General features: G+C 72.2%; 39 protein-coding genes, 1 tRNA gene and 3 pseudogenes. 21 read left to right on the top strand and 22 right to left on the bottom strand.

Going from position 1 to position 46,175, the window contains the following annotated elements:
• The 3 genes and pseudogenes from VIW71_RS05290 to VIW71_RS05275 form a co-directional block, all read left to right on the top strand.
• Positions 1-665: pseudogene (locus VIW71_RS05290) on the top strand (hypothetical protein); the annotation flags it as partial.
• Positions 666-888: 223 nt separating this feature from the next.
• Complete coding sequence (locus tag VIW71_RS26515) at positions 889-1,608, top strand: putative T7SS-secreted protein (RefSeq protein ID WP_414720663.1); 720 nt, start codon at positions 889-891, stop codon at positions 1,606-1,608.
• 314 nt (positions 1,609-1,922) lie between these two features.
• Entirely contained in the window at positions 1,923-2,222 is a 300-nt protein-coding gene (locus tag VIW71_RS05275; RefSeq protein ID WP_331620781.1) for a hypothetical protein, read from the top strand.
• Between the two features lie 18 nt (positions 2,223-2,240).
• Here the strand turns inward: VIW71_RS05275 and VIW71_RS05270 are convergent, their stop codons facing one another.
• Complete coding sequence (locus VIW71_RS05270) at positions 2,241-2,609, bottom strand: transposase (RefSeq protein ID WP_414720662.1); 369 nt, start codon at positions 2,607-2,609, stop codon at positions 2,241-2,243.
• A gap of 27 nt (positions 2,610-2,636) precedes the next feature.
• Here VIW71_RS05270 and VIW71_RS05265 point away from each other — a divergent pair, with 27 nt between their 5' ends.
• Both VIW71_RS05265 and VIW71_RS05260 read left to right on the top strand, forming a co-directional pair.
• Positions 2,637-3,131: a hypothetical protein gene (locus tag VIW71_RS05265; RefSeq protein WP_331620780.1), complete on the top strand. Its 495-nt coding sequence runs from the start codon at positions 2,637-2,639 to the stop codon at positions 3,129-3,131.
• Positions 3,132-3,157: 26 nt separating this feature from the next.
• Positions 3,158-4,069 (top strand): LLM class flavin-dependent oxidoreductase, encoded by a 912-nt coding sequence (locus VIW71_RS05260; RefSeq protein ID WP_331620779.1) that lies wholly within the window; start codon positions 3,158-3,160, stop codon positions 4,067-4,069.
• Here the strand turns inward: VIW71_RS05260 and VIW71_RS05255 are convergent.
• The 4 genes and pseudogenes from VIW71_RS05255 to VIW71_RS05240 form a co-directional block, all read right to left on the bottom strand.
• Positions 4,066-5,004: a MerR family transcriptional regulator gene (locus VIW71_RS05255; protein ID WP_331620778.1), complete on the bottom strand. Its 939-nt coding sequence runs from the start codon at positions 5,002-5,004 to the stop codon at positions 4,066-4,068. The two genes, VIW71_RS05260 and VIW71_RS05255, sit on opposite strands and share 4 nt — an antisense overlap.
• Before the next feature lie 197 nt (positions 5,005-5,201).
• Positions 5,202-5,324, bottom strand: a pseudogene (locus VIW71_RS05250) (metal-dependent hydrolase); the annotation flags it as partial.
• Between the two features lie 15 nt (positions 5,325-5,339).
• Complete coding sequence (locus tag VIW71_RS05245; RefSeq protein WP_331620777.1) at positions 5,340-7,181, bottom strand: SDR family oxidoreductase; 1,842 nt, start codon at positions 7,179-7,181, stop codon at positions 5,340-5,342.
• Positions 7,178-8,110 (bottom strand): M24 family metallopeptidase, encoded by a 933-nt coding sequence (locus tag VIW71_RS05240; protein WP_331620776.1) that lies wholly within the window; start codon positions 8,108-8,110, stop codon positions 7,178-7,180. The genes VIW71_RS05245 and VIW71_RS05240 overlap by 4 nt, the downstream gene beginning before the upstream one ends.
• A 405-nt stretch (positions 8,111-8,515) precedes the next feature.
• Here VIW71_RS05240 and VIW71_RS05235 point away from each other — a divergent pair, with 405 nt between their 5' ends.
• From VIW71_RS05235 to VIW71_RS05215, 5 genes are all read left to right on the top strand, one after another.
• Entirely contained in the window at positions 8,516-9,535 is a 1,020-nt protein-coding gene (locus VIW71_RS05235; protein ID WP_349257168.1) for an ABC transporter ATP-binding protein, read from the top strand.
• Between the two features lies 1 nt (position 9,536).
• A complete protein-coding gene (locus VIW71_RS05230) occupies positions 9,537-10,511 on the top strand; it encodes an ABC transporter permease (protein ID WP_414720666.1) in 975 nt (324 codons plus the stop codon).
• On the top strand, positions 10,508-11,425 hold the full coding sequence (locus VIW71_RS05225) for an ABC transporter ATP-binding protein (RefSeq protein WP_331620773.1): 918 nt from the start codon (positions 10,508-10,510) through the stop codon (positions 11,423-11,425). The genes VIW71_RS05230 and VIW71_RS05225 overlap by 4 nt, the downstream gene beginning before the upstream one ends.
• Before the next feature lie 142 nt (positions 11,426-11,567).
• The gene (locus tag VIW71_RS05220) at positions 11,568-12,287 is read left to right on the top strand and encodes an ABC transporter permease subunit (RefSeq protein WP_331620783.1); all 720 of its coding nucleotides are present in this window, start codon (positions 11,568-11,570) and stop codon (positions 12,285-12,287) included.
• 136 nt (positions 12,288-12,423) lie between these two features.
• On the top strand, positions 12,424-13,158 hold the full coding sequence (locus tag VIW71_RS05215; protein ID WP_331620772.1) for a rhomboid-like protein: 735 nt from the start codon (positions 12,424-12,426) through the stop codon (positions 13,156-13,158).
• Here the strand turns inward: VIW71_RS05215 and VIW71_RS05210 are convergent.
• The 9 genes from VIW71_RS05210 to VIW71_RS05170 all read right to left on the bottom strand — a co-directional run bounded on the left by VIW71_RS05210 (position 13,094) and on the right by VIW71_RS05170 (position 23,709).
• Positions 13,094-13,879: an HAD family hydrolase gene (locus tag VIW71_RS05210; RefSeq protein ID WP_414720665.1), complete on the bottom strand. Its 786-nt coding sequence runs from the start codon at positions 13,877-13,879 to the stop codon at positions 13,094-13,096. The genes VIW71_RS05215 and VIW71_RS05210 overlap by 65 nt on opposite strands.
• A 116-nt stretch (positions 13,880-13,995) precedes the next feature.
• A complete protein-coding gene (gene serS / locus VIW71_RS05205; RefSeq protein WP_331620770.1) occupies positions 13,996-15,285 on the bottom strand; it encodes a serine--tRNA ligase in 1,290 nt (429 codons plus the stop codon).
• A 577-nt stretch (positions 15,286-15,862) separates the two neighbouring features.
• Positions 15,863-16,795 carry a prephenate dehydratase gene (gene pheA / locus VIW71_RS05200; RefSeq protein ID WP_331620769.1) on the bottom strand — a complete coding sequence of 311 codons (933 nt, stop codon included), beginning with the start codon at positions 16,793-16,795 and terminating at the stop codon, positions 15,863-15,865.
• Positions 16,796-16,884: 89 nt separating this feature from the next.
• On the bottom strand, positions 16,885-18,210 hold the full coding sequence (efeB, locus tag VIW71_RS05195) for an iron uptake transporter deferrochelatase/peroxidase subunit (protein ID WP_414720661.1): 1,326 nt from the start codon (positions 18,208-18,210) through the stop codon (positions 16,885-16,887).
• A complete protein-coding gene (locus VIW71_RS05190; RefSeq protein ID WP_331620768.1) occupies positions 18,207-20,372 on the bottom strand; it encodes a copper resistance CopC/CopD family protein in 2,166 nt (721 codons plus the stop codon). Before VIW71_RS05190 ends, efeB begins: the two co-directional genes overlap by 4 nt.
• A 7-nt stretch (positions 20,373-20,379) precedes the next feature.
• On the bottom strand, positions 20,380-20,958 hold the full coding sequence (locus tag VIW71_RS05185) for a copper chaperone PCu(A)C (RefSeq protein WP_331620767.1): 579 nt from the start codon (positions 20,956-20,958) through the stop codon (positions 20,380-20,382).
• Between the two features lie 50 nt (positions 20,959-21,008).
• The gene (locus VIW71_RS05180; protein WP_331620766.1) at positions 21,009-21,680 is read right to left on the bottom strand and encodes an SCO family protein; all 672 of its coding nucleotides are present in this window, start codon (positions 21,678-21,680) and stop codon (positions 21,009-21,011) included.
• Positions 21,681-21,841: 161 nt separating this feature from the next.
• Positions 21,842-22,666 (bottom strand): YcnI family protein, encoded by an 825-nt coding sequence (locus VIW71_RS05175; protein WP_331620765.1) that lies wholly within the window; start codon positions 22,664-22,666, stop codon positions 21,842-21,844.
• 209 nt (positions 22,667-22,875) lie between these two features.
• Entirely contained in the window at positions 22,876-23,709 is an 834-nt protein-coding gene (locus tag VIW71_RS05170; RefSeq protein WP_331620764.1) for a hypothetical protein, read from the bottom strand.
• Positions 23,710-23,934: 225 nt separating this feature from the next.
• On the opposite strand from VIW71_RS05170, the gene VIW71_RS05165 reads away from it, so the two are divergent.
• On the top strand, positions 23,935-24,378 hold the full coding sequence (locus tag VIW71_RS05165) for an ATP-binding protein (protein WP_331620763.1): 444 nt from the start codon (positions 23,935-23,937) through the stop codon (positions 24,376-24,378).
• An 81-nt stretch (positions 24,379-24,459) separates the two neighbouring features.
• Here VIW71_RS05165 and VIW71_RS05160 read toward each other — a convergent pair whose 3' ends face one another.
• Both VIW71_RS05160 and VIW71_RS05155 read right to left on the bottom strand, forming a co-directional pair.
• Positions 24,460-25,872 carry an aminopeptidase P family protein gene (locus tag VIW71_RS05160; RefSeq protein ID WP_414720664.1) on the bottom strand — a complete coding sequence of 471 codons (1,413 nt, stop codon included), beginning with the start codon at positions 25,870-25,872 and terminating at the stop codon, positions 24,460-24,462.
• 187 nt (positions 25,873-26,059) lie between these two features.
• On the bottom strand, positions 26,060-27,565 hold the full coding sequence (locus VIW71_RS05155) for a PP2C family protein-serine/threonine phosphatase (RefSeq protein ID WP_414720660.1): 1,506 nt from the start codon (positions 27,563-27,565) through the stop codon (positions 26,060-26,062).
• Positions 27,566-28,140: 575 nt separating this feature from the next.
• Between VIW71_RS05155 and VIW71_RS05150 the strand changes: the two genes are divergently transcribed.
• The gene (locus VIW71_RS05150; RefSeq protein WP_331620760.1) at positions 28,141-28,827 is read left to right on the top strand and encodes a bifunctional DNA primase/polymerase; all 687 of its coding nucleotides are present in this window, start codon (positions 28,141-28,143) and stop codon (positions 28,825-28,827) included.
• 256 nt (positions 28,828-29,083) lie between these two features.
• The gene (locus tag VIW71_RS05145; RefSeq protein WP_331620759.1) at positions 29,084-29,233 is read left to right on the top strand and encodes a hypothetical protein; all 150 of its coding nucleotides are present in this window, start codon (positions 29,084-29,086) and stop codon (positions 29,231-29,233) included.
• 580 nt (positions 29,234-29,813) lie between these two features.
• Here VIW71_RS05145 and VIW71_RS05140 read toward each other — a convergent pair.
• From VIW71_RS05140 to VIW71_RS05130, 3 genes are all read right to left on the bottom strand, one after another.
• On the bottom strand, positions 29,814-30,785 hold the full coding sequence (locus tag VIW71_RS05140; protein WP_331620758.1) for a DUF5926 family protein: 972 nt from the start codon (positions 30,783-30,785) through the stop codon (positions 29,814-29,816).
• A 401-nt stretch (positions 30,786-31,186) separates the two neighbouring features.
• The gene (locus VIW71_RS05135; RefSeq protein WP_414720659.1) at positions 31,187-31,882 is read right to left on the bottom strand and encodes an ATP-binding protein; all 696 of its coding nucleotides are present in this window, start codon (positions 31,880-31,882) and stop codon (positions 31,187-31,189) included.
• A gap of 223 nt (positions 31,883-32,105) precedes the next feature.
• Positions 32,106-32,939 carry a glycerophosphodiester phosphodiesterase gene (locus VIW71_RS05130; RefSeq protein WP_331620756.1) on the bottom strand — a complete coding sequence of 278 codons (834 nt, stop codon included), beginning with the start codon at positions 32,937-32,939 and terminating at the stop codon, positions 32,106-32,108.
• A gap of 260 nt (positions 32,940-33,199) precedes the next feature.
• On the opposite strand from VIW71_RS05130, the gene VIW71_RS05125 reads away from it, so the two are divergent.
• The 3 genes from VIW71_RS05125 (at position 33,200) to VIW71_RS05115 (ending at position 35,572) form a co-directional block, all read left to right on the top strand.
• On the top strand, positions 33,200-34,795 hold the full coding sequence (locus VIW71_RS05125) for a S1C family serine protease (protein ID WP_331620755.1): 1,596 nt from the start codon (positions 33,200-33,202) through the stop codon (positions 34,793-34,795).
• A 67-nt stretch (positions 34,796-34,862) separates the two neighbouring features.
• A tRNA-Ser gene (locus VIW71_RS05120) sits at positions 34,863-34,949 on the top strand.
• A 269-nt stretch (positions 34,950-35,218) separates the two neighbouring features.
• Positions 35,219-35,572: a VOC family protein gene (locus VIW71_RS05115; RefSeq protein ID WP_331620754.1), complete on the top strand. Its 354-nt coding sequence runs from the start codon at positions 35,219-35,221 to the stop codon at positions 35,570-35,572.
• A gap of 688 nt (positions 35,573-36,260) precedes the next feature.
• On the opposite strand, the gene VIW71_RS05110 is transcribed toward VIW71_RS05115, so the two are convergent.
• Positions 36,261-36,686, bottom strand: a complete 426-nt coding sequence (locus VIW71_RS05110; protein ID WP_331620753.1) for a PPOX class F420-dependent oxidoreductase — start codon at positions 36,684-36,686, stop codon at positions 36,261-36,263.
• 625 nt (positions 36,687-37,311) lie between these two features.
• Positions 37,312-38,478 (bottom strand): SCO2400 family protein, encoded by a 1,167-nt coding sequence (locus VIW71_RS05105; RefSeq protein ID WP_331620752.1) that lies wholly within the window; start codon positions 38,476-38,478, stop codon positions 37,312-37,314.
• A 712-nt stretch (positions 38,479-39,190) separates the two neighbouring features.
• Here VIW71_RS05105 and VIW71_RS05100 point away from each other — a divergent pair.
• The 5 genes from VIW71_RS05100 (at position 39,191) to VIW71_RS05080 (ending at position 44,759) form a co-directional block, all read left to right on the top strand.
• Complete coding sequence (locus tag VIW71_RS05100) at positions 39,191-40,156, top strand: aldo/keto reductase (RefSeq protein ID WP_331620751.1); 966 nt, start codon at positions 39,191-39,193, stop codon at positions 40,154-40,156.
• Positions 40,157-40,621: 465 nt separating this feature from the next.
• A complete protein-coding gene (locus VIW71_RS05095) occupies positions 40,622-41,692 on the top strand; it encodes a ribokinase (protein ID WP_331620750.1) in 1,071 nt (356 codons plus the stop codon).
• 152 nt (positions 41,693-41,844) lie between these two features.
• On the top strand, positions 41,845-42,030 hold the full coding sequence (locus VIW71_RS05090) for a hypothetical protein (RefSeq protein ID WP_331620749.1): 186 nt from the start codon (positions 41,845-41,847) through the stop codon (positions 42,028-42,030).
• Positions 42,031-42,438: 408 nt separating this feature from the next.
• Positions 42,439-42,960, top strand: coding sequence for a SigE family RNA polymerase sigma factor (locus VIW71_RS05085; protein ID WP_331620748.1), 522 nt, complete (start codon positions 42,439-42,441; stop codon positions 42,958-42,960).
• A 149-nt stretch (positions 42,961-43,109) separates the two neighbouring features.
• Positions 43,110-44,759 (top strand): long-chain fatty acid--CoA ligase, encoded by a 1,650-nt coding sequence (locus tag VIW71_RS05080; RefSeq protein ID WP_331620747.1) that lies wholly within the window; start codon positions 43,110-43,112, stop codon positions 44,757-44,759.
• 72 nt (positions 44,760-44,831) lie between these two features.
• On the opposite strand, the pseudogene VIW71_RS05075 reads toward VIW71_RS05080, so the two are convergent.
• Positions 44,832-46,175: pseudogene (locus VIW71_RS05075) on the bottom strand (hypothetical protein); the annotation flags it as partial.

The raw sequence follows: 46,175 nt of genomic DNA, 5'->3' as shown, positions 1-46,175 counted from the left end.
AAGAGACCGCCACCCCACCGGCCCCGACGGGCATCCCGGCCGCCGCCGCGTACACCCGCTGGGCCGAACACACCCCCCGGCTGCCCGAACCCCCCGCCCCGGCCGCCCACGCCGCCGCGCTGCCCGTCGGCCCACCCTCCGGCAGCGGCCTGTCCTCCACGGACCTGGAACGCCTCATGACCGACACCGCAGCACGCGCCGCGCGGCTCCTGGCCGGCGACACCGCCAGCCTGCACCTGACCCAGCACCAGGACGCGGTACGGATCGCCGCGAGCAGCTCCGGACCCGAGTGGTTCCACCACCTGATCCAGAACACCGGCACCAAACCGACCGCGTTCGCCCGCCTCACCCGCGCCTGGCGCCACGGCGGCCCCACCGGCCTCGCTGTCGCCGAACAGCCCCACACCCCTGACCCGGCGGTGATGACGGCCGCCCGTACCACCCTGACCGCGGCCCTCGCCGAGATGACCACCGCCCCTGTCCCCCTCCGGGCCTGGCGCAACCGCCTCACCCTCACCGACCACGGCATCCAGCTCCGCCTGGGCCCCGACGCCCACTGGTACCCATGCCTCCAGGGCGACGACGGCGAATGGTGGCCCGCGGCACCGGCCGACGCCAACCCGGTCGCGGCACTCACCTCGGTCTGGCAGCAGAGCCAGGCATGACGCATGGCCCGGCCTCGAAGAGGGCACAAGTTCACGTCGGTCAAGCCTCGTTCACACATCACGGGCTGACCTGGGGTTTCTGCGCGGGCCGTGGCCGGAGCGGTCGTGGGTGCCGTGCCGATCACGGGGGAACTGTTTGCGATGATTGCCGCGTCGTTGACGGTACGGGTGGGGAACTCCGGGGGGACGGATGGGGCGGCCGGGTGACTGGCACATACTCGACATGGACCGTGATCCGACGCCTGGTGATCCGTCGCGGGTGAAGGCGCTGTCGCAGCAGCTGCATGAGTTCGCCGACGACGTAGAGTCCGCGTTACGGCTGGTGACGGGGATGCAGTCGGAAGAGGCGATCCTGTCGTGGGCGAGGTTGTCGGCGGACGCGTTCCGGGACGAGTTCGGGTCGACGCCGAAGAACCTGGACAAGCTGCATTCGTCGTACCGTATGGCGGCGGAGGCTCTGGAGTCGTACTGGCCGGACCTGGAGCACGCGCAGTACCAGGCCGATCGGGCGCTGGCCGACGGGCGTACGGCTCACAGCCAACTGGTGACTGCTCAGTCCCACTTGGGCGGTGTGACGGACTGGGTTCATAGGGCGACGCGTACCGCCGATTCCTATGACCACCGACCCGCAGGCGATCGCGCAGAGCCTGAAAACGATCACGCCCCGCAGTGGGGGCGATGCCTGGCGCAAGGTGACCACCGTGGAGATTACCGACGTCGGCCTGTGCGCCCGCACCCACGGCGTCGAGGACGTGCCTGTGGAGCAGGGCGACTCCCGCACGATCAGGATGGCGCTCACCCAGACTACGTCCCCGTCCCCGGCCGCCCGGAGGAGGTCGTCCTGATCTCCGGCGCCTCCCCGGTCCTCGACCTGACCGAGGCGTTCCACGACATCTTCGACGCGGTCACGTCGACCTTCCGTTTCGTTCCCGCCGCGCCGTAACGGCTGACCGTAGGCCGGGTTCGAGGTTCGCATAGATGCGACAACCGCGTTGCTGACGGAGCTGGACACGGCTGCGACGGGTCCTGCCTCCGTACCTCCGGTTCCCCCCCGGCTCGCGATGGTGCGCTTCCACGGACGCAGCAGTGCCTGGGGAACGGCACGAAGGAAGAGAGGTTCCGTCGGCAGCCGATCCTATGCCTGACCAGCAAGAAAGCAGCGATCAAGATCGGTAAGAAGACAGCTTCTTAGAGCGCCCCAGGCGCTTGCCTAGATAAAAGCCGACGCTCTTCGCCGCTGGGGGATAGGGTCCCCGCATGAAGCACTTACCAGATGTCGGACTTCAGATGACCGACAGAACAGATCGTTGGGCGAAGTTCCGCGGGCTCAGACGGTGGCAGTTGCTGCTGTCGCTGCTTCCAGCCACGTTGCTGGCGGTCGGTGGAGCTGTCGGTGGGGGGATCGGGGTGGCGGGTGTTTTCGCGAATCTTTCCCTGGCCCGTAAGCAGATCGGAACACCGCTCAAGGTTCTCGTCATGATAGGCGTGCTTGTCGCCTCTTACCTTGTGTACTTCGCCCTCGCAGGGCTCTTCTACCACCTCACGCACAATGACTGAGGTGAATGCGTGGTGTCGTCATGGTGGTTTGAGGGTGAGTTTGGTCCCGGCGAGGCAGCCGTCGAGGACGTCTGGGCGGTACCGGAGCTTGCGTAATCCCTGGCGGTTGGCGTTGATCAGGTCCTGGGGGTCGGTGAAGGCGCGGTTGGCCGTGGTGGTGCGGCGCAGTACCGACCAGATGCCTTCGACCGAGTTGAGGTCCGGGGCGTAGGGCGGGAGCTGGTAGACGGTGCGCCAGCCCCGCTCGGCGGTGTAGCGCCGCATATCGGTGCTGCGACGGTGCTCGGGCTGAACGACGTCGAGGATTTGAACGAGGCGCGACCGCATCTGCGCGACCGACTCCAGGTCCTGTGCGGCATGGCGTCCGGTACGTCCGGGGTAGGGCATGGCAGAAGGTTCCGCTTTCAGCACGAGTTGTTCTTCGACTACTTCCTCGCCGGGCTGGCCCTCGGGTACGCGAACGGCGGTGATGTACGGCGCTTCTACCGACTCCTGACCGCGTCGGAGTGGCGTCCGGCGATGGTCAAGCGCGTGGTCTCCGAGTTGCCGGGCATGAAGCTTCAGAGCCTCCTTGCCGGGTTCGATCTGACAGCCGGATCGCAACCTCTCTCCCGGGGGTTCGCCTCGCTCAATCTGGGATCCTTGTGGTCCACGATGATCCGGATGACGAAGGAGTCCGGCTACCTGCCGGAGGACCACAGGCTCAAGTGGGCATGGGATTACGAGGACGAGTGGAAGCCGTTTGTGGACGCGCTCGTAGCCGCGGAGCTGGCTTCGCGGACTCCCTTGTCCACGAGCGGCAGTCGGAAGATGCGCGTGCGCCTCCGGATCGGCCCCAGCAAGATCCTCTTGGAGGACTCAAATGATCCGCGGGTCCAGTTGTTCTGGACGTCGCGCCGCGACGGGTAGCTGCAGCGAGCGCGTAGGGTCGGGGTATGCGTCTGAGCACGGTGATCCTCCCCATCCACCGTTGGGGCGAGGGACAGAAGATCTGGCGGCGGGCCGAAGACCTCGGCTTCCACGCCGCGTACACGTATGACCATCTGTCGTGGCGGGTGCCGTTTCGGGACGGGCCGTGGTTCGGGTCGGTGCCGACGTTGACGGCGGCGGCGGGGGTCACGGAGCGGATGCGGTTGGGGACGATGGTGACGTCGCCGAATTTTCGGCATCCCGTAGTGCTGGCGAAGGAGTTGCTGACACTGGACGACGTGAGTGGGGGGAGGGTGACGGTCGGGATCGGGGCTGGTGGGACGGGGTTCGACGCGGGAGTGCTGGGCGAGGGGGAGTGGTCGGGGCGGGAGCGGGCGGAGCGGTTCGCGGAGTTCACCGGGTTGCTGGACCGCCTGTTGAGCAGCGGGGACGTGTCGTACGAGGGCACCTACTACTCGGCGTTCGAGGCGCGGAACATTCCCGGGTGTGTGCAGCGGCCCCGGATACCGTTCGCGGTGGCGGCGACCGGGCCGCGGGGGATGCGGTTGGCCGCGCGGTACGGGCAGGCGTGGGTGACGACAGGGGACCCCACGCTGTACGAGACCGGGACTGCCGAGGAGTCCCTGGCCGCCGTCCGCGGTCAGGTCGACCGGCTCGAAGCGGCGCTCGCCGAGGTGGGACGCGAGGCCGACTCGGTGGAGCGGATTCTCGTGACCGGTTTCACGCCTGATCGTGCCGAGGCGTTCAGTTCGGTCGGGGCTTTCACGGACTTCGCCGGGCGGCACAGGGAGGCTGGGATCAGCGAGATCGTCGTGCACTGGCCGATTCCCGGGTCCGTGTTCGCGTGCGACCAGGGGGTGTTCGAGGCGATCGCCACCGAGGCCCGGGCGCAACTGGGCGGAGCGGCCGCGTCCTAGTCGCTGCCGGTCCGGTCGGCCAGGCCGTCCATACGGCGGGCGGCGACTTCGCGGGCGGTCGCGGCGGCGATGAAGGCGGGGATGTCGTCGGGGCCGACCAGGGCTCGGACGGCGGCGACGGTGGAGGCGGGGAGAGGGACGGGGACGTCGGTGGGGGGCGGGGCTGGGGGCGCGGGATGGGGGGCGGGGAGAATGTTGCCGGGGTGGCGGCGGCTGTGTTCGGTGCGGCGTCGGCGCATGGCGCGGGCCAGTTCGGCGTTCAGGGTCTGCTGGGCCAGCGGGCGCAGGCGCCGTACGAGGCCGGCGGCCTCGGTGGTCTCCTCGTCGGTCGGAGGGTGGTGGAGGAAGCGCTGGAGGACATACTCCGTGGTGAACGCCAGGAACCGTTCGGAGATCTGCTCGACCTGGCCCCGCACCTCGCGCAGCTGCGCGGAGATTGCGGACAGGGGGACGCCGGCCGCATGGAGTTGCACGGCGACGGCGAGCTCCTGACGGCTGGGGACCAGGAATTCGTCGTCACGGCCCGGCACACGTTCGAGGATGCCCAGGTCGAGAGCGTCCTCGATGGCGGGCAGGTCAGTGACGCCGCCGAAGTCCTCGACCAGCTCCGCCCGGGTGATCCGGGCGGGCGTCTCGTCGGACCATGGGCGTTGCACCTCGTCCACCAGGCCGAGCACACCGCCGAGGCCGGTGCCGGCGTCCCACGCGGCCAGCAGTTCCTTGATGCTGGCAAGGGTGTATCCGCGCTCCAGCAGATCGGTGATCTGCCGCAGCCGGGCCAGATGCGCGTCACCGTACATATTGATCCGGCCGCGACGCTCCGGCTTGGGGAGCAGCCCGCGGTCGATGTAGGCACGGATGGTGCGGACCGTGGTGCCGCTCAGGTGGGAGAGGTCCTCGATCCGGTATGCGGGTTGGTCGGCGGTGAGGCTCACGCCGTCACTCCTCGGGTCACTCCTCGGTCGCGCTGCTCGGTGGTCAGGAGGCCGCCGCCCGGCCCGGCGGCCGGTCGGCGCCCCCGGGCTGCCGGCGATATCGCCAGGTACGCGACGGCTTTGCGCGGCGAGCCCTCCTGGAACGGATGGTACGGCCGGCGCAGGCAGCGGGTTATCGCCGCGACGAGCGGGGACCAGGCGGGCTGCAGCAGATGGAGCGCGCCGGTGACATGCGTCGTGGTCGGCTCGTCCGGAATCCAGTGCAGCGGGGTCTGCTTCCAGCCGAACGTGACCCGGCGCGGCCTGATCGCGTCACGCACAGTGGCCTGGCCTCCCTACGGGCGTCGAGGTGTCTGCAGCGGGGGATCGACACGGGCGAAGGCCCGCAGCGCGCCCGGCGCCAGCCGGGACAGCAGCCGCGCGCCGTGCGCCTCCGGGGTGACGGGTACGACCGCGAGGTCGCGCCGCACCGCGCGCAGGATCGCAGCGGCGACCTTCTCCGGCGGGTAGTTGCGCAGCCCGTAGAGCTTGGCGGTGCGCGCTCGGCGGCGCTCCTGCTCCTCCTCGCTGACCCCGGCGTGCCGGGCGCTGGTGGTGATCGGCGTGTTGACGATGCCGGGGCATATCGCACTCACCCCCACGCCGTACGGGGCGAGTTCGGCCCGCAGGCATTCGCTGAGCATGAGCACGGCCGCCTTCGAGGTGCTGTACGCGGGCAGCGCGCGGGACGGCTGGAAGGCTGCTGCCGAGGCGGTGTTGACGATGTGGCCGCCCTGGCCGCGCTCCACCATCTGCCGCCCGAACAGGCGGCAGCCGTGGATGACGCCCCACAGGTTGACGTCGAGCACCTGCTTCCAGTCTTCGGGCGTGGTGTCGAGGAAGGGGCCGGCGAGGCCGATCCCCGCGTTGTTCACCACCACGTCGGGCACGCCGTAGGTGACGGCGGTGCGGGTGGCGAGCTTCTCCATCGCCTGCGCGTCCGATACGTCCGCGGCCTCCGGCCAGGCGTGGGGCGCGCCGATGAGCCGCGCCAGCTCGGCGGTGCGGGCGGCTCCTTCGGCGTCCTTGTCCACGGCGACGATTCGCGCCCCGGCCTCCGCGAAGGCGAAGGCGGTGGCCCGCCCGATACCGCTGGCCGCGCCGGTGACCAGCACCAACTGCCCGGCGAACCGCTCCCGGGAACCGGCCGCCACCTTCCCCGGGGTGTCGGCCGGAGCCGCGGAGGAGGCGCCGAAGGGCCCGTCGGAGCCGCCGCCGTATTCCGTGCCGGTCGCGGTCACGAAGTCCGTGATCCACCTGGCCAGTTGGTCGGGGCGTGACCGCGGCACCCAGTGCTTGGCGGGCAGGGTGCGCCGGGTCAGGCGCGGCACCCACTGGTCGAGGTCGTCGTAGAGCCGCTCGGACAGGAAGGCGTCACGGGTGGGCGTGATCAGCTGGACGGGGACGTGGGCGTGGGCGTCGGGGCGCGGGCTGCCCAGCCGCTGCCGGACGTTGTCCCGGTAGAGCCAGGTGCCGTGCGCCGCGTCCTGCGGCAGTGAGGCGGTGGGGTAGGCGTCGGAGGTCAGCTTCTCCGCACGGGCCAGCAGCTTGGGCCACTGCCTGCCGAGTACGCCGCGCCAGGCGAGTTCGGGCAGTACGGGGGTCTGCAGCGCGTACACGTACCAGGACTTGGCGCCCTGGCCGAGTACGTGGGCGGCGCTGCGGGGGGTGGGGCGGCGCACCCGGCGCCTGATCCAGTGGCCGAAGTGGTCGAGGCACGGCCCCGAAATGGAGGTGAAGGAGGCGAGCCGTCCCTTGGTGGCGGCGACTGTGGCGAACTCCCAGCCCTGCACCGAGCCCCAGTCGTGCCCGACCAGGTGCACCGGCCGGTCCGGGCTCACCGCGTCCGCCACCGCGAGGAAGTCCTCGGTGAGTTTCTCCAGGGTGAAGCCGCCCTTCAACGGCGCGGGCACGTCGGAGCGGCCGTGGCCCCGTACGTCGTAGAGCACCACGTGGAAGCGGTCGGCGAGCCGCACGGCGACGTCCGACCAGACCTCCTTGCTGTCCGGGTAGCCGTGCAGCAGCACCACCGTCGGAGGTCCGTCCTCCCCGGCGGGCTCCCCGTACTCCGCGACACACAGCCGCACGCCGTCGGCGCCCCCGACGAACCGCTCCCATACGTTCCCCGGTCCGTTCATGCCGCGGTACCCGCTTCCGGCGCTGTGCTCGCGGCGGTGTCCGAGCCGGCGCTCGCCCCCGGCCCCGGGCGCGTACCGGACCCCGCATGGGACCCGGTCTCCCGCCACCGCCGCACGTGCGGCAACTCCTCGTCCAGCCAGTACGCGTCGTCCTCCGTGACCACCAGGATCTCCTCGAACTTCGCACCCGTGCCACGGAAGCCGAGGTGCGGCTCGACCGCCCACAGGCCCGGGTGCGGCGGGTGGTCCGACATCCGGTACGGACTCCAGAGCGGCGACCAGCCCTCGCGGTGACCGTGGATCGCGTCCTGCGCCAGTCCCTTGAGGCTCTGCGTGCCGAATCCGGCGATCCGCGGCGACCAGCGGCGCTCCTTCACCCGGTCCACCGTGTGGGCGATCACGCCGAACGGATACGCGCGGTGCCGGTTCTGGTACCCCTGGCGGAGCATCAACCGGTCCACGTCCTGGTAGATGGTGCGCAGCGGGCGTCGCTCGCGCACCTCGCGCAGGATCAGTTCGCGGTGCTCGCGCAGATCCGTCATCAGGCGTTCCTGCAACGGGTTCGGGCCGAGTGACCCCGAGTAGCCGATGTCGGCCACGAAGCCCCGGTGCACCGGCGCCAGGTCGAGGATGAACGGCATGCCCGGCTCCAGCCGCCGCCCGGTCGGGAAGAACTGCAGCGGTACCTTGAAGCCGGTGAAGGCCGTGCGGTCGCCGAACCATGCGAAGGGGAGATGGAACCAGTCCCGCACACCCCGCTCCCGCGCCCACACCCGCATCGCGCGAGCCGCGTCCCGCTCGGTCATCCCGGGCCTCAGCCGCGCTGCGACCGCCTCCGCGCACGCGTACGCCAGCCGCTGCACCGCGCGGAATCCGTCCAGTCCGGCTACTTCCGCCGTCCCGTCCTGCCCGTCCCGTCCGTCGGACATGCCCCTCTCCCGCCCCTCCACCGTTCCCACCCGGCTCACCCTGCCCCCCCAAAGCTGACATCAATCAATGTGACATCAGTCAATGGGGCGGTCAAGGGCTCCGCCCGGACCTGTGGAAAACTCGCCGCCGCCCGCCGCCCGCCGCCCGCCGCCCGCCGCCCGCCGCCCGCCGCCCGCCGGGGAGGCTGCGGCAAGGTCCAGGTCCGGGTCCCCGCTCGCCGGCCCACTCACCTCCCGCCCACCCGCGCGCGTCTCTACCCAGACCCGACCCTGAATCCCACCACCCACACGGGGGACCCGTCCCCTACGGGTGGTCAGCCCCGAGAAGTAGCCGAAACCGCACGAATGCACGACTTCGGGCTGACGACCCGTGTGGTGGACGCCACTACGGTCGAAGACGTGACTGTGATCGCTACCGAAGGCCTGAGCAAGCGGTACCCGAGGGTGACCGCCCTCGACCGGCTGACCGTGGACATCACCCCCGGTGTGACCGGGCTGGTGGGGGCCAACGGCGCCGGGAAGTCGACCCTGATCAAGATCCTGCTGGGGCTGTCCCCGGCGACCGAGGGTCGTGCCGCGGTGCTCGGACTCGATGTGGCCACCGACGGTGCCGAGATCCGCGCTCTCGTCGGCTACATGCCCGAGCACGACTGCCTGCCGCCCGACGTGTCGGCCACCGAGTTCGTCGTCCACATGGCCCGGATGTCGGGGCTGCCACCCGCCGCCGCCCGCGAGCGCACCGCCGACACCCTGCGCCACGTCGGGCTCCACGAGGAGCGGTACCGCCCGATGGGCGGCTACTCGACGGGCATGAAACAGCGCGTCAAGCTCGCCCAGGCCCTGGTCCACGACCCCGAACTGGTGCTGCTCGACGAGCCGACCAACGGCCTCGACCCGGTCGGCCGCGACGAGATGCTCGGCCTGATCCGCCGCGTCCACACCGACTTCGGTATCTCGGTACTGGTCACCTCCCACCTGCTCGGCGAGTTGGAGCGCACCAGCGACCACATCGTCGTCATCGACGGTGGTCGGCTGCTGCGTGCCTCCTCCACCAGCGACTTCACCCAGGCCACCGCCTCCCTCGCGGTCGAGGTCACCGACCGCGAGCACGAGCTGCTGGCCGCGCTGACCGGCGCCGGCCTCACCGCCCAGGCGGCCGGCCACCTCCTGCTGATCGACATCGCGGGCGACGAGACGTACGACGCCGTCCGGGACGCGGTGGCCGACCTGGGCGTCGGCCTGGTCCGGATGGAGCAGCGCCGCCACCGCATCGCCGAGCTCTTCTCCGACGACGACCCCCCGACCGCAGTCGCACCGGCCACCCCTGACCCGGACACAGCCGAACCGTCCACACCCGAACCCGCCGCCCCGGACCCCACCGCGTCCACCCCGCCCCTGGAAGGAGCCAGCCGTGACGCAGCCTGACATGGCGACGGCGCCCGGCGCGCCCCCCGTCCACGGGCCCACGCCCATCCCGAACAGCCCGGACACCCCGAACCCTCCGAACGCCCCGGCCGACCCGCCCACCGACGTCATCCACGACATCGGATACCGCGCGTACGAAGGCCCCCGCCTCGGCCGCGGTTACGCCCGCCTCTCCCTGTTCAGCCAGAGCCTGCGCGGCGCATACGGTCTCGGCCGCAGCGCCCGGTCCAAGGTGCTGCCGATGATCCTGCTCGGCGCGATGTGCGCGCCCGCGCTGATCATGGTGGCGGTCGCGGTCTTCACCAACATGACCGGGCTGCCGGTCGAGTACACACGGTACGCGGTGCTGCTCCAGGCGGTCATCACGCTGTTCGTCGCCGCGCAGGCACCGCAGGCCGTCTCCCGGGACCTGCGCTTCAAGACCACCCCGCTGTACTTCTCGCGCCCGATCGAACGCGTCGACTACGTGGCCGCCAAGTACGCGGCGCTCACCGCCGCGGTGTTCCTGCTGACCGCGCTCCCGCTCCTCATCCTCTATGTCGGCGCGCTGCTCGCGAAGCTCAGCTTCGCCCACCAGACCGCCGGGTTTGCGAAGGGCCTGGTGGCCGTGCTCCTGCTCTCCCTCCTCTTCGCCGGTATCGGCCTGGTCATAGCCGCCGTCACCCCGCGGCGCGGGTTCGGGGTCGCCGCGGTCATCGTGTTGTTCGTCATCAGCTACGGCGCGGTCTCCGCCGTCCAGGGCGTCGCCGAGAACCAGGAGAAGTACGACCTGATCGGCTGGCTCGGCCTGTTCTCGCCGATCACCCTGATCGACGGCTTCCAGACCTGGTTCCTCGGCGCGACCTCCGCCTTCCCGCACGAGTCGGGGCCGCCCGGCCTCTTCGCCGGCCTGGTGTACCTGCTGGTGGTGTGTGCCGCCGTCGCGGGCTGCTTCGCTCTGCTGATGCGCCGGTACCGGAAGGTGGGCCTGTCATGACGGTGCTCGGCATCGACAGCGTCTCCCGCTGGTTCGGCAACGTGGTGGCCGTCAACGACATCTCCATGACGATCGGCCCCGGCGTCACCGGCCTGCTCGGCCCGAACGGCGCCGGGAAGTCCACGCTCATCAACATGATGGCCGGTTTCCTCGCCCCCTCCACCGGCTCCGTCACCCTCGACGGCGCCCCCGTATGGCGCAACGAGCAGGCGTACCGGGAGATCGGCATCGTCCCCGAGCGTGAGGCGATGTACGACTTCCTGACCGCCCGCGAGTTCGTGGTCGCCAACGCCGAGCTGCACGGACTGGCCGATCCGGGCGCCGCCGCGCGCAGGGCGCTGGCCACCGTGGAGATGGAGTACGCGCAGGACCGCCGGATCGACACGTACAGCAAGGGGATGCGGCAGCGCGCCAAGATGGCGTCCGCGCTGGTTCACGAGCCGTCCGTGCTGCTGCTCGACGAGCCCTTCAACGGCATGGACCCGCGGCAGCGGCTGCACCTGATGGAGTTGCTGCGGCGGATGGGCGCCGACGGCAGGACTGTGCTGTTCTCCTCGCACATCCTGGAGGAGGTCGAGCAGCTCGCCCACCACATCGAAGTCGTGGTGGCCGGCCGGCACGCGGCCTCCGGCGACTTCCGCAAGATCCGCCGCCTGATGACCGACCGCCCGCACCGCTATCTCGTACGGTCCAGCGATGACCGGCGGCTCGCGTCCGTGCTGATCGCGCACGCGTCCACCGCGGGGATCGAGCTGGACCTGACGGAGCGGGCCTTGCGGATACAGGCCGTCGACTTCGCGGGTTTCACCGCGTTCCTGCCCCGGATCGCCCGCGACCACGGCATCCGGCTCCTCACGGTCTCGCCGTCCGACGAGTCCCTGGAGAGCGTCTTCTCCTACCTGGTCACGGCATAAGGAGCCGCCCGAGATGTCCGCCAGCACCGGCACCCCCGGCACGACCGGCACGACGGTCACCCCAGGCCCGAGCCCCGCCGCCCACCCGACCGCCCCCACCGGCACCCGGCCGCCCGCCCGGACCGCGACCGGCGGGCCCACGCTGTTCCACCCCACGGTGGCCCGGCTGACCTACCGAGGGCTGCTCGGCCGCCGCCGCGCGCTGCTCCTCCTCGGGCTGCCGCTGCTCCTGCTGATCATCGTCTCCGTGGTCCGCACCCTGGCCGGCGCCGACGACACCACCGCCGGCGACCTCCTCCAGGGGTTCGCGCTCAGCGTGATGGTGCCGCTGGTCGGCGTCATCGCGGGCACCGGTGCGATCGGCCCGGAGGTCGACGACGGCGCGATCGTCTACCTGCTGGCCAAGCCGGTCCGACGGTCCACGATCATCGCCACCAAACTGATCGTCGCGATCGGCGTCACCGCCGCTTTCAGCGCGATACCCACCCTGCTGGCGGGCTACGTCCTCAACGGCAACGGCCAGAACCTGGCGGTCGCCTTCGCGGTCGCCGCCGCCGTCGCGTCCGTCGCCTACGCCGCGATCTTCCTGATGCTCGGCGTGATCACCCGGCACGCGGTCATCGTCGGCCTGGTATACGCGCTGGTGTGGGAGTCGGTGATCGGCAGCGTGGTGCCCGGTGCCCGCGCCCTGAGTGTCCAGCAGTGGGCGCTGGCCGTCGCCGAGAAGATCAGCGGGGGCGATCTGGTGGCCTCCGCCGTGTCCCTGCCGACCGCGACGGTGCTGCTGGTGCTGACCACGGCCGCCGCCACCTGGTTCGCGGTGCGCCGGCTGCGCACACTCACGCTGACCGGGGAGGAGTAGGCCGTACGGGCGGGGCCCGGGCCATACGCCCTACGAGGCCGGTCGTACGGCACACCCGCCGGTCCGGCGGCCCCCTCCGTACCCATGACTGCCCCTCGCTCAGCGGCTCGGCGACTGCCGGTTGACACTGAGGGGGATGGCACCTGAGATACCGGAGACCTCCCGGCCCCCGCAGGGCCGCGCGTTGCTTCCGGCGGTCCTGCGGGGCCGTGCCGGTCCCGGCGATGTGCGGCGGTTCGTCGTGTACTGGGTACGCTCCGCGCCGGGGACTCACATATGGCTGGGGACACTGGCCGTCACCAGCGTCATCGTGGCCGTGTCCCCGCCGCACGTGCGGTCGTACCTGCTGCACAGCGTCAGTACCAACCTGGTGGAACTGGGCCGGCACCCGACCCGCGCACTGGTCGCCAGTGCGCTGTGGATCGAGACCCCTTCCGGGTTCGCCGTCTATGCCCTGCTCTTCGAAGCGGTGCACGCCACCGCCGAGCGCCGGCTCGGCACCTGGCGGTGGCTGCTGGTGGTTGCCACCGCCCACGTCGGGGCCACCCTGCTCAGCCAGAAGGTGGTACGGCTCGGCATCCGGGCCCAGCGGTTGCCGGACTCGCTCGCGCACACCATCGACATAGGGGTCAGTTACGGGCTCGCGGGCGTCGTCGGCGTTCTCACCTACGGGGTACCGAGGCCCTGGCGGTGGGGGTACCTCGCCGCCGTGCTGGGCTACTTCGCCTATCCGGTGGTCAACGGCGGTACGTTCACCGATCTGGGCCATCTGACCGCCGTGCTGATCGGGCTGTGCTGTTACGCGGTCATGCCGGCCCGAAGAACCGTTCCAGCACCACCGCGATGCCGTCCTCGTCGTTGGAGGCGGTGACCTCGTCGGCGACCGCCTTCAGTTCCGGATGGGCGTTGGCCATCGCCACGCCGTGGGCCGCCCAGGAGAACATCGGCAGATCGTTCGGCATGTCGCCGAAGGCGATGGTCTCGGCGGGCGTCACACCCAGCCGCCGCGCTGCCAGCGACAGGCCCGTGGCCTTGGTCAGCCCGAGGGGCAGCAGCTCGACGATGCCCGCGCCCGCCATGGTCACGCCCACCAGGTCACCGGCGACGGCCTGCGCGGCCTCCACCAGCGTGTCGTCGTCCAGCCCGCCGCGGTGCTGGATGTAGAGCTTGTTGATCGGCTCGGCCCACAGATCGGCGGGGTCCTGCATGTGGATGACCGGCAGTTCGGGCTGGTAGACGTACCCCTCCCCCATCAGTACCTCGCCCGCGAGCCCGTCCCGGCTGGCGGCCAGCGCCAGCGGCCCGACCTCCGCCTCGATCTTGGCCAGCGCGAGGGCGGCGAGCTGCCGGTCGAGGGTGACCGAGGTGAGCAGCCGGTGCGTGCCCGCGTCGTACACCTGCGCGCCCTGCCCGCACACGGCGAGCCCGTCGTAGCCGAGGTCGTCCAGCACATGCCGGGTCCACGGTACGGAGCGGCCGGTGACGACGATGTGCGCCGCGCCCACCGCCGTCGCCGCGGCGGTCGCGATCAGCCGGTACGGCAACGGGCCCGATGACGATCCGGCGGGCGGCGATCCGGCGGAGGTTCGTATCGAGGACCCCGTCGGCGACGCGTCGGCCGACAACGCGCCGGCCAGCGATGCGCCGGCCAGCGATTCGCCGGCCGACGACGGATCGCCCGACGCCCCCTCTGCCGCCCCCTCCCCGCTCACGCGCGTACGGCCGAGCCGACCGGTTCCAGCAGTTCGCGTCCGCCCAGGTAGGGCCGGAGGACCTCCGGGACCCGTACCGAGCCGTCCGGCTGCTGGTGGTTCTCCAGGATCGCCACGATCGTCCGCGGCACCGCGCACAGCGTGCCGTTGAGGGTGGCCAGCGGCCGGGTGCCGCCCGCGTCGCGCAGCCGGATGTTGAGGCGGCGGGCCTGGAACTCAGCGGTGTTGGAGGTGGAGGTCAGCTCGCGGTACTTGCCCTGCGTCGGGATCCACGCCTCGCAGTCGAACTTGCGCGACGCCGAAGCCCCGAGGTCGCCGGAGGCCAGCTCGATCACCTGGAACGGCAGCTCAAGGGAGGTCAGCCACTGCTTCTCCCATTCCACCAGCCGCCGGTGCTCGGCCTCGGCCTCCTCCGGCGCGGTGTAGACGAACATCTCCACCTTGTCGAACTGGTGGACGCGGATGATGCCGCGGGTGTCCTTGCCGTACGACCCGGCCTCGCGCCGGTAGCAGGGCGAGAAGCCCGCGTACCGCAGCGGAAGCCGACCTGCGTCGATGATCTCGTCCATGTGGTACGCGGCGAGCGGGACCTCGGAGGTGCCGACCAGGTAGAGGTCGTCCTTCTCCAGGTAGTAGACGTCGTCCTCGACCTGCCCGAGATAGCCGGTGCCCGCCATCGCGGCCGGCTTGACCAGGTTCGGGGTGAGGACCGGGGTGAAGCCGGCCGCGGTGGCCTGCGCGATGGCCGCGTTGACCAGGGCCAGTTCCAGCAGTGCGCCGACGCCGGTCAGGTAGTAGAAGCGCGAGCCGGACACCTTGGCGCCGCGGTCGACGTCGATGGCGCCGAGCAGTTCGCCCAGCTCCAGGTGGTCCCTGGGCGCGAAACCCTCGGCGGTGAAGTCGCGCGGGTTGCCGTGCCGCTCGACGACGACGAAGTCCTCCTCGCCACCGACGGGCGCGTCCGGGTGGACCAGGTTGCCGAGCTGGAGCAGCAGCCGCTGGGCCTCCCCGGCCGCTTCGTGCTGCTCGGCGTCGGCGGCCCTGACCGCGTCGGCCAGCTCCTTGGTCCGCTTCAGCAGCTGGGTCCTCTCGTCACCCTGCGCCTTGGGAATCAGCTTGCCCAACTGCTTCTGCTCGGCCCGCAGTTCGTCGAACCGGGTACTGGAGGACCGGCGCCGCTCGTCGGCGGAGAGCAGTGCGTCGACGAGCGCGACATCCTCTCCACGGGCGCGCTGGGAGGCGCGCACACGGTCGGGGTCCTCACGAAGCAGGCGAAGGTCAATCACGGCTACAGGCTACCGGGGAGCGGACCCGGGCCGCGACACGGTTAGCGGCGTAATGCGCACTATGTCTGCTTGATGGAGAATGCCGGGGAAGACCGGTAAGCGAGGGAAAACCCCCACGTCAGCGCCATTCGACCGATGCCTCCCGGGGCCGTCGGAGCCGTGGGGAAGCCGGGGCTGATCACCGTTTCCCCGTGAAGTTATCCACAGGCGCCGGGCGTATTCCGCTCTTTGTCCACAGGGTGTGGGGAAGATCTGTGGAGAAGAGCGGAGGTCATGTGCGGCCGCCGGTGCGCGCCAATGGATTCCCTGTGCAAGCCCGTCCCACACTTCCTTTCGAGTGAGAAGTGTTCCCCCGGGCGGATTCATTGGGCGAATTGCGGTAACGAGTCGTGAGCTGTATCACTCCGGATGGGTCTGGTGGATGCGTACCTATTTGTCGCCCGAATCGGAGCGCCCTGTCGACATGTCCCCAGTTACCCACAGGTTGCGACCGGCGCCTGTGGATAACTTTGCCGTCCGTCCCCAGAAGGTACGGAGGTGACGCCCAGGCGCGGCCCGCCTCCCGTACGACCCCCGATCAGCCCCGCCCGTCCAGCGCCCGGTTCAGCCAGTCCGCGGCCTCGGTGAACGAGTGGTCCGTGGTCCCGCCCGCCGTCACCCGCGGGGGCACCTTGTCGGCCCGCGGGTACGAGCCGAGGAACCGTACGTTCAGACAGCGCCGCCGCAGGCCCATCAGCGTCTCGCCGACCCGGCGGTCGGTCAGGTGACCCTCGGCGTCCACCGAGAAGCAGTACTGGCCGAGGCCCTCGCCGGTCGGCCGGGACTCGATCCGCATCAGGTTCACCCCGCGGATCGCGAACTCCTGGAGCAGTTCGAGCAGGGCGCCCGGGTGGTCGGCGCGCAGCCAGAACACCGCCGATGTCTTGTCCGCACCCGTCGGCGAGGCCAGCCGCGCCGGGCGGCCGACCAGGACGAAGCGGGTGGTCGCGTTCTGCGCGTCGTGGATCTCGGTGGCCAGCGGCTCGAGCCCGTACGTCGACGCCGCGAACTCGCCGGCGAAGGCCCCGTCGAACCGGCCCTCCTGCACCAGCCGCGCCCCGTCCGCGTTGGACGCCGCCGACTCCCACACGGCGTCCGGCAGCCGCTCGGCCAGCCACTTGCGCACCTGCACCTGCGCGGCGGGGTGCCCGGTCACCGTCTTCACGTCGGCCAGCTCGGTGCCCGGCCTGACCAGCAGCGCGAAGGCGATCGGCAGCAGCACCTCGCGGTAGATCATCAGCGGTTCGCCGAACGCCAGCTCGTCCAGGGTGGCGGTGATGCCGCCCTCCACCGAGTTCTCGATCGGAACGAGGGCGCCGCCCGCCTCGCCGTTGCGGACCGCGTCCAGCGCGGCGGCGACCGACACCATCGGCACCAGTTCACGCGTGGCGGCCTCGGGCAGCGTACGCAGCGCTGCCTCGGTGAAGGTGCCTTCTGGTCCCAGATAGGTGTATCGGCTCGCCGGAGACATGCGATCAGCGTAACGGGCCGTGCGAGGTGTGCCGTCCGTGCCGTTGGGCCGGAGGGTCCGGTCGGCCGCCCACTGCGGGAGCTCGGGCGTCAGCCCTCCAGGAGTCGCTGTCCGACGTATTCGCCCGGACCCACGCCGCCCGGCACCGCGAACAGCCCGCTCGCCTCGTGCCGCAGAAACCGCGAGAGGCCGTCCGCGCCGTCGAGCTTGCGCTGCACCGGTACGAAGCCGCGCAGCGGATCGGCCTGCCACGCCACGAAGAGCAACCCGGCGTCGGGTGCCCCGTCGCTCCCGATGCCGTCGTGGTACGAGAACGCGCGCCGCAGCATCGTCGCGCCGCTGTTGGACGCGGGGGCCGCGACCCGGATGTGCGCGTCGCCCGCGACGGCGAGCGAACCGTCCGGGCGGATCTTCTCCAGGTCCACCCGGGTCGTCTCGGTACCGCCGGACAGCGGCGCCCCGTCGGACTTGCGGCGCCCGATCACCTTCTCCTGGCGCTCGACGGAGAGGTGGTCCCAGGAGTCGAGCAGCATCCGGATGCGGCGTACCACGGCGTACGAGCCGCCGGCCATCCAGGAAGGGGAGCCGGACGCCGGTACGAAGATCTTCTCGTCGAAATCGGGGTCCGTCGGCTTCGGATTGTTCGTCCCGTCGATCTGCCCCATCAGATTGCGCCCGGTCGCGGGACGGGCGGTCGCGCCCGGCGTGCGGTTGAACCCGTTCATCTGCCAGCGCACCGACGCGGTGTCGTGCGCCGCCTTCTGGATCACCCGCAGTGCCTGAAAGGCGACGAGCGCGTCGTCCGCGCCGATCCGCACCCACAGATCTCCGTCGCTGCGTCTGGCGTCCAGCGCGTCGCCGGGAAAGTCCGGCAGCGGGGCGAGGGCTTCCGGCATCCGCGCGGTCAGCCCGGTCCGCCCGAAGAAGCTCCGCCCGAACCCGAAGGTGACGGTCAGCGAGCAGGGCCCGGCGTCATCGGCCACCTGGTCGTCGTACGACGCCGGGACCGCCGGCCGCCCCTGACCCGTCATCGCCCGCGCCGCGTCCGACCAGCGCCGCAGAAGTGCGGCGGCGGCCCGCCGGTCCGCCCCGGGCGCCAGGTCGAACGCCACCAGGTGCCCCCGCGCCTGCGCCGGCTCGACGATCCCGGCCTGCCGCGCGCCTTCGAACGGGATGTACGAAGAGCCTACGGTCGTCAGCGCGGTGGCGGCCTCTTCCCGTGCGGCCACCGTGCCGCCGACCGCTGCCCCGCCTCCCACCACCAGTCCCGCGGCGCCGGCGGCCCCCGCGGTCCCGAGCAACCGCCGCCGGCTGACACCGGCGAAGCCCGGGGCGCCCTCGGCGGAGGTGGCCGCGGTCGTGGCGCGCCGGGCGTCCCGGTCGCGGGCGCCGGCCGTATCGCTGTGGTTGCTCACGGAGTGATCTCCACCTTCTTCGTTTCCGTCACCTCGTCGATGTCCGAGGTGCGGATGGTGACGGACGACTGCCAGCTGCCCGGCAGCGGGAGTTGGACGCCGGTGGCGGTCCAGTGGCCGGTGGCCAGGCGGTGCAGGGGGATCTTGATGGGCCCCAGGTTCTCGGCCGGGAGGGTGAAGGCCAGCCGGACCTCGGGGACGTTCACGGACAGGCCCGCCGGATCGGTGAGGAGGAGGTGCACCACGGTGGGGTTGCCGGCGCGCCCCGGGGACAGGACGAGTTCGGCGGTGCCCTTGCCGTTCGGGCCGAGGGTGTCGTACGGGAAGCGGACGCTGAGTTGTCCTGGAGCGCTCGATCCGGTGGGCGCGGGGGAAGGCGCGGACGCCAGTCCCTTCTGCTCCTCCGCGGCCCGCCCCGGTTGCGTACCGGTCAGCATCGTGGTGACCGACAGCAGGACGACGGCCACCGCCACCTCGGTGAGCACCGAGCGCCGCAGCCCGCCCCGCGCCGGGTCCGCGGCGCGTGCCTTCCTCGCCCGTGCGGCACTGCGCGCGGCCTGCTGCCGCCGCAACTGGGCGGCCCGCTCGCTCCCGGCCGGACCGGTCACCGCGGCGGCCACCGGCTGCCGGGCCTCGGCCGGACTGTCGGCCGGAGCCTCTGCCGGGGCATCGACCGCACCCTTCGCCGACGCCCCGGACGCCCCGGACGCCCCGGACGCCCTGGACGCCCTGGACGCCGCCACGGAAGAAGCCCGCACGGCGGCTCCCGTCTCCCCCAGCACCCGCGTCCACCGACGCGAGAACCACGCCACCCCCACCAGCGTCCCCACCAGCCCCAGTTTGATCAGCAGCAGCCGCCCGTACGAGGTGTCCACGAACGCCGACCAGGTGCCGACCTGCCGCCACGCCTGGTACGTCCCGGTGCAGATCAGCGTGGTGACCGCGGTCAGCGCGACGGTCGAGAAGCGGCGTACGGCGGCCCGTTCGACCAGGCTCGCCGTCGCGGGCGCCCACAGGGCCGTGAGCAGGGTGACCAGGCCGCCCAGCCAGACCGCCATGGACAGCAGGTGGATGACGTCCACCGGCATCGCGAGTCTGCGCTGGATGCCGACCGAGGCGTGTTCGGCCATCGCCCAGGTGGCCGCGATGCCGGCCGCCACCACACTGCCCCCGATGCCGAGGCCCCAGGCCAGGTCTGCGCGTTCGGCCGGGTCCTCGCGCTTGGCGTAACTGCCGAAGAGCACCGCGAGGAAGACGGCCGCGGCGGCGAGCAGCAGCAGTCGGGAGAGCAGGGCGGCACCCGGCCGGGTCTCCAGCATCGACCGCATCACACCGCTGTCGAATGCGTCGGCGAGGCCCGTGCCGTTGACGTACGGGCCGCGCAGCATGAGCAGGGCGATGGTGGCGGCGACCAGGGTGGCCCAGCCGCCGGCCGCGAGCCGCCGCATCGGCCGCAGCAGGGCGCCGCGCGGCCAGCACGCGGTCAGGAACACCGATCCGCCGACCAGCAGGGCGAACCCGGCGTAGGCGAACCAGCGGGCGATCCCGTAGAGCGTGCCCGCCGCGCCGCCGCCCACCGCGGCCTGCCCGGACAGATCCACGCTCGTCTTCGACGGCGCGCCGACCGAGAAGGTGAAGGCCCCGGCGACCGGGTGGCTGTCCTGCGACACCGCCCGCCAGGCCACGGTGTACGTGCCGTCGGCGAGCCCCGGGCGCAGCCCGACGGCCGCGGTGGCCGCGGCCCCCTTCCCGCTCACATGCGCCGGCGCGCCCACCGCCACGTTCACGCCGCCCGGGTCGAGCACCCGCAGCGAGTCGTCGGAGAGCAGTACCCCCTCGGAGAAGGTGAGCACCACCCGCTGCGGCGCCGTCCGCACCACCGAGCCCTGCCCGGGGTCGGTACCGATCAGCGCGGCGTGCGCGGACGCGGGCGTGGCGGTACCGAGCAGCAGGGCGACCAGCCCGCCGAGTCCGACCGCGAGCGCACCCAGTCGCCGGGCGTACGGTCGCGCGTAGGTGCGGGTGTGCGTCCGCGGGTACGCCCCCGCGCGCGGGTTGTCGCGCGCGGGGGCGTACGCCGGAGCGTTCCGTCGTGCGGACCTGCTCCCGTACCCCCGAGCGCGCAGGCGGGCGTACGAACGTACGGACAACCGTGTGTTCATCGGCCGATCAGTCCCCGGGGCGGTAGGTCGTGGGGCGCACGGGCACGGTGACCGTCACGGCGGCGGGCGTGGCGTGGGCGAAGTGCAGGGTGAGCGGGACCGTGTCGCCGACGGCCGGGCGGCGGGTGAGGTTCTCCAGCATCAGGTGGTCGCCGCCGGTGCCGAGAGTGAGGCGGCCACCGGCCGGGACGGTCAGCGACGCGACCTGGCGCATGGTGGTGCCCGTGGTGGTGTGCAGCGTGACGTGCGCCGCCAGCGGGGTGGTCACGGAGGTCAGTTCGGCCGGCGTGCCACCGGAGTTGGTGACCGTGACGTACGCGGCGGCCAGATCGGCGAGGATCGGGCGGGGGATGTAGCCGCCGGTCACCGCGAGGTCGGCCCGGGTGTTGCCACGGGCGGACGCGTCGGAGGACGAGAACCCGCCGAGCGCCACCGCCGCGGCCACCGCGACGGCCGCGCCGCCCGCGAGCGCACCGGTGACCGCACCGGCGACCTTGCGCCGTCGGTGCGTGGCGGGGTGCGCGGGTGTCCCGGAACTCGCGGCTGCCGCCGGGTGCGCGGGTGTCCCGGAACTCGCGGCTGCCATCGGCCCCCCGGGCGTCACCGAGCCCTCGGCCCGGACCCGGCCCACCCGCCTCACGGCGCCTCACTCCTGATCAGCTCCGGCAGATCCGCCTCGTACTGCTCGGCCGTGACCCCCGACATGTACAGCACGTGGGCCTTGTCGTCCTTGGGCCAGAAGGCCAGCACCTCGGCGCCGTGCGTGACCGTGATGCTGCCGTCCTTCTCCTTCACCGGCGCGTCGATGCCGACGCCCAGCGATCGCGCGGCGGCCTGGATGGTGGCGAACGTGCCGGTCAGGCCGATGAAGCTGGGGTCCATCGCGCCGAGCCAGGCGTTCAGCCGGGCCGGGGTGTCGCGTTCGGGGTCGGAGCTGACGAACACCACCCGCAGTTTGGCCTGTTCGGTGGCGGGCAGCTTGGACTTGGCCAGTGCCAGGTCGCTCATGGTGGTCGGGCAGACGTCGGGACAGTGCGTGTAGCCGAAGAAGAGCAGTGTGGGGTGGCCCGCCGTCTCCTTCACCAGGTCGTACGGCTTGCCGTGATGGTCGGTCAGCAGCAGGTTCGGCTTGGTGAACGGGGTGTCGAGCAGCGTGCCCGCCTTGGCGTCGGCGCCGCTGATCGACACGGCGTTGCCCGCGTCGGGACCGGAACCCGAACCGGTGCCGCCGGAAGCCCCGCAGCCGGCCAGGGTGAGGACGGACGCGGTGACGAGGGCCGTGGCAGCGAGCTTGACGGTGGTGCGCATGAAGGGTGGTCCTCACTCAGTGGGAGCCGGGCGACCGCGTGCCTGGAGCGGTCCGCCGGTTTTTCGGTTGGTCTTCCTGCTCGCTCCTTCGGTTGGCTGCCTTGTTCCTCGGCTGCCCACTCCAGGAGCTCGGGCGTCAGCCCGTCCGCGGCGAAACCGGATCAGGCGGACGGGTGCGAGGAGCCGCCGGCGGAACTGTCGGAGGAACCGCCGGCCGAGCCGCCCGACGGCTTGCGGCGGCGGCCCGCGAAAACGCCGAAGGCGACGCCGAGCGCGCCGACGGCGATCCCGGCGGCGCCCAGCGCGCGGGCGGTGTCGTCACTGCTGTCGGTGATCCCGACGGAGGTGGCGGAGGCGGTCCGCGCCTCGTCGTCCTGCGCGCCGGTCCCGTCGTCCGCGCCCGGCGCGGGCGCGGGCTCGGGCGTGCCCGCGTGTCCGTGATCCGAAGCGGCAGCGGTCAGCGTCAGCACCGGCGCCGGGTTCTCCGGTTCCGACCGGCCCGCCCGCGGTACCTCGATCCACCGGACGACGTCGCCGTTGTCGTACGTCTGGAGGGCCTTGAAGACCAGCTCGTCCGTGTCGTCGGGCAGCGGCCCGAACGAGACCGGGAACTGCTGGAACTGGCCCGGCGCGATCTTCCCCCCACTCCAGGTGATCTTGGTGACCGCCTGGTCGACCGTGCCGTCGTCCGTCTTCAGCGGGGGGCTCAGCTTCGCGGTGCTGACCTGCGCGGTCCAGCCGGGCACCGGTTGCAGCGACACCGACGCGATCGGATGACCGGTCGGCAGATGGACCTCGACCTTGACCGTCGACGCGTCGTCCTGCTCGTTGGGCACCTTGAAGGCCACCGTGCTGTAGCCCCCCTTGGGCGCCGTCCCCGGCTGCACGGAGACATGGGCGAGGGCCGGCACGGCGCCCAGCAGGACGGCGGATCCGGCGAGTGCGGCGACGGTCGCGGCACGGCCGCGCGTACGGGAACTGCTCATGGCAGCGGTTTCTCCCTGTGAAGTGATGCGGACGGTGGCGTGGCACCCGCACACCCCGGCGCTGTGCTGCCGCCGCGCGGTGAGCGGGTTACGGCCGCGCTCCCGCGCACCGGACGGCTGTACGGATACGGGTACGCGGCCGGCGACCCGCGCGTCGTCCCACCGCTCCCCGGGACAAGAAGCCGTCCGGAGGAAAAGCCGACGCCGCGTCAGGCCGCCAGGGCGACCGCCGGCGGCCCGCGCCTGGCCACGCAGTGCCGCAGCCACACCGTGCGGTGCCGGCCCGCCGCCTCCCCCGTCGCACACCGGACACGCAGCCGCGCGTACGGGGCGCGCGCCGCGAGAACCGACAGCAGCGCGCGGGCGCGGCGGAACGCGGCGGCGGGCGAGAGCGCGGCGGCGCCGCGTACCGAGAGCCCCGCCAGCCGCCACAGCGCCGACTCGCCGCGCCGCAGCAACCAGCCCGCCACCACCGCGGCCAGCAGGTGTCCCAGGAGCATCGGCGGCGAGCACATCGGCACGGCGGCCATCGTGGTCATCGGATCCGCCGCGGCGTGCCCGGAGCCGCCGGGCGCGCCCGTGCCATGGGTGTGCGCCGGCATCACGACCACGGACGGGTCGATCCCGGCCCGCACCACGATCTCGCGGGCGGACCGCGGGGTGAGCCGCAGCCCGTGGCCGTCGCACACCAGCCGGGCGGCGAGCGCCATCAGACGGCTGTCCCCCGCGGACGGACCCGGCGCCGCAGCGGAGGCGGTGAGCGCCGCGCACACCTGACCGGCGTTGAAGACCGCGTGCAGGGTGATCTGCCCCACCGCGAGCAGCGCGGCGATCCCGGGCAGCGACCGCTCCCGGCCCGCCAGCGGGGCGGTGACCGCGAAGACCGCGACCCAGCCGAGCGCCAGCGACCACACGGGCACCGCACGGCCGGCCGCCATCGAGTGCCCAGCGGCGGCCAGCACGACGCAGACCGCGGTGAACACCGCGGCCCGCAGCAGTCTCAGCCCGGCGCCTGCGCGCACGGAGGGGGCGGGAGAAGCCATGACGGCGGCCATCCTCTCACCGCGCCGCGGCGCCGGAGACGGCGGGTGGGCGGCTCACGGGAGCGGACCGGAGGCGGCCGGGTCGTCCTGTGCGCCGCCCCCTACACCCGTACGCCGGGCCCCCGCATCCGCCGAATGAGCGGCAAGACGTCAACGCCATGCTTACGGGCCGCCCTTCACGGCAATACGTAACCGTATGTCGAGCCGCAGCCAGGAGGCTGGAGCATGAGCATCTGGTGGTCTCTCCATTTGCGGCGCGAGGCTGCGAGCGTTCCGCTGGCCCGGAAACTGCTGCTGGGGACGATGGAGACCGCCGGGGTGGACCCCGACATCTCCTTCGACCTCTCGGTGGCGCTCTCCGAGGCGTGCGCCAATGCCGTGGAACACGCCGGAACAGCCACGGGCTACAGCGTCACCGCGCAGATCGACGGCGACCGCTGCCGTATCGAGGTGGCCGATTCCGGACCGGGCCTTGCCCGCGAACACTTCCGCCCCCCGGCCCGGCCGCTGACCCACCGGGGCCAGCACGCCGAGCACGGGCGCGGACTCTTCCTGATCGAGGCACTCGTGGACCATGTGCACTTTCACGACCGGCCGGGGCACGGGACGATCGTGTCGTTCGACAAGATGCTGAAGTGGCGTGACGACGCGCTGCTGAAGGCCTCCTGATCGGACTTCCGCCCGTTCCGCCCGACGCCCCCGTGTGTACGGACGTACCTACGCCCGTACGCACGCGTCACACGCCGCCCGCTACCCGCGCAGCGCGGCCATCCATGCCTCGACCTCGCCCGCCTCGCGCGGCAGCGCGGCGGACAGATTGCGGTTGCCGTCCGCGGTGACCAGGATGTCGTCCTCGATGCGCACGCCGATCCCGCGGTACTCCTCGGGCACGGTCAGGTCGTCCGCCTGGAAGTACAGGCCGGGCTCCACGGTGAGCACCATGCCGGGCTCCAGCGTGCAGTCCACGTACGCCTCGGTCCGCGCCTGCGCGCAGTCGTGCACGTCGAGGCCGAGCATGTGGCCGGTGCCGTGCAGCGTCCAGCGGCGCTGGAGGGCGAGTTCGAGCACCCGCTCGACCGGTCCTTCCAGCAGCCCCCACTCGACCAGCTTCTCGGCGAGCACCCGCTGCGACGCCTCATGGAAGTCGCGGTAGGCGGCGCCGGGCTTGACCGCGTCGATACCGGCCTGCTGGGACGCGTACACCGCGTCGTAGATCTTCCGCTGGAGCGGCGAGAAGCGGCCGCTGACCGGCAGCGTGCGGGTGACATCGGCGGTGTAGAGGGAGTGCGTCTCCACGCCCGCGTCCAGCAGCAGGAGTTCGCCGGAGCGGACCGGGCCGTCGTTGCGCACCCAGTGCAGGGTGGTGGCGTGCGGGCCGGCCGCGCAGATGGAGCCGTAGCCGACGTCGTTGCCCTCGACGCGGGCCCGCAGGAAGAACGTCCCCTCGATGTAGCGCTCCGAGGTGGCCGCGGCCTGGTCGAGCGCCCTGACGACGTCCTCGAAGCCGCGTGCCGTGGAGTCGCACGCCTTCTGCAGTTCGGCGATCTCGAAGTCGTCCTTGACCAGGCGCAGTTCGGAGAGGAAGACCTTGAGCCCGGCGTCCCGCTCGGCGGTCACCTTGTCGGTGAGGGCCGCCTCGATCCCGGCGTCGTAGCCGCGGACCACCCGGACCGGGCCGGTCGCCTCGCGCAGCTCGTCCGCGACCTTGCGGACGTCCTTGCAGGGCAGCCCGAGCAGTTGCTCGGCCTCGGCGAGGCTGTGTCGGCGGCCGACCCACAGCTCGCCCTGCCCGTCCAGCCAGAACTCGCCGTTCTCCCGGTCGGATCGCGGCAGCAGGTACGCGGTCGCCTGGTGCCCGCTGTCGGGCAGCGGTTCGAGGACCAGCACGGCGTCCTGCGTCTGATCACCGGTCAGGTGGACGTACTCGGTCCCGGCGCGGAACGGGTACTCGGTGTCGTTGGCCCGGGTGCGCAGGTTGCCCGCGGGGACCACGATCCGCTCGCCGGGAAAGCGGGCGGAGAGCGCGGCGCGGCGCGCGGCGGTGTGGGCGGCCTGGGCGATCGGGGCCAGGCCGCGCAGCTCGGTGTCGGCCCAGCCGGACTTCATGACGGCGGCCAGTTCGTCGGACACGGCCGGGTACAGCCCGTTCTTCCGCTGCTTGATGGGCTTGTCCTGGGCGCTGTCCGGGGTGGTGCTGTCGTCCGGGGTCTGGTCCGGGTCCCCCGCCGCGCCCTGCTGCCGGTCGGCCTCCGCCACGTCCTGCCTCCTCACGATGAGCCCTGCCTCCATCGTATGCGCGGGGTCCGCCGGCGGAATACGGCCCCGGGCGTGCCCGTCCCCGGTCCGGCGCTCAGTCGAACCGGGCGACCAGCAGGACCAGGTCCTCCCTGCCGTCCGCCCGGTCGAGGTCGTCGGGCAGCACGGTGTGCAGGATGTGGTCGGCCAGCAGCTCGGGGTCGTCGCGGACCAGCCAGGGGGCGCCCTGCGCGGCGGAGTGCAGCCGCGCGAAGGCCCGGTCGGCGCTCTCCCCGGTGCGGTGCAGCAGGCCGTCGGTGTAGAGCAGGAGGCTCTCGCCGGGCCGGGCGCACAGCTCCACGCTCGGTGCCTCCCAGCAGCTCAGCATGTTCAGCGGGGCGGAGAGCGACGTCTCCACGTACTCGCAGCGCAGGTCGCCGACGACCAGCGGCGGGCAGTGCCCGGCGCCCGCCAGGGTCAGCCGGTGACCACCGCCCGGGGCCGCGGTGGCGTACCCGAACAGGGCGGTCGCGGACCGGGCCGGCTCGGTCAGCCGCAGCAGCAGCTCCAGGTCGGACAGGACGGCGACCGGGTCCTCGCCCTCCATCACGGCGTACGCCCGGAGGCTCGCCCGCAGCCGTCCCATCGCGGCGACCGCGCCGGGTCCGGCCCCGGTCACCCCGCCGACGGCCAGCCCGAGCGCGCCCTCCGGCAGCGGCAGCGCGTCGTACCAGTCGCCGCCGCCGCGCGGTCCGGCCTTGTGCCGTACGGCCATCCGCACGCCGGGCACGCGCGGCAGCCGGGCGGGCAGGAGTTCGGCGGTGAGCGCGGCGGTGGTGCACCGGGCGCGGCCCAGTTCGAGACAGCGGGCCAGGTGCTCGGCGGCGAACCGTGCGTACAGCCCGACCAGGCGGCGCTGCCGGTCGGCGGGCTCGGTGGGTTCGTCGTAGAACCAGACGGCCGTGCCGAGCCGGCCGGCCCGCTCCGCACGGAGCGGCAGCGCGTAGCTGGCGCCGAGGCCGAGCTGCGCGGCGACCTCGCGGTGGCGCGGGGTGAGGCCGGGTTCGTGGAGCAGGTCGCGGTGGACGGTCTCGGCGGGGGCACCGGGCTCCGGGTGCGAGGGGTCCGCGGGGCCGCCCGGCGTGTCGCCGTGGCGGGCGCGAGCCCCGTGGTCCTCGTGCGGGACCGTCTCCAGCGTTCCCAGGTCGGGGCGGGCCAGACCCAGGCCGACGGTGGTGTCCGGGACGAGGCCGTCCGCGGACTCCAGCGCGATCATGCCGCGCTGGGCGCCGACCAGGGTGGCGCCGGCCCGCAGCACCTCGTGCAGCGCGTCCTCCAGTTCGGGGACGCGGACCAGGCGCTCGGTCAGCTCGTGCAGCAGCGACAGATCGCACACCCAGGTCGCGAGCCGGTCCTGGACGGCGAGGTGGTGGGCGGGGGTGCCGCGGACCGGCATCCGCTCGGGGTGGGTCGGGTGCGCGGAGACGGCGGACGAGGGGGCCGGCGCGACGGGGACGGCCGCGGAGTCGGCAGGGCAGTCGGCAGAGGCGGCGGGATTTTGCGCCGTGACCGAAGAGGATGGCTCGGTTCCAGCCACTTTTCTGACGTGGGCAGTGCTCATGACCTGGGACTTCCGGCCAGCGAGCGGCGGGTGGGGCAATCAGCGCTTTTCGTCCGCAGTGCGCGGAGCATCTGCATGAATAGCATTGCAAACCCCCATGTCGTGCTGCGCCGCTACCAAGGACCCCACTTCTACACGCACGATCGTGGGCATGTCCAGGATTGTCCTGGTACAACGAATGTGTCGAGGCCTTGCGGTACTCTCGGCGGACCGCGTACGTTGACTCAAAACCGCCACCCCCGGTTGATGCGGGTTGTCGACTGATCCCAGCCAACAGCGCGTCATAACGCGGGTGATGGGTAGGAACCCGAAGTCCGGCTCAAGCGTCGTAGTACGTAAACAGGTGACGGCCGACCCAACCCCGAGTGGTGGGGGGTGCTGCGCCCAGCGGGAACCACGAGCAGTGGCTCACGATCGGGGCACCGTGAGCGAGACAAGCGCCACATGTGCGCCACCCTCCGCCACGTTCCACGCTCGGCTGGCAGCGTGATGCGCTGCCTCGTATGCGGTGTGCTCGACAGTTACGTTGTGTAATGGGCAGATCCCTGGGCGTTAACGGAAAGGAACGAGCGCTGATGCGCGAGATCCTCGGAAGGCGACGCAAGCTCTCTCTCCACCGAAAGGGGCGGACCGCGTTGCTGAACGCGGCGCTCACCTACGCCGAACAGTGGAAGTGGCGCGTGGTGCCCGGCGTCGGGTACGACCGGCGGGGCGCCTGGCGGACCGCCGGTGCGCAGCCGTGCGCCTGCCCGCGCGCCAACTGCCCGGTGCCGGGGGTCCATCCGCTGGATCCCGGACTCCTCGCGGCCACCCGGGACCCCCGGATGGTCCGCTGGTGGTGGACCCGGCGGCCGGACGCCCCGGTCGTTCTGGCGACCGGTGACCGGGTCTCCGCGGCGAGCCTGCCCGCGGTGGCCGGCTCCCGCGCGCTGGACGCCATCGAACAGCTCGGCTTCCGGCTCGGCCCGGTGGCCGCCACCCCCACCCGCTACCTCTTCCTCGTCGCCCCCTACTCGCTGGACGAACTCGGCGAACTCCTCGACAGCCAGGACTGGGTGCCGACCTCGCTGCGCTACCACGGCGACGGGGGCTACATTGCGCTGCCGCCCTCCAGCAGCAGCGCGGGGCAGCTCCGCTGGGTCCGGCCGCCGACGGTGGGCACGGGCGAGACGGCTCCCTGGCTGCCGCGGATCGGCACGCTGGTGGAAGCGCTGGTGCAGGCCGGGTGCACGGCGCCCGACGGGGGCCGGCTGACGTACTGAGGCGCTCGCGGGGGCGGGTCTCGACGGTTTCGGCAACGCTTACCGGGCTTGCGGGACGGCTCGCGAGGGCGTTGCCGGAACGGCCGGTTCCGAGCCTGGTGTTCGGACCCGCCGCGATCGTCTTCCTGAACGCGAGGTGGGGACCGTGACGGAAAAGGGACCGGGGGGAGCCGAGGAGCCGGCGGGACCCGGGCAGTCCGGGCGACCCCGAACGCCGGACGAGCAGACGCGGGCCCATGCCGCGGGTTTGCGGCGGGTGGCCGTCGCGAGCGTGGCCGCGCTCTTCCTCGTACTGCCGCTGGCCGCGGCGACCGCCGGGCCGGCGGGGGGCGTGGACGGAGGGAAGGGCGTCCCGCATGTGCGGGAGCCGAGGGAAGGGCAGGGTGCCTCGCGCGGTACGGGCTGAGGGCGTCACGGGAGTGGGCGCGGAATGTGGCGAGGCTGTTGCCCGGGATGGGGACGCCGGAGCCGAGCGGTCTCTTCAGTGGCCGAGGCCGTGGCGGTGCGTTGTCCGGGGCCGGGGCCGGGGGACCGTATCCGAGCCGTCCGCCCGCGCCGGGGCCGCTCGTCCGGGTCGGGGCACGTATCCGCGGGGGCAGCGTCCAGGTGCCGGCCGGGCATGGAAACACCCAGTCGCTGGCGACGGGGGATGCACCAGCGACTGGGCTGTTCAAACGGTAACAAGACTTCAGCCGATCGCAAATCCCGTCCGGAGCGCCCCGGCCGTTTCCCCGGTGTTTCCAGGCATTTCCAAGCGATTTTGTGATTGGAATCACTAACCAACCGCTCGGTCGGCGCCCCCGTTCGGGGGTGGTGCCCGGGCGTGATCCGGGAGCTTGGCGGGAGCTGGGGAAACGGTCGCCTGGGCGTGAACGGTCCTCCGGGGACGGCCGGTTACCGAGGTGATGCGGCCGACTTCTGGAGGCCGGTGCCGGGCGCTGACGGCCGCTCGGCAACGACCTCCCTCCGGGCCGCCCCGGGAGGCGTCAGCTCAGTGTGATCTGGCGGTTCGTGAAACCGCTGCGGGCGCGCCGCTCCTCGGCGGTGAGCGGCTCCGTACGGGTCAGCGTCTCCGCCAGGAGTTCGCCGAAGGCCGCCGCAGGCTTCTCGATCTCCTCCGCGGGCAGTCCGGCCGGCAGGTCCCACACCGGCACCATCAGACCGTGCGCGCGGAAGGAGCCGACCAGCCGCGTACCGTCGCCGAGCGACGACGCGCCGGCCGCGTGCAGCCGGGCCAGCGCGTCCAGCAACTCCTCCTCGGGGTACGGCATGACCCACCGCAGATGGTTCTTCTCCGGCGTCTCGCACCAGTACGCGGCGTCCACGCCGGTCAGCCGCACGGTCGGGATCGCCGCCTCGTTGGCGCGCTCCAGCGATGCCGCCACCTCGCCGGACGCCGTGTCCGCGTCCTCCAGCCAGAACTCGAACCCGGTGTGCACCTCCGGCTCGAAGGGCGCGTTCAGGTCCAGCAGGTCCTGCAGGCGCGGCCCGTCCGCGGCCGGGCGGCGGCCCTCCACCGGGTTGCCCGGCTCGGCGGTCAGCGCGCGCCGCAGGGTGTCCGCGAGGTCGCGGCTGATGTCGCCGGAGGCCGCGTCGTTCTGCAGACCGAGCAGTACGCCACCGGTGTCGCGGCGCAGGCCCGGCCAGGCCATCGGGAGGACGGTGCAGAGCGTCACCGACGGCACCCCGTCGGGCAGGCCCTCCTTGAGGGTGAGCGGCACGGTGGCGGCGGGCACGAGCTCGCGCAGCGCCACCCAGTCGCACTCGCCGGGCAGGCCCTCGAAGGGGCGGCGGACGAGTTCGGTGACCGCGTGCGCGGCCTCGCGGCCGTGGCACGCCTTGTACCGGCGGCCCGACCCGCACGGGCAGGGTTCCCGCGCACCCACCACGGCAACGGCCGCGCCCTCCGCGGCCCTGGGGCCCTTCGTCCTGATGGCGGTTGCGCGCTTCTTGGCCATGGCTCGGTCTCTTCCGGTGCGGCGGTGTTCCGGCGGCGAGCCTAGCGCGCGGTGTTGTCCGCGCCGGAGGACCCGACTCGTGTGGGTGAACGGCTTCCGCCGGGCCGCCCTCGAACGCCGGACGGGCCCGGGGTAGGTGCCCGGCGTTTCGCTCGCGTGCCCGGGCGGACCCGCCCGCTCTCGAAGGCCGGGTGGGCCGGGGTTGGCTCGGGTTTCGCCCGGGTGTCCTCCATCGCCGGGCGCGCTTGGCTTTCGTACCCGGCGGCTCGGATGCCGTCGCGGGCTCGTTGCGCCCGTGGCGGGCCCGGCTGTCGTCCTGGGTCGGCTTGTCCGTCCCCCGGCAGGCTCGGCTTCGCCCCTGGTCGGCTCGGTTTCGCTTCTCGGACCCGGTGGGGCTCGGGTCAGCCCAGGTCGTCCAGGGACTCGGCGAGGTCCAGGGGGAGGTCCAGGGGGACGCCCATGGGCAGGCCGATGCCGGTGGGAGGGTCGTCACGGCGGGCGTGCCGGCCGCGGACCGGGAGTTGGGCCCAGACGGTGACCTCACCGGGTGTGTCCCGTACACCCCAGCGGAGCGCCAGGCTGGCCACGATGCCGAGGCCGCGTCCGCCGTGGGCGGTCAGGGAGGGGCTGGACGGGCGCGGCCGGGTGGGGCCGCCGCCGTCGGTGACCTCCAGGACCAGCAGCCCGTCGCCGCCGATCGACCAGGCAGCGCGTATTCCGCCCTCCAAGGGCTCGCCGGGTACCTTCGCGCCCGCCTGTCCCGTCGCTCCGCCGCCGTCGACGTTTTCCCGGCCGCCAACGCCAGCGCCAACGCCAACGTCGACGCCGACACCGACTCCGCCACCGACGCCGCCGATTCCGTTACCGCTGCCGAATCCGCGGTCGTCGCGGTCGTCGCCCAGCGGCCGGGCATGCCGGCACGAGTTGCTGAGCAGTTCGGAGAGGATCAGGGCGGCGTCGTCGATCACCGGCTCCGGAACGTCCCGCGCGTACAAGTCCCTTCGCAGTCTCCTGCGTGCCTCCGCGACGCCTGTCGGACCATGGGGCAGGGCCATGGTCGTGGACGTCGGCACTTCCTGCGCCACCATCAACGACACCCCCGAGACCTCCTTCACCCCACGCCACAGGGTGGATGCCCCTTTGGACTCGACCGGAAACAGGCCAACCGCGATCTATTGACGCACTCCTTACACAGGCGCCTGATCCGCCCATGCCGTTGGCATGATCCAGTGCGATACGGCGCGATCGCCCGCCGGTCGCCACGATCCGCGTGCGCCGGAGTACGCCCGATGACCGTCGTAGCCCGTATGACGTGGGAGATCAGCGGCCCAGCTGGGACAGAACCTGCCTCGGGCGGTTGGTGATGATCGCGTCCACCCCGAGCCGTACGCACAGCTCCACGTCGGCCGGCTCGTCCACCGTCCATACGTGGACCGCGTGGCCGACCCGGTGCAATCTGGCCACGTACCCCGGGTTGGCGCGCAGGATCCGGATGCTCGGCCCGGCGATCCGCACCCCGGGGGGCAGCCGCCCGTCGCGGTGCGCCGGCGTGACGTACGGCATCAGATAGACGGTCGGCAGCGTCGGCGCGGCCAGCAGCACCCGCCGCAGCGAACGCGCGGAGAAGCTCATCACCCTGACCTGCGAGGGTTCGCCGTTCGGCGGGCGGTCCAGGCCGAAGCGGCGGAGCAGTTCGAGAAGGCGCTGCTCGACCTGCCCGGCCCAGCGCGTGGGGTGCTTGGTCTCGATCGCCAGCTCGACCCGCCGGTCGGTCTCGGCGACCAGTTCCAGCAGCCGGTGCAGGGTCAGTACGCGGCTGCGCTCGCCCGGGTCCCACCGCTCCGGGGTCTCGGGGTCGGCGTACTGCCCCTTCCACGACCCGAAGTCCAGCGCGGCGAGGTCGGCCAGTTCGAGGGAGGAGACGGCGCCGCGGCCGTTGGACGTACGGTTCACCCGCCAGTCGTGCACGCACACCAGTTCGCCGTCCGCGGTCAGCCGTACATCGCACTCCAGCCCGTCCGCGCCGTCCTCGATGGCTTTCCGGTAGGCGGCGAGCGTATGTTCTGGTGCATCCTCGGAAGCGCCCCGGTGGGCGACGACCTGGACAGGTCGCCGCTGCGGGTACGACTCCGGGACCGCACGTGCGATTGTCACCGGGCCATGGTGCCACCGCTCGGGCGGCGGGTACGCGAGCGTCGGGCGTGCGGTGGTGTGCGGGACATCCGCGCGACGGGTGCGGGCTCAGCGGTGTGCGGCTTCGTGGGGCTCGTACCCGGTGTGCGAGGACCTGGTGGCGCGTACTGCGCGAGGTCCGCACAGGGACCGCTTACGGCGGTCCGACACGCCGTGGGAAATCCTGTTGTGCACCCGTTACCTTGTCACCTTGTCCTGACCCTGACTGAGGAGAATGCGCTGTGAGCACCGAGAACGAAGCCGGGTCCTCCCAGCCGGCTGCGGAGTCGGCGGATGCCACACCCGAGGGTGCGGCATCCGGTGGTGCCTCGGCGGGCCCCGTTACTCCCCCCGTCCTGAAGGCGCCGCCGGCTCCTTCCTCCGCTCCGGCCCCCGCTGACCCTCCCGCACCCGCCGATCCGCGGACGGAGGTGCTGCCGGTGCACGCACCGCCGCCCGTGCCGGCGCCGCCGCCGGTGGGGCCGCCGTCACCGTACGGGCCGTCACCGTACGAGGCGCAGCGGCCGGCCGCGTTCGCCGCTGCCCCCGGGGGGCAGCAGAGCCAGAACCCCGACCCCTTCGCGGTGCCGGCGACGCCCTCGTACGCGGCGTCCTCCGCGTACCCCGCGTCCGGTGCGCCGCAGACCGAGCACGGGCACGGTTCGGGGGGCGCCGGGGGCCCGGTGTGGGGCGCGCCCGTGCCCGTACCGCCGAACGGTGGCGGCAGGCGCCGCGGCCTCGGCGGCCTGGTCGCCGCGGTCCTGGTGGCCGCGCTGGTCGCAGGGGGCGTCGGCGGCGGCATCGGCTACTGGGCCGCCGAGCACAACGACAACTCCTCCGGCTCGACCACCGTCTCCGCGTCCAACAACCCCAAGGCGCTCAACCGCGCCCCCACCTCCGTGGCCGGCATCGCCAGCAAGGCGCTGCCCAGCGTCGTCACGATCAAGGCCAACGGGAGCCAGGAGAGCGGCACCGGCACCGGCTTCGTCTACGACCGGCAGGGCCACATCCTCACCAACAACCACGTGGTCTCCCCGGCCGCGGACGGCGGCAAGCTCACCGTCACCTTCTCCAACGGCAACACATACGACGCCGAGGTCATCGGCCGCGCCCAGGGCTACGACGTCGCGGTCATCAAACTGAAGAAGGCCGCCGGCGTGAAGCTCACCCCGCTGCCGCTCGGCAACTCCGACGACGCCCAGGTCGGGGACGCAACCATCGCCATCGGCGCCCCGTTCGGCCTCTCCGGCACCGTCACCACCGGCATCGTCAGCGCCGTCCACCGCCCCGTCGCCTCCAGCGACGGCCAGGGCTCGAGCGCCTCCTACATGAGCGCGATCCAGACGGACGCCTCCATCAACCCGGGCAACTCCGGCGGGCCCCTCCTCAACGCCAACGGCGCCGTCATCGGCATCAACTCCGCCATCCAGCCCGCCGGCAACAGCGAGCCCGGCAGCCAGGGCGGCAGCGTCGGCCTCGGCTTCGCCATCCCCATCAACCAGGCCCAACGCGTCGCCGACCAGCTCATCAAGACCGGCCAGCCGGTCTACCCGCTGATCGGCGTCAGCCTCGACACCCAGTACGACGGCGACGGCGCCCGCATCTCCACCGAGTCCGGCTCCATCACCGCCGGCGGCCCCGGCGAGAAGGCCGGCCTCCACCCGGGCGACGTCATCACCCGCTTCGACGACACCCTCATCGACAGCGGCCAGACCCTCATCGGCGAGATCTGGCAGCACCAGCCCGGCGACAAGGCCACCATCACCTACACCCGCGACGGCTCCTCCCACGCCACCACCGTCACCCTCGGCAGCCGCACCGGCGACTCCACCAACTAAGCTGTCTCCCGCGACGCCCCACCCCGCCGCCCCTCACCGGGCCCCCGGCACCCGGAGCGCCGCGCAAGGAGGCTTGCCCGAGCGGCCGAAGGGAACGGTCTTGAAAACCGTCGTGGCAGCGATGTCACCGTGGGTTCAAATCCCACAGCCTCCGCACAGGTAGAAAACGCGCTGGTCAGATGGGGTGTCTCTCACTGAGAGACACCCCATCTGACCTCAGGCTGTCTCACCCTGTCTCGCCCGTATCCCATCCCAGCACCGGAACGGGAAGGTGGAAACCAACGGGTTCGCGGAATCTGAACGCTGGTGTGTGCCGAACCTGCGGGTGGCGGTGGCTCCGCGAGGGGAAAGCGCTTGGGTTCAGCCCGATGGTGAGACCTGAGTGCCTGTTCTTCGAAGCTCTGGCAGGTCTAAGCTCGGCGGATGACTTTGGAATGGGAACAGGTAATTGTTCACTCGGTAGATCCGGTGGCCTTGGGGCAGTGGTGGGCCGAGGCTCTTGGTTGGGTTGTGGTCCACTCCTCTGATGAGGAGTTCGAGATCCGCCCGGAGCCGGATCGCCTGCCGGGGTTGGATTTCGTCCGGCTTGATGAGAGCAAGAAGGCCAAGAGCCGACTGCATCTCGACTTCAGGCCTGATGACCAGGACGCCGAGGTGGCTCGTCTTGTGGCTCACGGCGCACAACGTGTTGATATTGGCCAGGGTGATCAATCGTGGGTTGTATTGGCAGATCCCGAAGGTAACGAGTTCTGTGTCCTTGGCCAGCGGCGTCAGTAAGGCTCACGCCCGGGTGGGGTCGATGATAAAGCATTCGGGGCGGGCGGCGCGGACGTAGTGGATCGCGGGTGCGCGAGGTGATGCCGAACAAGCGCATCACAGTCGGACCGGGTCCGCGGTCTCTCGTGCCCCGTCGAGGAATCGGTCCTGTCGAAGCCGTGTGAGGTTGATTCCGATCCGGTCGCGGAGCGCTTGGAAGTTGGAGATGCCGACGGCGGGATGGTCGACGTGCATAACGGTGACGGGGCTGACGATCAGATAGGGATTGGCGCTCAGCGGCCAGCGGTGATGGCGCTCGATCAGAGTCCTCGACCAACTGCAGGGCGTACTCGACGGGGGCTGTGAGGTGCACGTTCTGGGCTGCGTCGCGCACCGGGTGGTAGCGGACCGGCATGCCGCATCTGACCGGCCCGTTGTTCGGCCCGTCACCGCAGGGCCGCTGCCAGCGCGACGTGAGCCCCACAAGACATCAACTGCCGGCTCGTAAGGGGATCATCACCAGGGGGCCTCCGCGCCGACCCGGAATCGCGTCCGGGTCGGACGAGGTGGTGGCGGCGTCCCCTAGGTATCGAGCTCGTCGCGCCCGTGCGCCGGTCCGATCGGTGATCGACGTGCAGATGCTCCTGCGGGTCGATGCGGTCCGACGTTACGGGTCAGCGCCGAAGGTCTCGCTGTCCATGCTCGCGGCTCAGCGCGAGGTCGACGCCCAGGGGCCGACGCCGCCGATGCGCTCGACGGAGTAGCGCACGATGTAGCCGGGACCCTTCGGCGCCGGGAACTCGGCGTCGGGGGACACGTAGACCTTCGTCAACCGGTTGAGCAGATTCCATGCGTCGTCGCTCGGCTGAACGGTGGCCCGCGCCCGCAGCACGGCGTACTCGTTCAAGAAGACGCCAGGCGTCCGCGGTGCGTCGAAGGACAATACGACCCGTGGGTCGCGCTCGATGTTGCGCAGCTTCGCGTACCACCCCATATGACCAGTGACGAGATCACCGCCGTCCAGCCCGATCCACACGACGGTCACCTGCGGGCTCCCGTCGGCGTTGATGGTGGTCAGGTGCGCCATGGGACCGGACGTGATCAGGTCTCGCAGTTCACGCGGCAGACCGCTCATAGCTGATCCTTTCTGTCACGGGCTCATCGTATCCATCGTCCGGGCAGACGTGATCACGTACCTGAGACGGCACGGGACGCGAGTGCTGCCGTGCGCGTCGTCAGCGCGACGGTGCATATCGTCGGCGATGGAACCCGCGCGGGCACCTCGTTCACGCGTGAGCGGCAGCCGGGTGCATCGCACGCACGGCTGTCCGTCTCCTCTCCTGTCCCGTCTGCAGGAGGCCCGCACGTCGGTGGTGCGGGTGTGGTTCCAGGCGCCGGGGAGCGCGCCGCTGCAGGAACGATCCGGACGCAGGGGCCGCGTCCGCTCGGCTTGCCCGGGCCCGGGCCTAGTGATGCCCCTTCGGCCTACCCGCGGGCGCGCGGCACCTGCCGCGCCGCGCGGGGCGGAACGCGGTCGGCGCGCGCCCCCGCCGTACGCCCCCGCCGCACCCTGGATGATTCGGTGCCGCAGCCGAACGGCGCCGCGCAACGCCTCCTCTGGGGTCGGCGAGGAGGCGTACGGACGCCACCACCCAATGGCACCCGGAGCGGTCGCGACGCGGCCAGTACACCCTGAACCCGGCCCGGCGCTCGGCGTCGTGCCCGAGCCGCCGGACCGCGGGCTCGCGACATACGGGGAGTCAGCCGAGGCAGAGCACGAGGAGACAGAGCTCCGGCGGGGGCGGGGTGGAGGTCGGGGAAGTGGAGGGCTGCTGGGGGGTGGTCGAGGGCTGGGCTTCAGGCGCCGGCGTGGGGTTGGTCGCGGGCTGGGGAGCGGCCTGCTGGGGCTGTGTAACGGAAGTGACCGTGGTGGTCTGGGGCGACTGGATGCCCGTCTGGATGACCGGGCCGGCGGCGCGGACCACGGGTGAGGACGGTGCCTTGGCGACCGCCGCAGCAGGGGCGGCGGCGTGGGTGACGGCCTGAGCGGGGTGCGCCGCGGCGGTGCGGTGCGGCGTGACCGTGGTGCTGTGGTGCGGAGCGGTGTCCGTACGGGAATGCGCCGGGGCTTGCGCGTCGGGCTGGGCGACGGCGGCGTTGTCCGTGTGGAGCGAACTCGGGAGCAACGGGTCGTCCAGCGGGGCCGTCGCCGAGTTGACCTTCGAGGAGTGCGAGGGCATGGCCGCTACGGTCAGGCCGCCGCCGAAAAGGGCGACGGCGGTGGCGGCCGCCGCACGGCGACGGTTCTTCCGCCAGCGCTCCATCTGCCGGCGCCGGCCGGCCCGGCCGCTGTGCAGGGTGGGCGCGATGTCCTCGGAGTCGAGCACCGAGGCGGCGCCGGAGGCGGCCACCAGCGGAACGATTTCCCGGTTGTCCGAGTGGTCCCGCTGGACGAGTTCACCGCTGGGGCCGGTACCGTCCACCGGTCCGCCGGCGGGGCGGCCGATGCCGCTGACCGGTTCGAGGTCCAGGTAGCCGGTACTCCCACCGGGCGCTGCGAAGTCCGAGTGGTGGTGGTCCGCCCTGTCCCACGGTGCCCGCTCGGCGGAGCGGCTTGCCTCGTCCAGCGCGGCGAATTCGGCGAGGGGATCCACGTCGTCCCACGGATGGGGCTCCGTGCGGTGGTGGCCCATCCCGTCCAGCGACGGGAAATCGAAGGAGTGGTCCGCCGAATCCCACGGCGCGTACGGGTCGGGCGACGCGGTGTGCTCCGGGCGGTGGGGGTCCCAGGCCATGGTGCTGATGCCCGCGGTGCCGCCGCTCTCGTGGCGGGTGGCGGGCGGGGCTATGTCGGGGGCATAGGCGCCGCACCCGGGACATACCAGGGCCCCGTTGAGGGTCCGGCGGCAGGAGAAGCAGTAGTCCATTCGCGGTCTTTCTGTGTTGGCTGCGCGGCCTGGGGGGCTGGTGGCATGCTCACGTTCGCCCGCGACCGGGCAGCCTGAAACGCTAACAGGGCCGCTCGGAGACCATGCGTGGTACTTGTGAGGTTCTTGAAAAGATCGGCGGTCGACCAGGGTGACGGTTGGGGCCGGTGTTACGGGTGGGGGTGCCGATCGCGGGTCCCGGTGAGGCCTGTACGGAGGGGCCGCCGCGCCCGTACGAGCCGTGCCGACGGCCGGCGGGCGCGGGGCCGGCCGGAGGGCTGACGCCCGAGCTTCCGGAGTGGGCGGCCGAGGAACGAGGCTGCCTGCGGAGGGAGTGAGCAGGAAGACCGACCACACCCGCCGGAGGGCTGACGCCCGAGCTTCCGGAGTGGGCGGCCGAGGAACGAGGCTGCCTGCGGAGGGAGTGAGCAGGAAGACCGACCACACCCGCGGTGCCGCACGGGGTGGGCCGACCGTCATCGTACGACCGCCGTACCGGCACCGGTGCCGATACGTGACCAGGCGTGAGCCCTGCGTGAACGGCACGTCGGCCGCACCGAGGGGGTAGCGGAGCGGCGCCGGGATACGCCGCACCCGTCGGCCTCGTAAGGCTATCGTCGAATGATCGATGCGGATCCGGCCGCGCGCGCCCTGCGACGCGCCCGGTCGTCCACGTACTGACGTACTGACGTACTGAGCTGGAGGAAGTCGCATGCGGTATCGCCCGTTGGGACGCGGTGGCCTTTCCGTGTCGGAGATCGGTTACGGAGCCTGGGGCATCGGTGAGGCCGGCTGGGTCGGCGCGAGCGAGGAGGAGTCGCTGCGGGCGCTGCACCGCGCGCTGGACCTCGGGGTGAACTTCATCGACACCGCGCGCGGGTACGGGGAAAGCGAGCGGATCGTCGGCCGGGTGGTACGCGAGCGTGCCGGCGACGAGGTGCTGGTGGCCACCAAGGTGCCGCCGCTGAACGGGATCTGGCCCGCCCCGGACGGCCTGGACCCGGCCGAGACCTTCCCCGGCACGCACATCAAGGAGAGCGTCGAGACCAGCCTGCGGGCCGCCGGACTCGACCACTTCGACGTACTGCAGTTCCATGTGTGGAGCGACGAGTGGGTCGGCCGCGGCGACTGGCTGGAAACCATCGCCGACCTGAAGGGGGAGGGCAAGATCCGCTTCTTCGGCGTCTCCATCAACGACCACCAGCCGGAGAACGCCCTGGCCCTGGTTCGCAGCGGCGCCGTCGACACGGTGCAGGTCATCTACAACATGTTCGACCAGTCCCCGGCGGACGCGCTCTTCCCCGCCTGCGAGGAGCACGGGGTCGGTGTCATCGTCCGGGTGCCCCTGGACGAGGGCGGCCTCACCGGCAACGTCACCGCCGGCACGGCCTTCCCCGAAGGCGACTTCCGCAACCACTACTTCAAGGGCGACCGACCCGCCGAGGTCGAACGCCACGTCACCGCGCTCACCGCCGAACTCGGCATCCCCCGCGAGGAACTCGCCGCCACGGCACTGCGCTTCGTTCTGAGCTCCCCGGCCGTCTCCACCGTGATCCCGGGCATGCGCAGTGTCCGCAACGCCGAGCGCAACGCGGCAGTCAGCGACGGCGAGCTGCTGAGCGCGGAGCAGCTCGCGCTGGCGGCCAAGCACAGGTGGGAGCGCAACTTCTACGCGTAGCGGTACGCGGTCACGTAGGGGCGGGTTCGCCTTCACCGCGTACGAGCCGACGGCGGCGACGTCCTGGCGGCTCGCGCGGTGCGGGGCCCCTGCCAGGGCGCCCCGCACCGCGGCGGCGAACGTGCGGTAGGACCGGTCCGCCGCTGTTGTGCCCCCGCGCGTCCGTGGACCTCGTGCTCGGAACCGCGCCGCCCTGGCGGCGCGGTTGCCGGGTCCGGCACGAGTTGAGCGGGTGCGGCCGGCTCGGGGGAGGATGACCGTGGTGGCGGAGGCGTTGCGAGAGAAAAGGCCGGGGGGACCTGACATGTGACGTGACGGGCGACGTGACGGGTGCCGTCGCGGACGACCCTGTTCGGCGGGGGACGGGGTCGGCGACGCAGCGACGCAACGGGAGACGGGGCGCGCGAATGGCGGCATGTCCGGCCCGCCAAGTGACGGGAGCGGCAGGAGAGAGGTGCGTATGACGTGGTGACAGGTAGCGCGGGGAGCGGGAAGACCCTGCTGGTGGTGGGTTCGGCCAACGCCGATCTGGTGGTACGGGTACCCCGGCACCCGGCGCCCGGTGAGACCGTGCTGGGCGCCGCGGACCTGGCCGTGCACCCGGGGGGCAAGGGCGCCAATCAGGCCGTGGCGGCGGGTCGGTTGGGGGCGGCGGTCACCTTCTGCGGGCGGGTCGGCCGGGACGGGTACGGCGAGCTGTTGACGGCGGAGCTGCGCTCGGCGGGCGTGAACACGGCGGGATTGCGGGTGACGGACGAGGCACCTACCGGGGTCGCCCTGATCACCGTGGCGGAGGACGGTGAGAACACCATCGTGGTGGCTGCCGGCGCCAACCGGACGCTGACCGCAGCCGAGGTCGAGGCGGCCTTCACCGCGGACGTACGCGTGGTGTCCGCGCAGTGCGAGGTCCCGGTCGAGGCGGTACGCGCCGCCGCCCGGCGCGCGCCCCGCCTCGTACTCAATCCGTCGCCGCCCGAGGCGCTGGTGGAGTCTCCGTACGCGGCGGAAGTCCTCGCGTACGCCGATCCCTTGGTGGTCAACGAACACGAGATGCGAGTCCTGCTCGCCGGTCGGGGCGGCGGGCAGACCGAGGAAGGCGGGCAACCCGAGGAGGAGGGTGCGGGAAGGTCCGTGAGAGGACCCGAGGCCCGGCCCGAACCTGACGGGAGGACTGAGGTGGACGCCGACGCGGACCCCGCAGGGAAACCTCGCAGTGAACCCTCCGGAAAGCCCGTCCCGGAGGAGCTGCTGCGGCTCGGCGTGCGGTCGGCCGTGGTGACGCTCGGGGCGGCGGGGGCGGTCGTGGTGGAGTCCGGCGGCCGCACGACCGGTATTCCGGCAGTGCGGGTCGAGGTGGTGGACACCACGGGGGCGGGCGACGCGTTCACCGGGGCGCTGGCCTGGCGATTGGCGGAAGGGGACGACGTGGTGACGGCGGCTCGGTGGGCGGTGCGGGCCGGGGCCGCCGCGGTGACAGAGAGGGGAGCGCATCTTTCGTCCACAGTCTGTGGAAAACTCCGGGCCGAGGCGCCGTAGTCACCCTGACGCCTCCCGAACAGGGGTGCCAGGCCTCGGAAGCGTCCCCGGCAGGGGCAACGGGCAGCGGGCGGCGGCGTGCCTGCGCGGGGTGGCATCATCCCCATCGCTGACTCAGGCACTTGTGGAGCCGGCACGGGCAACTGCCTGACGTGGTCCGGTACGCGCGCCGGGGCGTACCGGCCGACCCGACCGGGGAACGCGTACCGCCCGCCACCGCGTGGACCCCGCACGCGCGGATCCACCGGTACACGGGCAGCGTCACCGAGTCCCGCGGCGGCGAGAAGCTCACCATCGGCTGCGACCCGGTGGACGCACCGGTCGCGGTGGCGCGGTAACCGGTGGCGCGGTAACCGGTGGCGGGGTAACCGGTCGCGCGGTAGCCGGTGGTGCGGTGAACGGCGGTCCGGTGGCCGGTAGCCGCCAGCGGTCGCGCGGTAACTGGTAATCGGAGCCGGTCGCGGGGTAATCGGTAGCCGGTAGCCGGTCGTGCGGTAACCCGTGATCCGGCAACCGGTGGCGCGGCAACCGGTGATCCGGCAACCCGTGATCCGGCAACCGGTGGTGCCATACCAGCGCGGCACCCCGAGACCCCCGGGAACATCAGGCACATCCCCTCCGGGACGCGGCCACCGCGGCTCAGCCCTCGGGTGGTGGGAGAGCCCCCGTCCTACGACCTGAGAGTGATCCCGTTTCGGCACTTGCGGCCGATCCGCGAGACGCCCCCGCGCTTCTAGCGTTGAGCCATGACCACGCCCGTGTGCACCAGCGCCGACATGACGCAGTTCACAGCCTATGTCCGTGCCAAGGGCCCGACGCTGCTGCGCACCGCGCGCTCCCTCACCCCCAACCCCGCCGACGCCGAAGACCTGCTGCAGACCGCGCTCACCAAGACCTACCTGGCCTGGGACCGGATCGACGACTACCGGGCCGTCGACGGCTATGTGCGCCGCACCCTGGTCAACACCCGGACCTCGCAGTGGCGCAAGCGCCGGGTGGACGAGTTCGCCACCGACGAGTTGCCCGAGCCGGCCGGCGCCGGGCCCGACCTCACCGAACAGCAGGCCCAGCGCGACGCGCTGCTGCGGGCGATAGGCCGGCTGCCCCCGAGGCAGCGCGCGATGGTCGTCCTGCGCTACTACGAGGACATGAGCGAGGTGGAGACCGCCGAGACGCTCGGAGTCTCGGTCGGTACGGTGAAGAGCGCCGTCTCCCGCGCCCTCGGCAAGCTCCGTGACGATCCCGAACTGGGGCTGTGCGTGGCGTGACGGCACCGTGACCGCACCGTGATCACGCCGCGACCAGGCCGCGCCGCCGGCCCGCGAGGCAGAACGATCCCGTACGGAGTAGTGACGTACCGCCCGGTACGCCACCACAATCGCGGGAACCGACCCTCGAACCCCCGCCGGAGGCCCGTGTGCTCAGCACGATGCAGGATGTCCCGCTGACCGTCACCCGCATCATGGCCCACGGAATGCGGGTGCACGGGAAATCCACGGTCACCACCTGGACCGGGGAGGGTGAGCCGCAGCGCCGTACCTTCCGCGAGGCGGGCGTCCGTGCGGTCCGGCTCGCCCACGCGCTGCGGGACGACCTGGGCGTCGGCCGCGGCGACCCGATCGGGACCCTCATGTGGAACAACTGCGAGCACCTGGAGGCGTACCTCGCCATCCCCTCCATGGGGGCGGTGCTGCACACCCTCAACCTGCGGCTGCCCGCCGACCAGCTCACCTGGATCGTCAACCACGCCGCCGACCGGGTGATCCTCGTCAACGGCTCGCTGCTGCCGCTGCTCGCCCCGCTGCTCCCGCGGCTCGAACCGGTCAAGCACCTGGTGGTCGTCGGCCCCGGCGACCTCGCCCTGCTCGACGGCTGCCGTCCCGCGGTGCACGAGTACGAGGCGCTGCTCGACGGGCGGCCCGACACGTACGACTGGCCTGAGCTGGACGAACGCGAGGCCGCCGCGATGTGCTACACCTCCGGCACCACCGGCGACCCCAAGGGCGTCGTCTTCTCGCACCGTTCGGTCTACCTGCACTCCCTCCAGGTCAACTCCGCCGAGTCGATGGGCCTGACCAGCCACGACACCTCGCTGCCGGTCGTGCCGATGTTCCACGTCAACGCCTGGGGCCTGCCGCACGCGGCGTTCATGACCGGCGTCAACCTGCTGATGCCGGACCGTTTCCTCCAGCCCGGCCCGATCGCCGAGATGATCGAGAGCGAACGGCCCACCCACGCCGCCGCGGTGCCCACGATCTGGCAGGGGCTGCTGGCCGAACTGGCCGCCAGGCCCCGGGACGTCAGTTCGCTGAAGCAGGTCACCATCGGGGGCTCGGCCTGCCCGCCCGCGCTGATGAAGGCGTTCGACGAGCAGTTGGGCGTCCGGCTGTGCCAGGCGTGGGGCATGACGGAGATGTCCCCGCTCGGCACGGTCGCGCAGCCGCCCGCAGGGGTGACCCCGCAGGAGGAGTGGGCGTACCGGATCACGCAGGGGCGCTTCCCCGCGTCCGTCGAGGCGCGGCTGATCGGCCCGGACGGCTCGGAGATGCCGTGGGACGGCGTGTCCGTCGGCGAGCTGGAGGTACGCGGCCCCTGGATCGCGGCCTCCTACTACGGCGGCGTGGGCGCCGAACCCCTGCGCCCGGAGGACAGGTTCAGCCCCGACGGCTGGCTGCGTACCGGAGACGTGGGCGCCGTCTCGGAGGACGGCTTCCTCACTCTCACCGACCGCGCCAAGGACGTCATCAAGTCGGGCGGCGAGTGGATCTCCTCCGTCGACCTGGAGAACCACCTGATGGCCCACCCGGACGTCGCCGAGGCGGCGGTGGTCGCGGTCCCGGACGACCGCTGGGGCGAGCGCCCGCTGGCCACCGTCGTCCTCAAGTCGGGCGCGACCGCGGACTACGCGGCCCTGCGGGAATTCCTTGAGGAGCGCGTCGCCCGGTGGCAGGTACCGGAACGGTGGGCGGTCGTCGCGGCGGTGCCGAAGACGAGCGTGGGCAAGTTCGACAAGAAGGTGATCCGCACGTCGTACGCGGCGGGGGAGCTGGACGTGCGGCGCCTGTGACACGCTCCGGGGAGCTGGACGTGCGCGGCCTGTGACACGCTCCGGCAGGCCGGGCCCGCACCGGGCCCGGCCTCAGCTTCCGATCTTGCCCAGCAGGTCCACGATCCGCGCCTGCACATCCGTACTCGTCGACCGCTCGGCCAGGAAGAGCACCGTCTCCCCCGAGGCGAGGCGCGGCAGTTCGGCGGGGTCGATGTCGGCGGAGGTGTAGACGACCAGCGGAGTGGTGTTGAGGCGGGCGTGGCCGCGGAGCCAGTCCACGATGCCCTGCCGGCGGCGCCGGATCAGCATCAGGTCCATGACCACCAGGTTCGGGTGGATCTGCGCCGCCTTCGTCGTCGCGTCGGCCTCGGAGCCGGCGTGCGTGACCTGCATGCCGCGCCGCTCCAGGGTCGCCGCGAAGGCCTGCGCGATCGGCTCGTGGCCCTCCACCAGCAGCACCCGCGGCGGGTGCTGCTCGCTGTCGCGCGGCGCCAGCGCCTTGAGCAGTACGGCGGGGTCGGCGCCGTACGCGGCCTCGCGGGTGGCCTGGCCGAGTCCGGCGGTGACCAGTACGGGAACGTCCGCGGCGGCCGCGGCCTGGCGGAGCGACTGCAACGCGGTCCGGGTGATCGGCCCGGTCAGCGGGTCCACGAAGAGCGCCGCGGGCGGCTCGGCGACCTGCGCGTCCACCTCCTCGCGGGAGCGGACGATCACCGGCCGGTAGCCGCGGTCGGTCAGCGCCTGCCGGGTGGAGACATCGGGTTCGGGCCACACCAGCAGCCGGCGCGGCTCGTCCAGCGGCTCGTCCGGGCGGTCGTCGGCCACGTCGGTGACGTCCACCGCGCCGTTCGGGCCGTCCAGCGGCTCCGGCCCCTCGGCCGCGCCCGCCGCCGGGGCTCCTATCGCGTACGACCGGCCGGGCGCCTGCGGCGCGGGTGCCGGTACGTCGGCCGCCGCCGGCACTACCGGGCGCGGCGGCGCGGCCTCGACCGCGCGCTCGACCTCGCCGGGCTCGGGCCGCGGTGACCGCTGGGGCAACTGCTGCTGCGGCGGCTGCGGTTCGGGCCTGCGGACCGGCAACTGGCCGGAGTCCGGGTCGGCCTGCGGGTGCTGGCGGGCCTGCGCCTCACCGCCGGGTCCGGCCGTGTCGGCCGCGCCCTGGCCCTGGTCCGCCAGGTGGGTCTGCGCCTGCGGCGGGTTCAGCCGGCGGCGCCGCCCGGAACCGCCCGCCGCGACCTGCGCGGGCAGTCCCTGCGGATTCTGTGCCTGTACGGCCTGCGTCTGGGTCTGCGGGCGCGGGTCGGCGGCGAACGGCACACCCTGACCGAGGGTCCGTACGCTGATCGCCCGGCCGTGGGTGCCCTGCGCGGCGTCCTGGCCCGGCGGGCGGCCGACGCCGGCCGCCGGGCTGTTCGCCGGACCGGCCTGCGGAAC

Origin of the sequence: Streptomyces sp., from assembly GCF_036524955.1 — a bacterium.
In the GTDB taxonomy this organism is placed as follows: domain Bacteria; phylum Actinomycetota; class Actinomycetes; order Streptomycetales; family Streptomycetaceae; genus Actinacidiphila.
This window is presented reverse-complemented; position numbering and strand designations above follow the sequence as displayed.

Excerpts from the sequence above, each read along its gene's own strand:
- VIW71_RS26515 (WP_414720663.1), top strand. The coding sequence starts at position 889 with ATGGACCGTGATCCGACGCCTGGTGATCCGTCGCGGGTGAAGGCGCTG.
- VIW71_RS05275 (WP_331620781.1), top strand. The coding sequence starts at position 1,923 with ATGAAGCACTTACCAGATGTCGGACTTCAGATGACCGACAGAACAGAT.
- VIW71_RS05270 (WP_414720662.1), bottom strand. The coding sequence starts at position 2,609 with ATGCCCTACCCCGGACGTACCGGACGCCATGCCGCACAGGACCTGGAG.
- VIW71_RS05260 (WP_331620779.1), top strand. The coding sequence starts at position 3,158 with ATGCGTCTGAGCACGGTGATCCTCCCCATCCACCGTTGGGGCGAGGGA.
- VIW71_RS05245 (WP_331620777.1), bottom strand. The coding sequence starts at position 7,181 with ATGAACGGACCGGGGAACGTATGGGAGCGGTTCGTCGGGGGCGCCGAC.
- VIW71_RS05240 (WP_331620776.1), bottom strand. The coding sequence starts at position 8,110 with ATGTCCGACGGACGGGACGGGCAGGACGGGACGGCGGAAGTAGCCGGA.
- VIW71_RS05230 (WP_414720666.1), top strand. The coding sequence starts at position 9,537 with ATGGCGACGGCGCCCGGCGCGCCCCCCGTCCACGGGCCCACGCCCATC.
- VIW71_RS05225 (WP_331620773.1), top strand. The coding sequence starts at position 10,508 with ATGACGGTGCTCGGCATCGACAGCGTCTCCCGCTGGTTCGGCAACGTG.
- VIW71_RS05215 (WP_331620772.1), top strand. The coding sequence starts at position 12,424 with ATGGCACCTGAGATACCGGAGACCTCCCGGCCCCCGCAGGGCCGCGCG.
- pheA (WP_331620769.1), bottom strand. The coding sequence starts at position 16,795 with ATGTCTCCGGCGAGCCGATACACCTATCTGGGACCAGAAGGCACCTTC.
- VIW71_RS05190 (WP_331620768.1), bottom strand. The coding sequence starts at position 20,372 with ATGAACACACGGTTGTCCGTACGTTCGTACGCCCGCCTGCGCGCTCGG.
- VIW71_RS05185 (WP_331620767.1), bottom strand. The coding sequence starts at position 20,958 with ATGGCAGCCGCGAGTTCCGGGACACCCGCGCACCCGGCGGCAGCCGCG.
- VIW71_RS05180 (WP_331620766.1), bottom strand. The coding sequence starts at position 21,680 with ATGCGCACCACCGTCAAGCTCGCTGCCACGGCCCTCGTCACCGCGTCC.
- VIW71_RS05175 (WP_331620765.1), bottom strand. The coding sequence starts at position 22,666 with ATGAGCAGTTCCCGTACGCGCGGCCGTGCCGCGACCGTCGCCGCACTC.
- VIW71_RS05170 (WP_331620764.1), bottom strand. The coding sequence starts at position 23,709 with ATGGCTTCTCCCGCCCCCTCCGTGCGCGCAGGCGCCGGGCTGAGACTG.
- VIW71_RS05165 (WP_331620763.1), top strand. The coding sequence starts at position 23,935 with ATGAGCATCTGGTGGTCTCTCCATTTGCGGCGCGAGGCTGCGAGCGTT.
- VIW71_RS05155 (WP_414720660.1), bottom strand. The coding sequence starts at position 27,565 with ATGAGCACTGCCCACGTCAGAAAAGTGGCTGGAACCGAGCCATCCTCT.
- VIW71_RS05150 (WP_331620760.1), top strand. The coding sequence starts at position 28,141 with ATGCGCGAGATCCTCGGAAGGCGACGCAAGCTCTCTCTCCACCGAAAG.
- VIW71_RS05140 (WP_331620758.1), bottom strand. The coding sequence starts at position 30,785 with ATGGCCAAGAAGCGCGCAACCGCCATCAGGACGAAGGGCCCCAGGGCC.
- VIW71_RS05115 (WP_331620754.1), top strand. The coding sequence starts at position 35,219 with ATGACTTTGGAATGGGAACAGGTAATTGTTCACTCGGTAGATCCGGTG.
- VIW71_RS05110 (WP_331620753.1), bottom strand. The coding sequence starts at position 36,686 with ATGAGCGGTCTGCCGCGTGAACTGCGAGACCTGATCACGTCCGGTCCC.
- VIW71_RS05105 (WP_331620752.1), bottom strand. The coding sequence starts at position 38,478 with ATGGACTACTGCTTCTCCTGCCGCCGGACCCTCAACGGGGCCCTGGTA.
- VIW71_RS05100 (WP_331620751.1), top strand. The coding sequence starts at position 39,191 with ATGCGGTATCGCCCGTTGGGACGCGGTGGCCTTTCCGTGTCGGAGATC.
- VIW71_RS05085 (WP_331620748.1), top strand. The coding sequence starts at position 42,439 with ATGACCACGCCCGTGTGCACCAGCGCCGACATGACGCAGTTCACAGCC.